Annotated in this window: 50 protein-coding genes, 1 other RNA gene and 4 pseudogenes; 30 read left to right on the top strand and 25 right to left on the bottom strand. The window is 61.1% G+C overall.

Annotation, left to right across the window (positions count from 1 at the left end; genetic code table 11):
• The first annotated feature begins 290 nt into the window (after positions 1-290).
• From ACF8FG_RS16455 to ACF8FG_RS16440, 4 genes and pseudogenes are all read left to right on the top strand, one after another.
• Positions 291-485, top strand: coding sequence for a hypothetical protein (locus tag ACF8FG_RS16455; RefSeq protein ID WP_076402715.1), 195 nt, complete (start codon positions 291-293; stop codon positions 483-485).
• 238 nt (positions 486-723) lie between these two features.
• Positions 724-918: pseudogene (locus ACF8FG_RS16450) on the top strand (recombinase family protein); the annotation flags it as partial.
• A gap of 16 nt (positions 919-934) precedes the next feature.
• Positions 935-1,000, top strand: coding sequence for a hypothetical protein (locus ACF8FG_RS16445; protein ID WP_223279181.1), 66 nt, complete (start codon positions 935-937; stop codon positions 998-1,000).
• A 35-nt stretch (positions 1,001-1,035) separates the two neighbouring features.
• Complete coding sequence (locus ACF8FG_RS16440; RefSeq protein WP_076402714.1) at positions 1,036-1,536, top strand: GNAT family N-acetyltransferase; 501 nt, start codon at positions 1,036-1,038, stop codon at positions 1,534-1,536.
• A 242-nt stretch (positions 1,537-1,778) separates the two neighbouring features.
• Here ACF8FG_RS16440 and ACF8FG_RS16435 read toward each other — a convergent pair whose 3' ends face one another.
• Positions 1,779-2,267, bottom strand: a complete 489-nt coding sequence (locus ACF8FG_RS16435) for a DUF2938 domain-containing protein (RefSeq protein ID WP_019438869.1) — start codon at positions 2,265-2,267, stop codon at positions 1,779-1,781.
• A gap of 83 nt (positions 2,268-2,350) precedes the next feature.
• Between ACF8FG_RS16435 and ACF8FG_RS16430 the strand changes: the two genes are divergently transcribed.
• Positions 2,351-2,794, top strand: a complete 444-nt coding sequence (locus ACF8FG_RS16430) for a helix-turn-helix domain-containing protein (protein ID WP_019438870.1) — start codon at positions 2,351-2,353, stop codon at positions 2,792-2,794.
• Here the strand turns inward: ACF8FG_RS16430 and ACF8FG_RS16425 are convergent.
• From ACF8FG_RS16425 to ACF8FG_RS16395, 7 genes are all read right to left on the bottom strand, one after another.
• On the bottom strand, positions 2,741-3,931 hold the full coding sequence (locus tag ACF8FG_RS16425) for an MFS transporter (protein ID WP_014590214.1): 1,191 nt from the start codon (positions 3,929-3,931) through the stop codon (positions 2,741-2,743). The genes ACF8FG_RS16430 and ACF8FG_RS16425 overlap by 54 nt on opposite strands.
• Positions 3,932-4,025: 94 nt before the next feature.
• Entirely contained in the window at positions 4,026-4,418 is a 393-nt protein-coding gene (locus ACF8FG_RS16420; RefSeq protein ID WP_019438871.1) for a GNAT family N-acetyltransferase, read from the bottom strand.
• A gap of 155 nt (positions 4,419-4,573) precedes the next feature.
• An RNA gene (ffs, locus tag ACF8FG_RS16415) (signal recognition particle sRNA small type) lies at positions 4,574-4,670 on the bottom strand.
• Positions 4,671-4,896: 226 nt separating this feature from the next.
• Positions 4,897-7,227, bottom strand: a complete 2,331-nt coding sequence (ligA, locus tag ACF8FG_RS16410) for an NAD-dependent DNA ligase LigA (protein WP_019438872.1) — start codon at positions 7,225-7,227, stop codon at positions 4,897-4,899.
• 236 nt (positions 7,228-7,463) lie between these two features.
• A complete protein-coding gene (gene zipA, locus ACF8FG_RS16405; RefSeq protein WP_014590211.1) occupies positions 7,464-8,357 on the bottom strand; it encodes a cell division protein ZipA in 894 nt (297 codons plus the stop codon).
• A 205-nt stretch (positions 8,358-8,562) separates the two neighbouring features.
• Complete coding sequence (smc, locus tag ACF8FG_RS16400; RefSeq protein WP_110160104.1) at positions 8,563-12,051, bottom strand: chromosome segregation protein SMC; 3,489 nt, start codon at positions 12,049-12,051, stop codon at positions 8,563-8,565.
• Positions 12,052-12,054: 3 nt separating this feature from the next.
• The gene (locus ACF8FG_RS16395) at positions 12,055-12,714 is read right to left on the bottom strand and encodes a GntR family transcriptional regulator (protein ID WP_010955022.1); all 660 of its coding nucleotides are present in this window, start codon (positions 12,712-12,714) and stop codon (positions 12,055-12,057) included.
• A 268-nt stretch (positions 12,715-12,982) separates the two neighbouring features.
• Here ACF8FG_RS16395 and xdhA point away from each other — a divergent pair, with 268 nt between their 5' ends.
• The 4 genes from xdhA (at position 12,983) to guaD (ending at position 19,109) form a co-directional block, all read left to right on the top strand.
• Positions 12,983-14,437 carry a xanthine dehydrogenase small subunit gene (gene xdhA / locus ACF8FG_RS16390; protein WP_318082059.1) on the top strand — a complete coding sequence of 485 codons (1,455 nt, stop codon included), beginning with the start codon at positions 12,983-12,985 and terminating at the stop codon, positions 14,435-14,437.
• Positions 14,430-16,829: a xanthine dehydrogenase molybdopterin binding subunit gene (xdhB, locus tag ACF8FG_RS16385; protein WP_392518974.1), complete on the top strand. Its 2,400-nt coding sequence runs from the start codon at positions 14,430-14,432 to the stop codon at positions 16,827-16,829. Before xdhA ends, xdhB begins: the two co-directional genes overlap by 8 nt.
• Positions 16,830-16,948: 119 nt before the next feature.
• On the top strand, positions 16,949-17,794 hold the full coding sequence (gene xdhC / locus ACF8FG_RS16380; protein WP_014590207.1) for a xanthine dehydrogenase accessory protein XdhC: 846 nt from the start codon (positions 16,949-16,951) through the stop codon (positions 17,792-17,794).
• A 10-nt stretch (positions 17,795-17,804) separates the two neighbouring features.
• Complete coding sequence (gene guaD / locus ACF8FG_RS16375) at positions 17,805-19,109, top strand: guanine deaminase (protein WP_019438555.1); 1,305 nt, start codon at positions 17,805-17,807, stop codon at positions 19,107-19,109.
• Here guaD and aqpZ read toward each other — a convergent pair.
• Complete coding sequence (gene aqpZ / locus ACF8FG_RS16370) at positions 19,106-19,804, bottom strand: aquaporin Z (RefSeq protein ID WP_014590205.1); 699 nt, start codon at positions 19,802-19,804, stop codon at positions 19,106-19,108. The genes guaD and aqpZ overlap by 4 nt on opposite strands.
• A gap of 151 nt (positions 19,805-19,955) precedes the next feature.
• The gene (locus tag ACF8FG_RS16365; RefSeq protein ID WP_014590204.1) at positions 19,956-20,711 is read right to left on the bottom strand and encodes a GntR family transcriptional regulator; all 756 of its coding nucleotides are present in this window, start codon (positions 20,709-20,711) and stop codon (positions 19,956-19,958) included.
• Positions 20,712-20,991: 280 nt separating this feature from the next.
• Here ACF8FG_RS16365 and ACF8FG_RS16360 point away from each other — a divergent pair, with 280 nt between their 5' ends.
• The gene (locus ACF8FG_RS16360; RefSeq protein WP_070383591.1) at positions 20,992-22,341 is read left to right on the top strand and encodes an NCS2 family permease; all 1,350 of its coding nucleotides are present in this window, start codon (positions 20,992-20,994) and stop codon (positions 22,339-22,341) included.
• A 528-nt stretch (positions 22,342-22,869) separates the two neighbouring features.
• Here the strand turns inward: ACF8FG_RS16360 and uraH are convergent.
• Entirely contained in the window at positions 22,870-23,223 is a 354-nt protein-coding gene (gene uraH / locus ACF8FG_RS16355; RefSeq protein WP_003254328.1) for a hydroxyisourate hydrolase, read from the bottom strand.
• 399 nt (positions 23,224-23,622) lie between these two features.
• Between uraH and puuE the strand changes: the two genes are divergently transcribed.
• From puuE to ACF8FG_RS16320, 7 genes are all read left to right on the top strand, one after another.
• The gene (gene puuE, locus ACF8FG_RS16350) at positions 23,623-24,549 is read left to right on the top strand and encodes an allantoinase PuuE (protein ID WP_110160107.1); all 927 of its coding nucleotides are present in this window, start codon (positions 23,623-23,625) and stop codon (positions 24,547-24,549) included.
• Positions 24,549-25,064, top strand: coding sequence for a 2-oxo-4-hydroxy-4-carboxy-5-ureidoimidazoline decarboxylase (gene uraD, locus ACF8FG_RS16345; protein ID WP_010955031.1), 516 nt, complete (start codon positions 24,549-24,551; stop codon positions 25,062-25,064). The genes puuE and uraD overlap by 1 nt, the downstream gene beginning before the upstream one ends.
• A 49-nt stretch (positions 25,065-25,113) precedes the next feature.
• Positions 25,114-25,617 carry an ureidoglycolate lyase gene (locus tag ACF8FG_RS16340; protein ID WP_003254333.1) on the top strand — a complete coding sequence of 168 codons (504 nt, stop codon included), beginning with the start codon at positions 25,114-25,116 and terminating at the stop codon, positions 25,615-25,617.
• A 44-nt stretch (positions 25,618-25,661) separates the two neighbouring features.
• Positions 25,662-26,990 carry a urate hydroxylase PuuD gene (locus ACF8FG_RS16335; RefSeq protein WP_014590201.1) on the top strand — a complete coding sequence of 443 codons (1,329 nt, stop codon included), beginning with the start codon at positions 25,662-25,664 and terminating at the stop codon, positions 26,988-26,990.
• Between the two features lie 185 nt (positions 26,991-27,175).
• Positions 27,176-28,531, top strand: a complete 1,356-nt coding sequence (locus tag ACF8FG_RS16330) for a nucleobase:cation symporter-2 family protein (RefSeq protein WP_014590200.1) — start codon at positions 27,176-27,178, stop codon at positions 28,529-28,531.
• 139 nt (positions 28,532-28,670) lie between these two features.
• Positions 28,671-29,456, top strand: a complete 786-nt coding sequence (locus ACF8FG_RS16325; RefSeq protein ID WP_070383590.1) for an outer membrane protein OmpK — start codon at positions 28,671-28,673, stop codon at positions 29,454-29,456.
• 353 nt (positions 29,457-29,809) lie between these two features.
• On the top strand, positions 29,810-30,592 hold the full coding sequence (locus ACF8FG_RS16320; RefSeq protein WP_012051676.1) for an outer membrane protein OmpK: 783 nt from the start codon (positions 29,810-29,812) through the stop codon (positions 30,590-30,592).
• 139 nt (positions 30,593-30,731) lie between these two features.
• On the opposite strand, the gene ACF8FG_RS16315 is transcribed toward ACF8FG_RS16320, so the two are convergent.
• Entirely contained in the window at positions 30,732-31,646 is a 915-nt protein-coding gene (locus ACF8FG_RS16315) for a DUF808 domain-containing protein (RefSeq protein ID WP_392518972.1), read from the bottom strand.
• Positions 31,647-31,778: 132 nt separating this feature from the next.
• Between ACF8FG_RS16315 and ACF8FG_RS16310 the strand changes: the two genes are divergently transcribed.
• Positions 31,779-32,390 carry a TetR/AcrR family transcriptional regulator gene (locus tag ACF8FG_RS16310; protein ID WP_014590197.1) on the top strand — a complete coding sequence of 204 codons (612 nt, stop codon included), beginning with the start codon at positions 31,779-31,781 and terminating at the stop codon, positions 32,388-32,390.
• Between the two features lie 100 nt (positions 32,391-32,490).
• On the opposite strand, the gene ACF8FG_RS16305 is transcribed toward ACF8FG_RS16310, so the two are convergent.
• Positions 32,491-32,931 carry a heme-binding protein gene (locus tag ACF8FG_RS16305; protein WP_070383588.1) on the bottom strand — a complete coding sequence of 147 codons (441 nt, stop codon included), beginning with the start codon at positions 32,929-32,931 and terminating at the stop codon, positions 32,491-32,493.
• Positions 32,932-33,188: 257 nt separating this feature from the next.
• Here ACF8FG_RS16305 and gcl point away from each other — a divergent pair, with 257 nt between their 5' ends.
• From gcl to ACF8FG_RS16275, 6 genes are all read left to right on the top strand, one after another.
• Entirely contained in the window at positions 33,189-34,964 is a 1,776-nt protein-coding gene (gene gcl / locus ACF8FG_RS16300) for a glyoxylate carboligase (RefSeq protein ID WP_014590196.1), read from the top strand.
• 54 nt (positions 34,965-35,018) lie between these two features.
• Complete coding sequence (gene hyi, locus ACF8FG_RS16295) at positions 35,019-35,801, top strand: hydroxypyruvate isomerase (RefSeq protein WP_318081727.1); 783 nt, start codon at positions 35,019-35,021, stop codon at positions 35,799-35,801.
• A 152-nt stretch (positions 35,802-35,953) separates the two neighbouring features.
• Complete coding sequence (locus tag ACF8FG_RS16290) at positions 35,954-36,847, top strand: 2-hydroxy-3-oxopropionate reductase (RefSeq protein ID WP_014590194.1); 894 nt, start codon at positions 35,954-35,956, stop codon at positions 36,845-36,847.
• 237 nt (positions 36,848-37,084) lie between these two features.
• A complete protein-coding gene (locus ACF8FG_RS16285; RefSeq protein WP_014590193.1) occupies positions 37,085-38,359 on the top strand; it encodes a glycerate kinase in 1,275 nt (424 codons plus the stop codon).
• Positions 38,356-39,771 (top strand): pyruvate kinase, encoded by a 1,416-nt coding sequence (gene pyk / locus ACF8FG_RS16280; RefSeq protein ID WP_014590192.1) that lies wholly within the window; start codon positions 38,356-38,358, stop codon positions 39,769-39,771. The genes ACF8FG_RS16285 and pyk overlap by 4 nt, the downstream gene beginning before the upstream one ends.
• Before the next feature lie 206 nt (positions 39,772-39,977).
• Positions 39,978-40,865: an urea transporter gene (locus tag ACF8FG_RS16275; protein WP_318081728.1), complete on the top strand. Its 888-nt coding sequence runs from the start codon at positions 39,978-39,980 to the stop codon at positions 40,863-40,865.
• Between the two features lie 72 nt (positions 40,866-40,937).
• On the opposite strand, the gene ACF8FG_RS16270 is transcribed toward ACF8FG_RS16275, so the two are convergent.
• Positions 40,938-41,810, bottom strand: coding sequence for an RHS repeat-associated core domain-containing protein (locus tag ACF8FG_RS16270; RefSeq protein ID WP_223279183.1), 873 nt, complete (start codon positions 41,808-41,810; stop codon positions 40,938-40,940).
• 211 nt (positions 41,811-42,021) lie between these two features.
• Here ACF8FG_RS16270 and ACF8FG_RS16265 point away from each other — a divergent pair, with 211 nt between their 5' ends.
• The gene (locus ACF8FG_RS16265; protein WP_014590190.1) at positions 42,022-42,840 is read left to right on the top strand and encodes an ion transporter; all 819 of its coding nucleotides are present in this window, start codon (positions 42,022-42,024) and stop codon (positions 42,838-42,840) included.
• Between the two features lie 217 nt (positions 42,841-43,057).
• Positions 43,058-44,056, top strand: coding sequence for a sulfate ABC transporter substrate-binding protein (locus ACF8FG_RS16260; RefSeq protein WP_014590189.1), 999 nt, complete (start codon positions 43,058-43,060; stop codon positions 44,054-44,056).
• 326 nt (positions 44,057-44,382) lie between these two features.
• Here ACF8FG_RS16260 and ACF8FG_RS16255 read toward each other — a convergent pair whose 3' ends face one another.
• Positions 44,383-45,894: an MFS transporter gene (locus ACF8FG_RS16255; RefSeq protein ID WP_070383586.1), complete on the bottom strand. Its 1,512-nt coding sequence runs from the start codon at positions 45,892-45,894 to the stop codon at positions 44,383-44,385.
• Between the two features lie 211 nt (positions 45,895-46,105).
• Positions 46,106-46,258, bottom strand: a pseudogene (locus ACF8FG_RS16250) (class I SAM-dependent methyltransferase); the annotation flags it as partial.
• 81 nt (positions 46,259-46,339) lie between these two features.
• Between ACF8FG_RS16250 and ACF8FG_RS16245 the strand changes: the two are divergent.
• Positions 46,340-47,156: pseudogene (locus ACF8FG_RS16245) on the top strand (mechanosensitive ion channel family protein); the annotation flags it as partial.
• 58 nt (positions 47,157-47,214) lie between these two features.
• Here the strand turns inward: ACF8FG_RS16245 and ACF8FG_RS16240 are convergent.
• Both ACF8FG_RS16240 and ACF8FG_RS16235 read right to left on the bottom strand, forming a co-directional pair.
• Entirely contained in the window at positions 47,215-48,141 is a 927-nt protein-coding gene (locus ACF8FG_RS16240) for a class I SAM-dependent methyltransferase (protein WP_371923997.1), read from the bottom strand.
• 31 nt (positions 48,142-48,172) lie between these two features.
• A complete protein-coding gene (locus ACF8FG_RS16235; RefSeq protein ID WP_070383583.1) occupies positions 48,173-49,096 on the bottom strand; it encodes a DMT family transporter in 924 nt (307 codons plus the stop codon).
• 133 nt (positions 49,097-49,229) lie between these two features.
• On the opposite strand from ACF8FG_RS16235, the gene ACF8FG_RS16230 reads away from it, so the two are divergent.
• From ACF8FG_RS16230 to ACF8FG_RS16220, 3 genes are all read left to right on the top strand, one after another.
• On the top strand, positions 49,230-49,667 hold the full coding sequence (locus tag ACF8FG_RS16230) for an Lrp/AsnC family transcriptional regulator (RefSeq protein WP_003254357.1): 438 nt from the start codon (positions 49,230-49,232) through the stop codon (positions 49,665-49,667).
• Between the two features lie 495 nt (positions 49,668-50,162).
• Positions 50,163-51,695: an NCS1 family nucleobase:cation symporter-1 gene (locus ACF8FG_RS16225; RefSeq protein ID WP_019437309.1), complete on the top strand. Its 1,533-nt coding sequence runs from the start codon at positions 50,163-50,165 to the stop codon at positions 51,693-51,695.
• Between the two features lie 16 nt (positions 51,696-51,711).
• Entirely contained in the window at positions 51,712-52,440 is a 729-nt protein-coding gene (locus ACF8FG_RS16220) for an aspartate/glutamate racemase family protein (RefSeq protein WP_014590181.1), read from the top strand.
• Between the two features lie 120 nt (positions 52,441-52,560).
• Here the strand turns inward: ACF8FG_RS16220 and ACF8FG_RS16215 are convergent, their stop codons facing one another.
• The 7 genes and pseudogenes from ACF8FG_RS16215 to ACF8FG_RS16185 form a co-directional block, all read right to left on the bottom strand.
• Positions 52,561-53,754, bottom strand: a complete 1,194-nt coding sequence (locus ACF8FG_RS16215; protein ID WP_070383581.1) for a D-amino acid dehydrogenase — start codon at positions 53,752-53,754, stop codon at positions 52,561-52,563.
• 44 nt (positions 53,755-53,798) lie between these two features.
• Complete coding sequence (locus tag ACF8FG_RS16210) at positions 53,799-54,461, bottom strand: histidine phosphatase family protein (protein WP_014590179.1); 663 nt, start codon at positions 54,459-54,461, stop codon at positions 53,799-53,801.
• 232 nt (positions 54,462-54,693) lie between these two features.
• Entirely contained in the window at positions 54,694-55,032 is a 339-nt protein-coding gene (locus tag ACF8FG_RS16205; RefSeq protein ID WP_003254365.1) for an FKBP-type peptidyl-prolyl cis-trans isomerase, read from the bottom strand.
• A gap of 128 nt (positions 55,033-55,160) precedes the next feature.
• Positions 55,161-55,568: a GFA family protein gene (locus ACF8FG_RS16200; protein WP_014590177.1), complete on the bottom strand. Its 408-nt coding sequence runs from the start codon at positions 55,566-55,568 to the stop codon at positions 55,161-55,163.
• Positions 55,569-55,635: 67 nt separating this feature from the next.
• Entirely contained in the window at positions 55,636-56,424 is a 789-nt protein-coding gene (locus tag ACF8FG_RS16195; protein ID WP_144180617.1) for a PhzF family phenazine biosynthesis protein, read from the bottom strand.
• A gap of 52 nt (positions 56,425-56,476) precedes the next feature.
• Positions 56,477-56,653 (bottom strand): annotated as a pseudogene (locus ACF8FG_RS16190) (2-hydroxyacid dehydrogenase); the annotation flags it as partial.
• Positions 56,654-56,783: 130 nt separating this feature from the next.
• A complete protein-coding gene (locus ACF8FG_RS16185) occupies positions 56,784-57,002 on the bottom strand; it encodes a hypothetical protein (protein ID WP_392518967.1) in 219 nt (72 codons plus the stop codon).
• Positions 57,003-57,317: the final 315 nt, after the last annotated feature.

The following is a 57,317-nucleotide window of genomic DNA, read 5'->3' as shown; positions in this document are numbered from 1 at the left end:
ACAACCGTCATATCGACAGCCGCCAAACCACCCAGGCTTCCACACCCGATCGCTGAACTGACAGCGACCGCGAAAGCCTAGTGGGCGAGGTTGACCGGAACAATCAGACGTGAGACGACGGAGATCGTAGGATAATTCGCCGCACTCATCTGATCGGTAGGAATTTTCTCAGGCTCATGTCAGATCGTTCTAAAAACACGCCGAGCCCGCGACTGCCAAGTTCGTCGCATTTATCATGCCCCTAGTCAACTTGACCTGAGCCTTCATTCATCTAACAAAAGGAATCGAAAATGCGCTGTACCACTCAAGCGTTCAATGGACACATGCAGAGTGAAGACGAGATACTCGATGGGGGAATTGCGCAAGCTCCGATAATTTTCACCATGGACGGCGTGCTCCTGTTCTACTTCGGCGCAGTTTCTCCAGGGGTAATGCTTATTGCCTGGTGGGAGCGAAGCCGCAAAATGCAAAAGCCGACTTTTTGAACTGGATCTGAGTAAAAATCACTCAGCTGCGGATGGTTACCATAGCGATTACACATTGAAGATTCAGGGAGTTGGGATGTTGTCACAGGAGAAGGCTTTTGATGACAGGGACGAGTGGCGTTTGCTTACTGACAAGCTTTCCCTGGTACCGGGGATTACCGATACGGGGCGTCTGGGATTTGTCCTCCAACTAAAATTCCGACAGGTTCCAGGCCATTATCCCGACTCTGCACACGACTTGGATCGTCTTGTACGAAATGCTATGGATGTCAGGAAAACAGTGGAACAACTGACCGCGTCTGGTATCAGAGCTCACTGCGTGGCGCAGGGCGGCGTAAATCTGACCAGTCCGGCGGGAAAAATGACCATGCAGGTGATCTCGACGGTCGCTGAGCTTGAGAAGGATCTGCTACTTAGAACGACTTCTCACGGGGATCACGGTTAGTGCTGTGGCTCGTGAATTCAGCACTACCCGACAAACCATTCTCAAATTAAAAGCAGCGCACCAGGACTAAACACTGCAGAATCATAAATAAAGCAAGGTATAGACATGAAAGCAGACAACTCCCTCGACTGTAATAAAGTCAATATACGAAAATCTACCACTGCCGAATTATCGGCACTCGCCGAACTACGCTGGGCTTTATGCAGCGATGATGAGGAAACTGAGCCACCTGTAGATAAGGCCCGATTTACAGAGCAATTCCTGAAAAGAGAGGAAGAATTAGAAGCTACGGGAAATTTAATAAGCTACGTCGCTGAAAAAGATGCAGAGTTGATAGGTGTTGCTTCTCTGATTTTAGTGAGCAAAATACCTTCTCCATGCGAAATCAATGGTTACTGGGGATATGTCACGAATGTCTACGTCAGACCTGCCTATCGGAATAATGGGGTCGGTGAGCAATTGCTGCGCTTTGTCAAGGACCAGGCAATCGTAGATAAGTGCGAGCTGTTAGTTGTATGGCCAAGTGACAGGAGTTATCCATTTTATAAACGAGCAGGATTCAAATCTGAAAGGAGGGAACAAGACCCTTTGGTTCTGGTGCTTTAACCCCGGATTCAGATCACATGATTTGGACTCCGTCTCATAGAGAATATCGTCCGTTCGCCAGGGAGAATCCCGTATCAGCGAAACGGTAACGTCACAGGCATAATTCACGCTTGGCGCCCAAGACCGGTCGCCACAATTATTGGGATTCATCTTCGCAAATATCGCATTTTGCAGCTTCGTGCCCACTAGGCCTATTTGCAGGAATATTGACTGTACGCAGCCTCTGACCGAACTCCCCGCCCTCACACCGAAGCCAGCAAAACCGCACTCAAGAACAACCCCACACCAAACACAAAATGCGTGGCCAGACTCTTCAGGCAGTTCCGCGCAGGTGTCGGCGTCCTGGACGCAAAGAACCCTGCCCCCATCGCTGGCTGCATGAAGCACAACGGCGCCACAACTGTACCCACACCCACAACGACTGCAGGTAAAAGAGTAGGCGATCGCAACCAGCCCTCCCCGACGATCACAACCAGCAGCATCGCGAAAAGCACACCGATGGCATAATGAATCACCCATCCCCACGCCAACTCATTTCGCACCGGTTCCGCTTTGGCAATCGCTTGGTGCAACACTCGCCCGCCCAGCAGATGCCCCGCCCAACGCCCGACCATGGCGAAGTTCAGTGTGGCAACACCCAGCCGCCTCAGCAGCAGCCCCCACAGGTCCATAACTACAGTGGCACCGATGCCAATCGGCAATGCAGCTAAAAACATCGCAGTAAACGTCATTGAACAAGCCCTCGATGATTGACGGTCATTACCCATGCCGCGCAGCATAGAAGTTGAAGTCAACTTCAAGTCAAGGGCCCGAAATGGACATTGCCGACGTCGCCAAACGCACAGGCGTACCCGCTTCGACACTGCGTTATTACGAGAAGAAAGGCTTGCTCAAGTCACTCGCCGGGCACGGCCAGCGTCGGCAATTTTCAGCCGATGTGGCAGACCGGTTGGCGCTGATCGCCTTGGGGCAGGCTGCGGGGTTTTCGCTGGATGAAGTGGGGGTAATGCTGGTGGACCTACAGGTTGATCGGCAAATGCTGATAGCCAAAGCAGACGAAATCGATGCACGTATCAAGCGCTTGCAAGCAATGAGCAAGGGGCTGCGGCATGCAGCACAGTGCCCGGAGGACGATCACCTGGCCTGCCCGAAATTTCAGCGCTTGATGAAGCTGTCAGCCGCAGGGGCGTTGGGGGAAACGCACCTACACCAGCGCGGGCCTGGAAAAACGCGAAGCCAGCCATCTCGCCGTACTTAGCCCTACAACCAACAGCGTAACGCCTTCAATGCTTAACATCATCGCGTTGATGCCTAGCTGCGTGATCAATTGGCTGGCTACGTAGGGGAACCCGAACACACCAATGAAATACGACAGGCTGAACAGCAGCAGCGCTTGCGCGGTAAGGCCCACCGGCGCCTCGTTGGCAGCCAACCCGTTAATCACGGAGTAGTTCAAGCCATAACCGACGCCCAGCAGCATGGCCATCGCCAGATAGCGCTCGGCGCTGTGCACCCATTGATCAAACCCCAGTACGGCGGTGGCCATGATCAAGGTTAGAACCCACGAGGTCGCAAGCGGCGGTTGCTTCACAACCCAGCCGGCCAGCAAGAGCCTGCAGGCAATCGCAGCACCCATGAAGCCAATGAAGAAGATCGAGTAATCAAGCCCAAGGCGCTCGGCATAGCTGGTCTGGAAACTGCCCATGGTGCCGAAAATCGCCCCACCCAGCCCCACCATCAGGATCGACAAGCCTGATCGCGAACGCATCACTTTGAGTGCGGACGCCAAACCAATCTGCACCTTCTCAGTCGGTCGCTGCCCCCGCGAAGTCGAACCGAGCCAAGCAAAGTACGCCCCCGCCAACCCTGCAGCACACGCCGCCACCCAAAAAGCGAGCTGGGTAGGCAGACCCACAAAGGCCGCGAACTTGCCCAGTAACGGCCCAGTACCTATGCCAGTCAACATGCTGCCGGAGAGCAATGCAAAACAATGCGTGCGGCGTGATGGCTCGACCATTTGAGCAACCATGATCGGCCCTACCGTGTAGAAGAGCCCCCAGCCGACTCCGAGCATCAAGCCACACGCCAACAACGCGCCGCCCAGACCGGGCACGACGGCAAAACCTACTGACGCCACGACCAGGCAGAACGCCCCGGTAGCGATAGCGCGAGCAGCACCAACGCGCTGCAACAGATGCCCCGAGCTCACCACAGACAGCAGCGTACTCAGCATCGCGACTGCAAATACCTGCCCAGCATCGCTCGCAGTTCCACCCAGCATCTGCACCCACATCGAGAGCAAAAACGTCGTGCCGTAGCTGATGGACAGTAGGAAACAGGCAATGCAGAACACGGTAAACTGCTGAAACCGTGGCGGGGATGCAGAAGACTTCATGTAAGCAGTCCTTGCTGAAAGGGACTGCTTTCTATCATGGCAAGGCACTGGCGAAGGCATGCATTTGCTGACGTTTAGATCGTCACTTCAGTACCTAAACGACCGCCGCCCTTTGACGCCACTCATCGCGGCTCAACTCCCAGATCTCTTTGAGCACAGCGCCACAGACGAAATGCCCCGCTTCAGTCCCGACCAGGCGCATGCCTTCATGCACGGAAACACTGCGCGATCTGTCATTGCTCGCTGCCTTGGGCACCTGCATGACGCAGCGCCCAAGCGTCTCGAACCAGTACTCGTTGATGACCACACAGGCCTCGCGGATGTAGCCGTTTCTCTGCCATTCAGTGGCAAGCCAGAAGCCCCGGTTGTTACCCGGCTGATCATAGAGGCTGATGCTGCCGATGAGTTGCTGAATAGCGGGTGCGTCACCCAGCTGCAGCGGCGTGAGTATCAGGCGCGAGGTTTCGAGGATAGGAAGGCTGTCCATGGCACAGCGTCCGTTCTGGAGGCGGTATGGCCTTCTGGCATTCTCGCAGAGCAGAAGTTGGAACGTCGACACGTCATGCGCTTTGGCACATTGACTAAGGTATTTTTTGAGCGAGGGATCCTTGAGCGTTCAAGGATTTACAGAAATGGAGGCGGCCCCACCAGCCACACCCCGGCACTCGATGTTCCCGCTATGGCTGCTCCCTTCCGGGCCTGACCAGGTTAACGGGTAATCAATGCGGGGGGACCGATGGGGCCACCACTACATGCCTCGCTGAGCAGCGAGTGGCGCCATTGTACCGGTCTTTGGAGCAGATACAACCACTGCGGCAGAAAAAGTCATCATTTCTCAATGACTTGTCAGGGTCGAGACGGCCTGGACGGGCCTCTTCGCGGGTAAACCCGCTCCTACGGGCGACCGCGCAGGCTTTTCGAGTTTTGAGCAAGACAGTTGCCCCCCACAGGGGGGGCACGGATGCCTAGACCGCTATGCCCTGTTCGGCCAGGAATGTGACGAAGGCATCTTCGTCCAGCACCTTCACACCCAGCTCAGCAGCCTTGGCCAGCTTGGAACCTGCCCCCGGCCCTGCCACCACACAGTGGGTCTTGCCGGAAACGGAACCGGCAACCTTGGCCCCCAGGCTTTCCAGCTTGTCCTTGGCAATGTCGCGGCTCATGCGCTCCAGCGTACCGGTCAGCACCCAAGTCTGGCCGGCCAGCGGCAAGCCTTCGGCCACCTTCTTCTCGCTGCTCCAGTGCATGCCGAACGCCAGCAGCTGCGCTTCGATGTCCCGAGCCAGTTTCTGGTTGGCTTCATCCTTGAAGAACTCACGCACTGCGTCGGCCTGCTTGGCCGCCAGGGCCTGGCGCAGGTCAATGCCGTCGGCGGCGATGATCTTGTCCAGGCTGTCGAGCTTGGCCACCAACTTCTCGGCACCGGTCGGGCCGACGGAGGCAATGTCGAGCTTGGCGATCATCCCGGCCAAGGTGGTGCTGGCGGCAAATTCGGCAGCCAGCTCGCCTTCGTCCTGCAACTGCATACCGCTGTCGAGCAGCTGCTGGATAACCTTCTGGTTGTGCTCGTCTTCAAAGAAATTGTGGATCTCGTAGGCCACTTCGAGACCGATGTCCGGCAAATAGGTCAGCACCTGCGGCAATGCCTGCTGCACGCGCGCCAGGCTGCCCAACGAGCGGGCCAGCACCTTGGCAGTCTCCTCGCCGACATCCGGGATGCCCAGCGCGTAGATGAAGCGCGCCAGGCTCGGGCGCTTGCTGGCTTCGATGGCATCCAGCAGCTTCTGGGTCGACACCTCGGCAAAGCCTTCAAGGCCGACGACCTGCTCGAACTGCAGCTTGTACAAATCAGCCGGCGAGCCGATCAGGCCCTCGTCCACCAACTGCTCGACGCTCTTTTCACCCAGGCCGTCGATGTCCATGGCACGGCGCGACACATAATGAATGATCGCCTGCTTGAGCTGCGCGCCACAGGCCAGGCGGCCGACGCAGCGGTACACCGCCCCTTCGCTGGTGGTTTCCTTGCCTTTGCTGCGTTTGACCAGTTGGGTGCGCTCGACCTGCGAACCACACACCGGGCACTCGCTTGGCACTTCTACCGGGCGGGCGTCTTGCGGACGACGCTCCAGCACCACCTGCATCACCTGCGGGATCACGTCGCCGGCCCTGCGAATGATCACCGTGTCGCCGATGCGCAGGCCCAGGCGGGCGATTTCGTCCATGTTGTGCAAGGTGGCGTTGGACACGGTCACACCGGCCACCTTGACCGGCTTCAGTCGAGCCACAGGCGTTACGGCACCCGTACGGCCAACCTGGAACTCAACGTCCAGCACCTCGGTCAGCTCTTCCATGGCCGGGAACTTGTGGGCAATCGCCCAGCGCGGCTCTCGGGCGCGAAAGCCCAGTTCGCGCTGGGCGGCCAGGCTGTTGACCTTGAACACTACCCCGTCGATCTCATACGGCAGGCTGTTACGCCGCTCGCCAATGTCACGGTAGTAGGCCAGGCATTCTTCGATGCCCGCCGCATGCTTGAGCTCGCGGCTGATCGGCAGCCCCCAGGCCTTGAGTTGTTCAAGGATGCCGATGTGGCTGTCGCCGATGCTTTCGGACAGCTGGCCGACGCCATAGCAGCAGAACTCCAGCGGGCGGCTGGCGGTAATTTTCGAATCCAGCTGGCGCAGGCTGCCAGCGGCAGCGTTGCGCGGGTTGGCGAAGGTCTTGCCACCGGCCTCGGCCTGGGCGGCATTGAGCCGGTCGAAACCGGCCTTGCTCATGTACACCTCGCCGCGCACCTCCAGCACTGCCGGCCAGCCCTTACCCTGCAACTTGAGCGGGATGTTGCGCACGGTGCGTACGTTGGCACTGATGTCTTCGCCAGTGGTGCCGTCGCCACGGGTGGCGCCCTGCACCAGCTGGCCGTCGCGGTACAGCAGGCTCACGGCCAGACCATCGAGCTTGGGTTCGCAGCTGTAGTCGACCGCGCCAGGCTGATCGAGGCCTTCTACCACGCGACGGCCGAACTCACGCAGGTCGGCTTCTTCGAAGGCGTTGCCCAGGCTGAGCATCGGCACTTCGTGGCGCACCTGGCTGAACGCCGCCATGGCAGCTCCACCCACACGCTGAGTGGGCGAGTCAGGGGTTACCAGGTGCGGGTGTTCGGCTTCCAGCGCCTTGAGCTCGTTGAACAGGCGGTCGTATTCGGCATCGGGCACGCTGGGCTCGTCGAGCACGTAGTAGCGATAATTGTGCTGATCGAGCTCGGCACGCAGTTCGAGGATACGGGTTTCGGCGGTCATGGGATTTGTCTTCTCTTGCAAAGCAAAAGAGCAGCTTGGGGTGTGCGTGGGGTTCCAGGTGTCTATTGACTGTGCCGGCCTCTTCGCGGGTAAACCCGCTCCTACAAGGGCATCACATGCTTCCAGGGCTGTGATGTACCTGTAGGAGCGGGTTTAACCGCGAAGAGGCCGGCACAGGCAACGACGATACCCGAACCGGCCAGCACGCCCTCAGGCTGCTCTTTCGTCTGGATCTGTCAGCGCTTCTGGGTCAGCGCACGGCGCTCGAACTCGACAATACGCTGGCGGTAGTGCTCGATGGTCTGGGCGGTCAGCACGCTGCGCTGGTCATCCTTGAGCTCACCGTTCAGTTCGTGGGCCAGCTTGCGTGCCGCGGCAACCATCACATCGAAGGCCTGCTTCGGATGACGCGGGCCCGGCAAGCCGAGGAAGAAGCTCACCGCGCGGGTGCTGAAGTGATCGATGTCGTCCAGGTCGAACACGCCAGGCTTGACTGCGTTGGCCATCGAGAACAGCACCTCGCCGTGACCGGCCATGCTCTCGTGGCGGTGGAAAATGTCCATTTCGCCGAAGCGCAAGCCGCTTTCCAGGATGTTCTGCAGCAACGCCGGGCCCTTGAAGCCACCCTCGTCGCGGGAGATCACGCTGATGACCAGCACCTCTTCGGCAGGTGGCAACTCCTTGACGCTGTTGCTGGCAGGCGCTGCGCTGCTGCTACGGTTGTTGTCGGCGGCAAAGTCGTCATCGCTGTCGGCAAACAGGTCGGGCTCGCGCGGCTCGGCGCTCAGGTTCAGGTCACCCTGCTGCACATCGGCAGCCGCACTGGCACGCTTGCCGCGCTTGCTGGCCTTGACCGGCTTGGGCTCACGCTCGCGATCACGCGCAGACGCGCTGAGCGACGGCAGGTCGCTTTCGTCCAGCTCAGGCTCCTTGTGGGTATCGAGCACTCGCGACGGGCCGAGCACTTCGGCACTGCCACCCTCTTCGTCCGGCAGGTTGGAATAACTGCGATCCAGACGGAATTTCAACTTGCCTTTCCCGCCGCGCATGCGGCGCCAGCCGTCGAAAAGAATCCCGGCGATAACAATGATGCCGATGAGGATCAGCCACTCGCGCAGACCGATTTCCATGTAATCCCGTGCCTCTATAAAAATATGCTTGAAAACAAAGGGTTCAAAGCCCTTTAACACGTGGCGCCAACTCTATGTTCTGACAGGCGTTTTACCCACGCAAAAAACGAGTGACATTAAGCTAGCACGACCAAAGACAACTTTACACCGTCTGTCGCACACGGCGGGGGCATTTCGCTGCAGAATGTGCCCCTATTGTCGTGCATCACGCGTCGACCATGGCCATGGCCGCCTCCACATCAACCGCAACAAGGCGTGAACAACCTGGTTCATGCATGGTCACCCCCATCAATTGGTCCGCCATCTCCATCGCAATCTTGTTATGGGTGATGTAGATGAACTGCACGCTTTCACTCATTTCCTTGACCAGACGCGCGTAGCGCCCGACGTTGGCATCGTCCAGCGGCGCATCGACCTCGTCGAGCATGCAGAACGGTGCGGGGTTCAACTTGAAGATGGCAAACACCAGCGCCAAGGCGGTCAGTGCCTTCTCGCCGCCGGACAGCAAATGGATGGTGCTGTTCTTCTTGCCCGGTGGGCGCGCCATGATCGTCACCCCTGTATCGAGTAAATCTTCGCCCGTCAGTTCCAGATAAGCGCTGCCTCCCCCGAAAACTTTTGGGAAAAGTGCCTGTAATCCGGCATTTATCTGATCAAAGGTATCCTTGAAGCGGTTGCGGGTTTCCTTGTCGATCTTGCGGATGACGTTTTCGAGGGTCTCCAGCGCTTCGACCAGATCGGCGTCCTGGGCGTCCAGGTAACGTTTGCGCTCGGACTGCTGCTCGTATTCTTCGATGGCCGCCAGGTTGATCGCCCCCAGGCGCTGGATGCGCGCTTCAAGCTGTTCCAGCTCCTGCTCGGTGCCCTGCTCGCTGGCCTCGGCTTCCAGGGTGGCGAGCACGCCTTGCAGGTCATAGCCATCGGCCAGCAACTGTTCCTGCAAGGTTTTGCGCCGCACATCCAGGCCCTGGCACTCCAGGCGCAGCTGCTCCAGTTGACCACGCAGTAGCTGGGCCTGCTGCTCGGCCTGGGTGCGGCGTTTTTCGGCATCGCGCAGTTCGCGGTCAGCTTCGTCCATGTGCAGGCGAGCCAGGCGCATTTCCTCGTCGACGCTCATGCGCCGCTCCAGCAGCTCCTCCAGCTTCAGGCGCAGTTCTTCCTGCGGAGCTTCACCCTCCTCCAGGTTCAGGCTCAGTTGTTCCTGGCGCTCGGTCAGGCGTGCAGCTTGCTGCTCCAGACGCTCCAGCGCCTGGCGGGTGGAGTCGTGCTGGGCACGCAACGAACCCAGGCGCACCGCCAGCTGGTGAGCGTGGTCCTTGTGCTGGCGGGCCTCCTGACGCACCCGGTCAAGGCTTTCGCGCAGGGTGTCGCGGCGGGCCATCAACTGTTCGCGCTGCTCGGTGTCCTGGGCCATGAGCTCCAAAGCCTCTTGCAGCAGCAGGCGCGCTTCGCCCAGTTGCTCGTGTTCCAGGGCGCGCTGTTCTTCCAGCTCGCCCAGCTCTTCCTGCAGGCGGCGGCGGCGCAGTTCGACCTGCTCGGCGCGCGCGCGGCTGGCCGAAAGACTGGCCTTCAGCTCGCCGTGCAGGCGGTTTTCATCCTGGGTGCGGCGGCGCAACTGTTCGCGCTGCTCCTCCAGGTCCAGTTGCTGCTCGCGCAGGGCCTGCAACTGTTGATCGAGTTGCTCCAGCGCCGCTTCCTGTTCCAGTTGTTCCTGGCCCAGGCGTTCGATTTCCTGGCCGCGCGCCAGCACGCCGCCTTCGGCCTCGCCACCCCGGCGTACCCGCAGGAAGTGCCGGCCGACCCAGTAGCCATCGCGACTGACCAGGCTCTGCCCTTCGCCGAGCGCCCCGCGCTGCTCCAGCGCCTGGGCCAGGTCTTCCACAGGCCTTACCTGGCCCAGCCAGGGCGCCAGGTCGATACGGCCCTCGACCTTCTCCAGCAAGCTGCCGGGCAACGTCGCCCCCGCGCCGACGGCCAGCAGCAAGCGCAGCTCACCCTGTTCCAGGCCCGCAAAATCGAGGTCGTTGAAATCGTCCACCAGCACAGCCTGCAGATCGGCGCCAAGCACCGTCTCTACCGCCAGCTCCCAACCCGGCTCCACCCGCAAGCCTTCGGCCAGCCGCGGCTGCTGCTCCAGCCCTTGGCCGTGCAACCATTGCGCAGCACCTGCGCCCGGCTCCAGGGCGGCCTGCTGCAAGGCTTCAAGCGAGGCCAGGCGCCCGCCCAGGCGCTGCAGGTCGCCCTGTGCCTGCTGTTGCGCCTGGGTGGCCTGCTGCAGTTGCTCGCGCGCGCTTTCCAGGCGCTCGATCACCTGCTCTTCGCAGAGCTGCAGTTCTTCCAGCAGCATTTCGCTGCTGGCCAGTTGCTCGGCCAGTTCGAGCATGGCGGCATCCTGCGGGTCGCTGCCCAGTTGCTCGCGCTCCTCGACCAACTTGCGCTGGCGCTCGGCCTGGCGCTCAAGACTGGTTTCCAGCTGCTGCAGGCGCGCCTGCTGCACTTCGGCCTGGCGGCGCGGTTCGGCGGAGCGGCTGTTGAAGCTGTCCCACTGTTCCTGCCAGCCGTGCATCCCCAGCTCGGCCTCTTCCAGCGCGGCAGCGGCTTCCTCGGCAGCAGCCAGGGTCATTTCCTGCTCGGGTTCGAGCATGGCCAGCTCTTCGCCCAAAGTCGCCAGCAAAGTACGGTCGTGCCCCAGGTGCGATTCGGTTTCCAGGCGTGTGCGCTCGGCTTCCTTGAAGTCGTCCTGCAACTGCCGCAGGCGCTGCTGGCCATGCTGGATACTCTGCTCGACCCGGGCGATGTCACCGGCAACCGAGTAGAAACGGCCCTGCACCTGGTTGAAGCGTTCGGACAGTTCGTGATGACCGTCGCGCAGGCGTTCGATACTGGCATCGGCATTGCGCTGCTCGGCCACCAGTGCCTCGTGAGAAACGCCCTGATCGCCGATCACCGATTCGCGCTGGCGTACTTGTTCGTCCAGGTCTCGCCAGCGCAAGGCAGACAGGCGCGCTTTCATCTGCCGCTCCTGAGCCTTGTACTCACGGTACTTCTCGGCTGCCTGGGCCTGGCGATGCAGACGCTCCAGCTGGCGCTCGAGCTCTTCGCGCAGGTCGGTCAGGCGCGCCAGGTTTTCCTGGGTGCGGCGGATGCGGTTCTCGGTTTCGCGGCGGCGCTCCTTGTATTTGGAAATGCCAGCCGCTTCCTCGATGAAGTTGCGCAGCTCCTCGGGCTTGGCCTCGATCAGCTTGGAGATCATGCCCTGCTCGATGATCGAGTAGCTGCGCGGCCCCAGACCCGTCCCGAGGAAAATATCCGTGATGTCACGCCGTCGGCACTTGGTGCCGTTGAGGTAATAGCTGTTCTGCCCGTCGCGGGTAACCTTGCGGCGGATCGAAATCTCGGCGTAGGCGGCATACTCGCCGACCAGGGTGGTTTCGCTGTTGTCGAACACCAGTTCGATACTGGCCTGGCTGACCGGCTTGCGGCCACTGGAGCCGTTGAAGATGACGTCGGTCATCGACTCGCCGCGCAGGTTCTTCGCCGAACTCTCGCCCATCACCCAACGTACCGCGTCGATGATATTGGACTTGCCGCAGCCGTTTGGGCCGACCACGGCCGCCATGTTGCTGGGGAAGTTGACCGTGGTCGGGTCGACAAACGACTTGAACCCGGCCAGGCGAATGCACTTCAGGCGCATCGGTCAGCCTCTGGCCAGTGCCGCCAGCACCAGTTCGCAGCTGCGCTGGCCATAGGCGGTGAGCACCTCGCGAATGCGCGGCAGGTCACGCGAGACCACGGCTTCGAGCAGCCGGGCGAACAGGTCGAGATAGTCGATCATGTTGGCCTGGCGCTGGTCCAGCGACAGGTAATAGGCACGGCTCATGGCCGGCTGCAGGTTTTCCACGGTTTCCTGCAGGAACGGGTTGTCGGCGAAGGGATAGGCCGCACGCATGACCGCAAAACTGTCGGCGACGAAGGTCTTGATGTCGAGCTGGTCATGGGCACGCTGGAGCCGCTGCTGGATTTCCAGAAACGGGCGCAGGTCGGCTTCGGTGCGCCATTTTTGCGCAACTGCATTGCCCAGCAGGATGTAGAACTCGCCCATCAGCGAGCACAGGCTGCGAACGCTGCGCTCATCCAGCTGGGTCACATGGGCGCCCCGGCGCGGCAGGATCGCCACCAGATGACGGCGTTCGAGGATCAGCAGTGCTTCGCGCACCGAGCCGCGGCTGACGTTGAGCGCCTGGGTAACTTTCTGCTCCTGGATACGTTCGCCTGGCGCCAGCTCGCCGCGGATGATGCGTTCGGCCAGGTAATCGGCAATCTGCTCGGAGAGGCTGTCCGGGGCCTTGAACGTCATGGTTTTCCTTCAAAATCATTGAACTGGGCACAAGGGGCGAATTGTAGCGTACTTGGGCGGTAATCGCGCAGAGGGGCCAGGTGGTTTATTTGACCTTTCAGACAGCCACGCGCCCGGCGCGATCTATGCTTGGAATAGAGGCAGTGTGTGCGGCTGGGCATGGACATGTGCATTTTCTTGACCCTTGAGTCAGAAAAATATTGACCTGCTAGACAGGTCTTGCTTAGAGTCCGCCCAACAACAATAAAACCATTGCGAGGCCATCCCCGTGATCCAGTTTCTCGTCAACCAGGAGCTGCGTAGTGAGCACGCCCTGGACCCTAACATGACGGTGCTGCAGTACCTGCGCGAGCACCTGGGCAAAACCGGCACCAAGGAGGGCTGCGCCAGTGGAGACTGCGGCGCTTGCACCGTGGTGGTCGGCGAGCTGATCCAGGACGACCTGGGTAACGACAGCCTGCGCTACCGCAGCCTGAACGCGTGCCTGACCTTCGTCTCGTCGCTGCATGGCAAGCAACTGATCAGTGTCGAGGGCCTCAAACAACAGGGTCAACTGCACAGCGTTCAACAAGCGATGGCGGACTGCCATGGTTCGCAATGCGGCTTCTGCACGCCCGGCTTCGTCATGTCACTGTTTGCCCTGCAAAAGAACAGCAGCGGCCCTGACCTGCACCAGGCCCAGGAAGCCCTGGCTGGCAACCTGTGCCGCTGCACCGGTTACCGGCCGATCCTCGACGCCGCCGAGCAGAGCTGCCGCCAGCCCTGCCGCGACCAGTTCGATACCCAGCAGGCGCAAACCATCAGCCGCCTCAAGGCGATTGCCCCGACCCAGACCGGCGAGCTGAACAGCGGCGACAAGCGCTGCCTGGTGCCGCTGACCGTGGCGGATCTGGCTGACCTGTACAGCTCGCACCCCGAAGCGCGACTGCTGGCCGGTGGTACCGACCTGGCGCTGGAAGTCACCCAGTTCCACAAGACCTTGCCGGTGATGATCTACGTCGGCCACGTGGCAGAACTCAAGCGCATCGAGAAAACCGCCAGCCATCTGGAGATCGGCGCCGCCACGCCGCTGACTGACTGCTACGCCGCGCTGAATGAGGAGTACCCTGACTTCGGGGCACTGCTTCACCGCTTCGCCTCGCTGCAGATCCGCAACCAGGGCACCCTCGGTGGCAACATCGGCAACGCCTCGCCAATCGGCGACTCGCCCCCCCTGCTGATCGCCCTGGACGCGCAGGTGGTGTTGCGCCAGGGTGAACGCCAACGGGTTATGCCGCTGGAAGACTACTTCATCGACTACCGCATCACGGCTCGCCAGGACAGCGAGTTCATCGAGAAGATCATCGTACCGCGCGTCTCCAGTGACTGGGCGTTCCGCGCCTATAAAGTGTCCAAGCGACTGGACGACGACATCTCCGCCGTGTGCGCAGCCTTCAACCTCAGCATCGAAGACGGTGTGGTCAGCGGTGTGCGTATCGCCTTCGGCGGCATGGCGGCGATTCCCAAGCGCGCACGCGCCTGCGAGGCAGCGTTGCGCGGCAAGCCGTGGAGCCAGGCCGCCATCGAGCGCGCCTGCCAGGCCCTGGCCGAGGACTTCACCCCGCTCAGCGACTTCCGTGCCAGCAAGGAATACCGCCTGCTGACCGCGCAGAACCTGCTGCGCAAGTACTTCATCGAACAGCAAACGCCGCACATCGAAACCCGGGTGACCGCTTATGTCTAACCATCACATAGCCAAGAGCCAGGCCGAGATGGCCGAACTGTTCAGCCAGGACCTGACCACCGGTGTCGGCCGCAGCGTCAAGCACGACAGCGCCGACAAGCATGTATCGGGGGAGGCGCTGTACATTGACGATCGCCTGGAATTCCCTAACCAGTTGCATGTGTATGCACGTACCGCCGACCGCGCCCATGCGCGCATCCTGCGCATCGACACCACGCCGTGCTATGCCTTCGAGGGTGTGCGTATCGCCATCACCCACGAAGACATCCCCGGGCTGAAGGACATCGGCCCGGTGGTGGCCGGCGACCCGCTGCTGGCCATCGACAAGGTCGAGTTCTTCGGCCAGCCGGTGCTCGCTGTCGCTGCCCGCGATCTTGAAACCGCACGCAAAGCGGCCATGGCCGCCATCGTCGAGTACGAAGACCTGGAACCGGTGCTGGACGTGGTCGAGGCGCTGCGCAAGAAGCACTTCGTGCTCGATAGCCACACCCATCAGCGCGGCGATTCGGCTGCCGCCCTGGCCAGCGCCCCGCATCGCATTCAGGGCACCTTGCACATCGGCGGCCAGGAGCACTTCTACCTGGAAACGCAGATTTCCTCGGTCATGCCTACCGAAGACGGCGGCATGATCGTCTACTGCTCCACGCAGAACCCCACCGAAGTGCAGAAACTGGTCGCCGAAGTGCTCGACGTGCCGATGAACAAGGTGGTGCTGGACATGCGCCGCATGGGCGGCGGTTTTGGCGGTAAGGAAACCCAGGCCGCCAGCCCGGCATGCTTGTGCGCGGTAATCGCGCGCCTGACCGGCCAACCAACCAAGATGCGCCTGCCGCGGGTCGAAGACATGACCATGACCGGCAAGCGCCACCCGTTCTACGTCGAGTATGACGTGGGCTTCGACGACAACGGCCGGCTGCACGGTATCAATTTCGACCTGGCCGGCAACTGTGGCTATTCGCCCGACCTGTCCGGTTCGATCGTCGACCGTGCCATGTTCCACTCCGACAACGCTTACTACCTGGGCGATGCCACCGTCCACGGCCACCGCTGCAAGACCAACACCGCCTCCAACACCGCCTACCGCGGCTTTGGCGGCCCACAGGGTATGGTCGCCATCGAGCAGGTCATGGACCATATCGCCCGTCATCTGGGCCGCGACCCGCTGGCCGTGCGCAAGGCCAACTATTACGGCAAGACCGAACGCAACGTCACCCACTACTACCAGACCGTCGAGCACAACATGCTCGAAGAGATGACCGCCGAGCTGGAGGCCAGCAGCGACTACGCCGAGCGACGCGAGTCGATCCGCCGCTTCAACGCCAACAGCCCGTTCCTGAAGAAAGGCCTGGCACTGACACCGGTCAAGTTCGGCATTTCGTTCACCGCCACCTTCCTCAACCAGGCCGGTGCACTGATCCATATCTACACCGACGGCAGCATTCACCTGAACCACGGCGGCACCGAAATGGGCCAGGGCCTGAACACCAAGGTGGCCCAGGTGGTGGCGCAGATCTTCCAGGTGGATTTCAGCCGCATCCAGATCACCGCCACCAACACCGACAAGGTACCCAACACCTCGCCTACGGCTGCTTCCAGCGGCGCCGACCTGAACGGCAAGGCGGCGCAGAACGCGGCTGAAATCCTCAAGCGCCGCCTGACCGAGTTTGCCGCACGGCACTATCAAGTGACCGAGGAAGACGTCGAGTTCCGCAACGGCCATGTGCGGGTGCGCGACCAGATCGTCAGCTTCGAGCAACTGGTGCAGCAGGCTTACTTCGCTCAGGTGTCGCTGTCCAGCACCGGGTTCTACCGCACGCCGAAGATCTTCTACGATCGCAGCCAGGCCCGCGGCCGGCCGTTCTACTACTTCGCCTTTGGCGCTGCCTGCGTGGAAGTGATCGTCGACACGCTGACCGGCGAATACAAGATGTTGCGCGCCGACATCCTGCACGACGTGGGCGATTCGCTGAACCCTGCGATCGACATCGGCCAGGTGGAGGGCGGTTTCATCCAGGGCATGGGCTGGCTGACTACCGAAGAGCTGGTGTGGAACGCCAAAGGCAAGCTGATGACCAACGGCCCGGCCAGCTACAAGATCCCGGCCGTGGCTGACATGCCACTGGACCTGCGGGTGAAGCTGGTGGAGAACCGCAAGAACCCGGAAGACACCGTATTCCACTCCAAGGCCGTGGGCGAGCCCCCGTTCATGCTCGGCATTGCAGCCTGGTGTGCAATCAAGGATGCCGTGGCCAGCCTGGCCGATTACCGCGTGCAGCCGCAGGTGGATGCGCCAGCTACGCCGGAGCGGGTGCTGTGGGGCTGCGAGCAGATGCGCAAGGCGGTGGCTGAAACACAGTCGAACGAACTGGAACTGGAAACCATTATCCACTGACAACGCAAGGCCCTCGTAGGAGCGGGTTTACCCGCGAATGCGATAGTGGCTTCACCGCCGCATTCGCGGGTAAACCCGCTCCTACAAGGGTCGGCAGCATGGCTTAGAGAGGTTGCATCATGCACCAATGGATCAACGCCCTCGCCGACCACCAGTCCCGTGGCGAAGCCTGCGTGCTGGTGACCATCATCGAGGAGCGCGGCTCTACCCCGCGCAACGCAGGCTCGAAGATGGTGGTCAGCGCCAGCGGCCTGTTCGACACCATCGGCGGCGGCCACCTGGAATACAAGGCACTGCACATCGCCCGGCAGATGCTCGAAGAGCAGCGCACCACCCCGCACCTGGAGCGCTTCAGCCTCGGTGCCAGCCTGGGCCAGTGTTGCGGCGGCGCCACCGTGCTGCTGTTCGAGCCGATGGCCGCGGTACAGGCGCAGATCGCCGTGTTCGGCGCGGGCCATGTCGGCAGGGCTCTGGTACCCTTGCTCGCCGCGCTCCCCTGCCGGGTGCGCTGGATCGACTCGCGTGAACAGGAATTCCCTGAACTCATCCCCAAAGGGGTGACCAAGGTCGTCAGTGAGGAACCGGTCGACGAAGTCGCGGACCTGCCACCCGGCAGCTACTGCATCGTCATGACCCACAACCACCAGCTCGACCTGGAACTGACCGCCGCCATTCTCAAGCGCAACGATTTCACCTGGTTCGGCCTGATCGGCTCGAAGACCAAACGGGTCAAGTTCGAGCACCGCCTGCGCGAGCGAGGCTTCGAGGAGGCCGTGATGGCACGCATGCGCTGCCCGATGGGCCTGGCCGAGGTCAAGGGCAAGCTGCCCATCGAGATCGCCGTGTCTATCGCCGGTGAAATCATTGCCACTTACAACGCCTGCTTCGGCCAGCACGACGCTGCCGCCAATGCCGGCCCCATTGCCCAGTTGCTGCCGCCCTCCCGGCGCAGCCAAGCCATTTGACGAGTGTGTTATGACCGTTACCCGCAAAGCCTACCGTGCCGCCATCCTGCACAGCATTGCCGACCCGGCCGAGGTGGGCCTGGAGGCTTCCCATGAATACTACGAAGACGGCCTGCTGGTGGTCGACGATGGCCGCATCAGCGCCGTTGGGCACGCAAGTGAACTGCTGCCGACGCTGGATGCCGGCATCCCGGTCGAGCACTACCAGGACGCGCTGATCACCCCAGGCTTCATCGATACCCACATCCACTTCCCGCAGACCGGCATGATCGGCTCGTACGGCGAGCAGTTGCTGGACTGGCTGAACACCTACACCTTCCCTTGCGAAAAGCAGTTCGCCGATAAAGGCCACGCCGACCAGGTGGCGAAGATCTTCCTCAAGGAACTGCTGCGCAACGGTACCACCACTGCGCTGGTATTCGGCAGCGTGCACCCGGAGTCGGTGAATGCCCTGTTCGAAGAGGCTGAACGCCTGGACCTGCGCCTGATCGCCGGCAAGGTAATGATGGATCGCAACGCGCCGGACTACCTGACCGACACCGCCGAATCGGGCTATGCCGAAAGCAAGGCACTGATCGAGCGCTGGCATGGCAAGGGCCGCCTGCATTATGCCGTTACCCCGCGGTTCGCCCCAACCAGCACGCCGGAACAATTGACCCTGGCCGGCCAATTGCTCAAGGAGCACCCGGGCGTATACATGCACACGCACCTGTCGGAAAACCTCAAGGAAATCGACTGGGTCAAGTCGCTGTTCCCCGAGCAGAAAGGTTATCTGGACGTCTACGATCACTTCGAGCTGCTGGGCGAGCGCTCGGTGTTTGCCCACGGCGTGCACCTGTGCGACGAAGAGTGCCAACGCCTGGCCGAAACCGGCTCGGCCGTGGCCTTCTGCCCCACCTCCAACCTGTTCCTCGGCAGTGGCCTGTTCAACCTGCCCCAGGCCGAGCGATTCAAGGTCAACGTGGGCCTGGGTACCGACGTTGGCGCCGGCACCAGCTTCTCTCTGCTGAACACCCTGAACGAGGCATACAAGGTGATGCAGCTGCAAGGCGCGCGCCTGCATCCGTACAAATCGCTGTACCTGGCCACCCTCGGCGGCGCCCGCGCACTGCGCCTGGACGACCGTATCGGTAGCCTGCGCCCGGGCAACGATGCGGACTTCGTGGTGCTGGACTACAAGGCCACACCACTGTTGGACTACCGTATCCAGCAGTCCAACAGCATTGAAGAAACCTTGTTCGTGCTCACCACCCTGGGCGATGACCGTACCGTACGTGAAACCTACGCCGCCGGGCGGTGCGTGCACCAGCGCTAAGGTTCTTTCGCCAGGCCCCGATACAGCGCGCCGCCGATTGCAGCACCGATCAGCGGCGCCACCCAGAACAGCCACAGCTGCTGCAGGGCCCAGCCACCGACGAACAAGGCCGGCCCCGTGCTACGCGCGGGGTTGACCGAGGTATTGGTCACCGGGATCGAGATCAGGTGGATCAGGGTCAAGGCCAGGCCAATGGCGATGGGTGCAAAACCTGCCGGTGCGCGGGCGTCGGTCGCCCCCATGATGACCACCAGGAACATCGCCGTCATCACCACTTCACTGACAAAACCCGCACCCAGCGTATAGCCACCAGGCGAGTGGTCGGCGTAGCCGTTTGAAGCCAACCCCGCAGACAGCTCGAAACCGGCCTTGCCGCTGGCGATGAGGTAGATCACACCGGCCGCCAGAATGGCACCGATTACCTGGGCGATCACATAAGGCAGCAGCTCTTTGGCCGGGAAGCGCCCGCCTACCACCAGCCCGAACGACACAGCAGGGTTTAGATGGCAACCAGAGATATGGCCGATGGCAAAGGCCATGGTCAGTACGGTGAGGCCGAAGGCGAAGGCGACACCGAGCACACCGATGCCGAGAGGGGAACTGGCTGCGAGTACCGCACTGCCACAGCCACCAAGGACCAGCCAGAAGGTGCCGATCAGTTCGGCCCCCATGCGTTTACCCAGGGACATGCTCATGAATCCATTCCTCAAGAAGTTGAACGCAACGAATGCGCAAGCCCAACTGCTTGATGAAGGTTTGCTCACAAGAATTTAGCAGACCTTTGGGTTATGGCCAGTAGTGGCTGGAAGGGCTGCCTTGCAGCCCCTCGATCACGCAGGCAAACGATCAACCCTTGACGGAAACCTTGGGTTTTTTCAACAGATGCGAGAACACGGCATGCAAATCGTCCGAGGCGCTCTCCTCGTCCAGGTTCAGCTTGCTGTCGATGTGGTCCATGTGATGCATCATCAGGCTCACGGCCTGCTCGGCATCGCGCGCCTCGATGGCATCGATGAGCTGCATGTGTTCATCGTATGAGCAGTGCGAGCGGTTACCGCTTTCGTACTGGGCAATGATCAGCGAAGTCTGCGAGACCAGGCTGCGCTGGAAACTCACCAGCGGTGCATTGCCCGCCGCTTCGGCCAGCTTGAGGTGGAACTCACCGGAAAGGCGGATGCCGGCACCCCGGTCACCGCGCGAGAAGCTGTCGCGCTCTTCGCGCACCATCTGCCGCAGCTCGTTGAGCTGCTCGGGGGTGGCATGCTGCACCGCCAACTCGGTGATGGCGCGTTCGACCATGCGCCGTGAGAAGAACACCTGGCGCGCCTCTTCGACGGTCGGGCTGGCCACCACCGCGCCGCGGTTCGGCCGCAGCAGCACCACGCTTTCGTGGGCCAGGCGCGACAAGGCACGGCGGATGATGGTGCGGCTGACGCCAAAGATCTCGCCCAGCGCTTCCTCGCTCAACTTGGTGCCCGGAGCCAGGCGCTGCTCGAGGATCGCCTCGAAAATATGCGCGTAGACGATGTCGTCCTGGGTACCGCTGCGGCCGGCCTTGCCGACTCGTGCAGGTTTCTTCAGAGGTTGCAGCTGTTCGTTCATGGGCTCTCGAGGCACGAAGAGAAAGTATGGCGCCATTGTACACAGGCTGAGGCGATTCCGCAGGGGGCGTTTTACCTATATAGCCGTTGTACGACACATTGCGCACACAAAACATAAAACATTATTTGCTTTCTTTGTACACAAAAGCATAATCCACCGAGCAACTTCTTGACCCATAAGTCAACAAACGGTCAGACGTCTGCCTTCCCGCGGAGCCGCCAAGTGCATCGCTCAGGAAACTGGCTCCATAACAACAAGAACGACTTGAGGAGTACTCGCTGTGGAAAGCCGCAAATCCGAAGCCCCTACGCTGGATCTTGCCCCACCGCTCGAAACGAGCTGGCTGGAGCGGATTTTCAAACTCAAGCAACACGGCAGCACCGTCAGAACCGAAATGATCGCTGGGGTGACCACCTTCATCACCATGGCCTACATCATCTTCGTCAACCCCAACATCATGGCCGACGCCGGCATCGACCATGGTGCCGCTTTCGTCGCCACCTGCATCGCCGCCGCGCTGGGCTGCCTGCTGATGGGCCTGTACGCCAACTGGCCGGTGGGCCTGGCGCCGGGCATGGGGCTCAATGCCTTCTTTACCTACACCGTGGTCGGCACCATGGGCTACAACTGGGAAACGGCGCTGGGTGCGGTTTTCGTCTCGGGCGTGTTGTTCATGTTCCTGACCTTGTCGAAAGTGCGTGAATGGCTGCTCAACAGCATCCCGGTCAGCCTGCGCCATGCCATGGGAGCCGGCGTCGGATTGTTTCTCGGGCTGATCGGCCTGAAGACTGCAGGCATCGTCGTCGACAGCCCCGCCACCCTGATCAAGCTGGGCTCGTTGCATGAGCCGGGGCCGCTGCTGGCGGCCGTGTGCTTTCTGCTGATCGCCATCCTCAGCTATAAGCGGGTATTCGGCGCGATCCTGATCAGCATCATTGGCGTCACCCTGGCGGGCTGGGGCCTGGGCTTGGTCAAGTTTGGCGGGGTGATGTCGATGCCGCCGAGCCTGGCGCCCACCTGGATGGCCATGGACGTGGCTGGCGTGTTCAACGTCAGTATGATCAGCGTGGTGCTGGCGTTCCTCTTCGTGCACATGTTCGACACTGCCGGCACGCTGATGGGTGTCGCGCAACGGGCCAACCTGGTGGCGCCGGACGGGCGTATCGAAGGCCTGTCGCGCGCCTTGAAGGCCGACAGTGCTTCTAGCGTATTCGGTGCCGTGGTCGGCGTGCCGCCAGTGACCAGTTATGTGGAGAGTGCCGCAGGTGTCGCCGCAGGTGGCCGTACCGGTTTGACGGCGGTGGTGGTCGGCTTGCTGTTCGTCGCAGCGATGTTCTTCGCCCCGCTGGCGGGGATGATCCCGGCCTACGCGACAGCAGGTGCGCTGATCTACGTTGCAATGCTGATGATGGGCAGCATGGCGCACATCCATTGGGATGAGGCCACAGACAGCATTCCGGCGATCGTCACGGTGATCATGATGCCGCTGACGTTCTCGGTCGCCGATGGTATTGCCCTGGGCTTCATCAGCTATGTGGCATTGAAGGCGGGTACCGGCAAGTACAAGGAAATCTCGGCCAGCCTGTGGGTGCTGTGCGCGATCTTCATTGCCAAGTTCGTGTTCCTCTGACCGAGGGCGCTTGGCTTTAGATTTCCAGTGTTCTCGAAATCGAGCGCCGCCCGCGCGGCGCATCGCGAACAAGGTCGTTCCTACGCTTGTTTCGGGCCATTAATGCGAGGGACGCGCCCCCCCGTGCTGGTACGCCGCGATATGGCTCCATGCGCCAAGGCATTCACGCGCAAATCCCACTGCGTCAAATGGCCCGAAACAGACGTAGGAGCCACTATCTTGCTTAACATTGGAAAGGCCTGCGCGGTCCCCCCGTAGGAGCGGGTTTACCCGCGAAGAGGCCGGCCCTGCTGGCCAATCTCCACCCGCCGTTCACCGTTGCTGCCGCCACCGTATTCGCGGGTAAACCCGCTCCTACACCTGATCGGTGGTGGACACACATGTCGGGGGTTGGGCACAGGCCGTCGTGTAGGAGCGGGTTTACCCGCGAAGAGGCCGGCACAGGCAATGCAAAAAACAGCAGACGAAAAAAAGCCCGCCAGTGTGAGAGCGGGCCAAAGGACCTACGAAGATTCTTCTAGCGACCAACTAGCTTCCACGATAGGTCGAATAGCTGTACGGCGAAATCAGCAGCGGCACGTGGTAGTGCTCCTGCGACTCGTCGATGCCAAAGCGCAGCACGACAACATCCAGAAACGCCTGGGCCGGCAATTGCACGCCACGGGCGCGGTAGTAATCCCCAGCGCTGAACTGCAACTGGTAAACGCCAGTGCGGTAATCGTCCCCCTGCAGCAGCGGCGCGTCGACGCGGCCATCGCTGTTGGTCAGGGCAGTGTTCACCAGCTCCAGTTGCTGGCCTTCAACGCGGTACAGCTCGACCTTGATCGAGCTACCCGGGCAGCCATGCGCGGCATCCAGTACGTGTGTGGTCAAACGTCCCATTGCGTGTCGCCTCTTGTTCAATCTGTGGGCAAAAAATACTCAGCCATCGCACCAGCTTAGCGCCTGCGGCAGGCGGGAATGACGTTATTAAGACATTCCACCAAAGGATTGTACACAATTTTTTGATCCCCTCTGTCACACCCTCCATTTGCTGCCCATAAACCACCCATCGGTCGCAAATACACGCACCATAACGATGCCAACCTCATTAGCTGACCAATCAGGCAGGTTTCTTGCACTGTATTTCCAGGTCGCTGTCAGGCGACAAAAGGGAAGAAATGCGGAAAAACAGGCTTACAAAAGATTTCAGAAGTTGTATACAATCAGCCCATCCGGTGGTGCGACATACCGACGCGGCCCGCCCACCCCCCGCACTAACGCACAAGAAGGAAGACTGCAGTGAGCGCTGATTACCCTCGCGACCTGATCGGTTACGGCAACAACCCTCCTCACCCGCAATGGCCGGGTAACGCCCGCATCGCGCTGTCTTTCGTCCTCAATTACGAGGAAGGTGGCGAACGCAACATCCTGCACGGTGACAAGGAATCCGAAGCCTTCCTGTCCGAGATGGTCGCTGCCCAACCCCTGCTGGGCCAGCGCAACATGAGCATGGAGTCGCTGTATGAATACGGCAGCCGTGCCGGTGTATGGCGCCTGCTGAAGCTGTTCAAGGACAGCGGCGTGCCACTCACCGTCTTCGCCGTGGCCATGGCCGCCCAGCGCCACCCCGACGTGATCCGCGCCATGGTCGAAGCCGGCCACGAGATCTGCAGCCACGGCTACCGCTGGATCGACTACCAGAACATGGACGAGGCCCAGGAGCGCGAGCACATGCTCGAAGCCATCCGTATCCTCACCGAACTCACCGGCGAGCGCCCGCTGGGCTGGTACACCGGCCGTACCGGCCCGAACACCCGCCGCCTGGTGATGGAAGAAGGTGGCTTCCTCTATGACAGCGACACCTACGACGACGACCTGCCCTACTGGGAGCCGAACAACCCCACCGGCAAGCCGCACCTGGTGATCCCCTACACCCTGGACACCAACGACATGCGCTTCACCCAGGTCCAGGGCTTCAACTGCGGCGAGCAGTTCTTCCAGTACCTGAAAGACGCCTTTGATGTGCTGTACGCCGAAGGCGCCGACGCACCGAAAATGCTTTCCATCGGCCTGCACTGCCGCTTGGTCGGCCGGCCGGCACGCCTGGCTGCGCTCAAGCGCTTCGTCGATTACGCAAAAAGTCATGACCAGGTCTGGTTCGCCCGTCGCGTGGATATCGCCCGCCACTGGCACACCACCCACCCGTACAAGAAAGAGAACGCCTGATGACCGCCTTCAATACCCTCAAACCATCCACCCTGGACCGTGACGCCTTCGTCAAGGCCTTCGCCGACATCTACGAGCACTCGCCGTGGGTTGCGGAAAAAGCCTATGACCTGGGCCAACTGGGCGAGCTGGACGAGATCGAGGCGCTGCACCAGCGCATGAGCGACATCCTGCTCAGCGCCAACCACGCCGACCAGCTGGCGCTGATCAACGCTCACCCGGACCTGGCCGGCAAGGCCGCCATCCAGGGCGAGCTGACCGAATCGAGCACCAACGAACAGGCTGGCGCCGGCATTCACCAGTGCACCGCCGAGGAGTTCGCCCGTTTCACCGAGCTGAACGATGCCTATAAAGCCAAGTTTCAGTTCCCGTTCATCATGGCGGTGAAGGGCAGCAACCGGCACCAGATTCTCGCCGCCTTTGAAAAACGCATCCACAACGATGCCGATGCCGAATTCAAGGAAGCCCTGGCGCAGATCAACCTGATCGCCCTGTTCCGCCTGCTGCAGCTGTAAGCAACAGCCGAACCTTATTCAGAAAACGAACAATAGAAGAGATAACCGCATGCGCACCCTGATGATCGAGCCCTTGACCAAAGAAGCCTTCGCCCAGTTCGGAGACGTGATCGAAACCGACGGCAGCGACCACTTCATGATCAACAACGGCTCGACCATGCGCTTTCACAAGCTCGCCACGGTCGAAACCGCCGAGCCTGAAGACAAGGCGATCATCAGCATCTTCCGCGCCGACGCGCAGGACATGCCGCTGACCGTGCGCATGCTGGAACGCCATCCGCTGGGCAGCCAGGCTTTCATCCCGCTGCTCGGCAACCCCTTTCTGATCGTGGTCGCGCCCGTTGGCGATGCACCTGTATCAGGCTTGGTCCGAGCCTTCCGCAGTAATGGCAGGCAGGGCGTTAATTACCATCGCGGCGTCTGGCACCACCCGGTGCTGACGATCGAAAAGCGGGATGATTTCCTGGTGGTTGATCGCAGTGGTTCTGGCAACAACTGCGATGAGCATTACTTCACCGAGGAACAGATGCTGATCCTCAATCCCCACCAATAAGAAAAGGTCAGTCATCTTCTCGGTGACTGGCAGAGGTACATACTGTGGAAGCACACCTTCACGAATGGCTGAACCTGAGCATTCGCTGGGTTCACATGATCACCGGCGTCGCCTGGATCGGTGCATCGTTCTACTTCGTCTGGCTGGAGAACCACCTGAACCGAAGCAACCCGCGCGATGGGTTGTCGGGTGATCTCTGGGCGATTCACGGCGGTGGTATCTACCACCTGGAGAAATACAAGCTCGCCCCCCCGAAAATGCCCGAGAACCTGCACTGGTTCAAATGGGAAGCCTATTTCACCTGGATGTCCGGTATCGCCCTGCTGTGCGTGGTGTTCTACTGGAACCCGACCCTGTACCTGCTGGCACCTGGCAGCACCCTGAGCGGTGCCGAAGGCGTGGCCATCGGTATCGGTTCGCTGATCGCGGGCTGGTTCATCTACGACTTCCTGTGCGACTCGCCCCTGGGCAAGAAGCCAGCGCTACTCGGTGGTGTGCTGTTCGTGCTGATCATCGCTGCCTGCTGGGGCTTCAGCCTGGTGTTCAGCGGCCGCGGTGCCTACCTGCACACCGGCGCGATCATCGGCACCATCATGGTCGGTAACGTGTTCCGCATCATCATGCCGGCCCAACGCCAGCTGGTGGCGGCGATCGAGAACAACCAGACGCCCGACCCGGTACTGCCGGCCAAGGGCCTGCTGCGCTCGCGTCACAACAACTACTTCACCCTGCCGGTGCTGTTCATCATGATCAGCAACCATTTCCCGAGCACCTACGGTAGCCAGTACAACTGGCTGATCCTGGCCGGTATCGCAGTAGCCGCGGTTCTGATCCGCCACTACTTCAACACCCGCCACGACAGCAACAAGTACGCCTGGACCCTGCCCGTCGGCGCTCTGGCGATGATCTGCCTGGCCTACGTTACCGGCCCGAAACCGATGGCCGTAAGCCCTGAGCAAGCAGCAGCGAAGATCGAGTACCAACCGCTGCCGGCAACTGCGGTAGGTGGCAAGACTGCTGCCGAGCAGCGTGCCGAGGACGCCGCCAAGGCTGCCGAAGCACCCGCCGCACCTGCGCAAGCACCGGCCCAGGCCGCTGCCCAGGCCGGTGGCGGCGACTTCGACAAGATCCACAATGTCATCCAGGAACGCTGCACCGTGTGCCACTCGTCCAAGCCGACCAGCCCACTGTTCAGCACCGCCCCTGCCGGCGTGATGTTCGACACTCCGCAGCAGATCCAGGCCCAGGCCGCGCGCATTCAGGCGCAAGCGGTTGCCAGCCAGATCATGCCGCTGGGCAACATCACCCAGATGACCACCGAAGAGCGCAAGCTCGTCGGCGACTGGATCGCCAAAGGCGCCCAGGTCAACTGACAGCACCTCGCCAGGCAACCCGCCCCCAAGGGAATCACCTTTCCCTGTAGGAGCGGGCTTGCCCGCGAAGAGGCCGGTAGCCCCGGCCTCAAGCTTCATGTGTAACGCAACAAGCAAGCATCGAGCGCGCAGGCATGAGGCCTGCCGCTTGGATCCGAGAATAAAAACAAAACTCGAGGTGCTGCATGTCCGAGTCACGCAAGGCGTATATCCCCATTGCGCCGCCGCGAGAACCCTTGCCTTTGTTCCAACTGATCCTGGTTGGCCTGCAACACGTTCTGCTGATGTACGGTGGCGCGATCGCCGTGCCGTTGATCATCGGCCAGGCCGCCGGGTTGTCCCGTGAAGAAGTCGCTTTCCTGATCAACGCCGACCTGCTGGTCGCTGGCGTCGCTACCATCATCCAGTCGTTCGGTATCGGCCCGGTGGGCATCCGCATGCCGGTGATGATGGGTGCCAGTTTCGCTGCCGTCGGCAGCATGGTGGCCATGGCCGGCATGCCCGGCGTGGGCCTGCAGGGGATCTTCGGCGCGACCATCGCTGCCGGGTTCTTCGGCATGCTGATCGCGCCGTTCATGTCCAAGGTTGTCCGCTTCTTCCCACCGCTGGTTACCGGTACGGTGATCACCTCGATTGGCCTGTCGCTGTTCCCGGTGGCTGTCAACTGGGCCGGTGGCGGCCATGAAGCAGAAACGTTCGGCTCGCCGATCTACCTGCTGGTGGCCGGCCTGGTACTGGCTGTGATCCTGCTGATCAACCGCTTCATGCGCGGTTTCTGGGTCAACGTGTCGGTACTGGTGGGCATGGGCCTTGGCTATATCCTGGCCGGCTCCATCGGCATGGTCGACCTGTCGGGCCTGAACGACGCACCGTGGCTGCAGGTGGTCACCCCCCTGCACTTCGGCATGCCGACCTTCAGCCTGGCGCCGATCCTGTCCATGTGCCTGGTAGTGGTGATCATCTTCGTCGAGTCCACCGGCATGTTCCTGGCCCTGGGCAAGGTGACCGATCGCGAAGTCACCCCTGGCATGCTGCGTCGCGGCCTGCTGTGCGATGCCGGTGCGTCGTTCATTGCGGGCTTCTTCAACACCTTCACCCACTCCTCGTTCGCCCAGAACATCGGCCTGGTGCAGATGACCGGGGTGCGCTGCCGCTATGTCACCATCGTGGCCGGTGCACTGCTGATCCTGCTCAGCCTGCTGCCCAAGGCGGCCTTCCTGATTGCCTCGATCCCGCCTGCGGTACTGGGCGGCGCGTCCATCGCCATGTTCGGCATGGTCACCGCCACCGGGATCAAGATTCTTCAGGAGGCGGACATCGGCGACCGCCGCAACCAGCTGTTGGTTGCCGTGAGCGTCGGCTTCGGGTTGATCCCCGTGGTGCGTCCGGAGTTCTTTGCCCAGATGCCACAGTGGATGGAACCCATCACCCACAGCGGTATCGCCATGGCCACGGTCTGTGCCCTGGTGTTGAACGTACTGTTCAACATCCTTGGCGGTGCCGACCGCGCAATGCACAACGACGTCTGTCACCAGCATTGAGCCAAAGGGGGCGGTGCATGGCCGCCCCTCGTCCACCTCTGCAGTAACCGCTACGCCGTCGACCCGCCGGAATGGGTCGCCCGGGGCGCCTGCGCGCCAAAAAAACGCCAACAAAAACAATAAGTCCGGGAATCACAACATGAAGCGCATCACCACGTCCCTGTTGTTGGGCAGCAGCCTGCTGGTCACCCTACCCTCGCACGCAGGCGAATGGCTGCAATGGCACGGCGAAAGCCTGACCTACCTGTACGGCAAGGACTTCAAGGTCAACCCTGATATCCAGCAGACCATCACCTTCGAGCACGCCAACAAATGGAAGTACGGCGACACCTTCATGTTCGTCGACAAGATCTTCTACAACGGCAAGGCCGACCCGGGCAAAGGTGTGACCACCTACTACGGCGAGTTCAGCCCACGCCTGTCATTGGGCAAGATCTTCGACCGCAAGCTTGCCTTCGGCCCGATCAAGGACGTGCTGCTTGCCATGACCTACGAGCGCGGTGAAGGCGACAACGAGGCCTACCTGATCGGCCCAGGCTTTGACTTGAACATCCCCGGCTTCAACTATTTCACCCTCAATTTCTACGTGCGTAACACCGAAGGCAGCCGCCCCGGTGACAACGTCTGGCAGATTACCCCCGGCTGGTCGTACACCATCCCTGTAGGCCGGTCAGACATTCTGATCGACGGTTACATGGACTGGGTTACCGACAACGACCAGTCCCGTCGTGGCACCTATCACGCCAACCTGCACTTCAACCCGCAGGTCAAATACGACCTGGGCAAGGCGCTGAACCTGGGCGCCAAACAGCTCTACGTCGGCTTTGAATACAGCTACTGGAAAGACAAGTACGGCATTGACAGCCGCGGCAACCTGGACAGCAACCAGAGCGTCGCCAGTGCGCTGATCAAGGTACACTTCTAGGAAGTTGACCAAACGCACAAGTTTGAATCACCCCGCTCCAGGACGGAGCACTTGAGGCCCGGCGCGCAAGCCAGTAATCTGCGCGCCCCCTCGATCAGGGCAGAACGGATTCTGCCTGCGTTTACTGACCGCTCAGTCAATGAATTCGGGCGGTTGGCCAACGTGTTGCCAGCCTGAAATACCCTTTTCATCCGTTCAGAACGAAGTCGAGCAGGAAGGTTTTGCCAACCCGGAAAAGTTGGCCCAACCCTTGCCAAACAGCTGTGGCCTATCGAAAAAAGCTGACTCAAAAGACAAAAAAAGCGCCGACACCGAGCGCTGACAACAGATCAATCAAGGGAGCGACACTCGCAATGCGTACTATCAACAGCCTGATCCTCGCCGGCGGCCTGCTGGCCTGCGGCACCACCTTCGGCGGCGACCTGCTGCAATGGCAGAACAACAGCCTGACCTACCTGTGGGGCAAGAACTTCAAGGTCAACCCGGCGATTCAGCAAACCGTCACATTCGAGCACGCCGATGGCTGGAAGTATGGCGACAACTTCATTTTCGTCGACAAGATCTTCTACCAGGGCCAGAAAGACGCCGGCAACGGCCCGAACACCTACTACGGTGAGATCAGCCCACGCCTGTCGTTCGGCAAGATTTTCGACCAGAAGATCGAGTTTGGCCCGGTCAAGGACGTGCTGCTGGCGATGACCTACGAGTTTGGCGAGGGTGATACCGAGTCTTACCTGATCGGCCCAGGCTTCGACCTGGCCATCCCGGGCTTCGACTACTTCCAGCTGAACTTCTATAACCGCACCACCGACGGCAGCCGCGCCGGCGACAACGTGTGGCAGATCACCCCGGTGTGGTCGTACACCATTCCGGTCGGCGATTCCGACGTGCTGATCGACGGCTTCATGGACTGGGTGGTGGACAACGACGAGAACCGCCGCGGCACCTACCAGGCCAACCTGCATTTCAACCCGCAGATCAAGTACGACCTGGGCAAGGCATTGCACCTGGGTGAGAAACAGCTGTACGTGGGTGTGGAGTATGACTACTGGAAGAACAAGTACGGTATCAAGGACAGCGACGCCTTCACTACCGACCAGAACACCATGAGCTTCTTGGTCAAGGTGCACTTCTGACCTGAGTTACCGGGGCCGCTTTGCGGCCCATTCGCGGGTAAACCCGCTCCTACAGGGGCCGCGCCGGGTTCAAGGCAAATGCGGTACCTGGTAGGAGCGGGTTCACCCGCGAACCGGGGCAAAGCCCCGGCCAGGCGCCTCAATTGGCAGGTCTGATCGCCCGCCACAACTTCCCCGCAGCACTGACCACCGCCAGCACCATGGCACCGGCCACAACACCGACCCCAGCGTTGAGCAACGCCCCGGTCAGCGCCCCGCCACGCCCTTCGCTGAACGCCTCGATGGCATGATGCAGCGGCTCGATGCCATGCACCAGGATCCCACCGCCCACCAGGAACATCGCCGCAGTACCAATCACCGACAGGCTTTTCATCATGTACGGCGCCGCCCGCAGGATGCCGTTACCCACTGCCTGAGTCAGCCTGGAGGTTTTGCGGGCCATCCACAGCCCAAGGTCGTCAAGCTTGACGATCCCGCCTACCAACCCATACACACCAATGGTCATGACCACCGCAATGCCCGACAGCACGATGATCTGCTGGGTCAGCGGCGAGTCAGCCACGATACCCAAGGTAATGGCGATGATTTCCGCCGACAGGATGAAGTCGGTACGCACCGCCCCCTTGATCTTGGCTTTTTCAAAAGCCACCAGGTCAACGCTGGCATCGGCAACAGCCTCCTTGCGCGCGTCGTGCTGTGCCTCATCCTCTTCCTTGCTGTGCAAGAACTTGTGCGCCAGCTTCTCGAAACCCTCGAAGCACAGGAACGCGCCACCCAGCATCAACAACGGCGTAACCGCCCAGGGTATGAACGCACTGATCAGCAGCGCGGCCGGTACCAGGATCGCCTTGTTGACGAACGACCCCTTTGCCACCGCCCAGACAACCGGAAGTTCGCGATCGGCGCGCACGCCGGTGACCTGCTGAGCATTCAGCGCCAGGTCATCACCCAGCACGCCTGCGGTTTTTTTTGCCGCCACCTTGGTCATCAGAGAGACGTCATCCAGCAGCGTGGCGATATCGTCGATCAGTACCAGTAGACTGCTTCCTGCCATGTTTGCTTGTATCCAAATAAGTCAATGTGCCGGATTCTAGCCCAAAGCCGCTGCCTTGAGCGCCCGTCGAGGCCGGTGCTACCATGCCCGATCCCCCTTAGAGGTGGCCAGACACGAGGAAGATCCCTGACCATGAGCACCATTCGCGAGCGCAACAAGGAATTGATCCTGCGCGCGGCCAGCGAGGAATTCGCCGACAAGGGCTTCGCCGCCACCAAGACCAGCGATATCGCGGCCAAGGCCGGCCTGCCCAAGCCGAACGTGTATTACTACTTCAAGTCCAAGGACAACCTTTACCGTGAGGTCCTGGAAAGCATCATCGCGCCGATCATGCAGGCATCCACGCCGTTCAATGCAGACGGCGACCCGAAAGAAGTGCTGAGTGCGTACATTCGTTCGAAGATTCGCATTTCGCGTGATCTGCCCCATGCGTCCAAGGTGTTCGCCAGCGAGATCATGCATGGCGCACCGCACCTGTCACCGAACCAAGTAGAGCAGTTGAACGAGCAGGCCCGACACAACATCGAGTGCATCCAGCGCTGGATCGACCGCGGGCAGATCGCCCATGTGGACGCGCATCACCTGATGTTCAGCATCTGGGCGGCGACCCAGACCTATGCGGACTTCGACTGGCAGATTTCTGCGGTGACCGGCAAGGCCAAGCTGGCCGACAGTGATTATGACGCGGCGGCCGAAACCATTATCCGCATGGTGCTCAAGGGATGTGAGCCAGAGGTGGCCTGAGATGGACAATGGGGACCGCATTCCACTGGGGTCGCACGCCCCTGTGGGAGCGGCCTTGTGTCGCGAATGGGCCGCAAAGCGGCCCCTGCTAACTTGAGCCTTACGCCGCTACCCCGGCATCTGCCCGCAACCCCACCTCCTCGATCGCACTGATCGCACACTGCTCGTCAATATCCGACGTATCGCCGCTGATCCCCACGGCACCCAGCAACTTGCCGTCCTGATCACGAATCAGCACCCCACCCGGCGCCGGCACCACCGGCCGCTCACCCATCCCGTTCAACGCGGCAAAAAAAGCCGGCCGCTGCTGCGCATCCAGCGCCAGCAAGCGCGACCCCTTGCCCAGGGCAATCGCACCCCAGGCTTTGCCAGTGGCCACTTCAGGCCGAATCAGGCTCGCGCCATCTTCGCGCTGCAGCGCCAACAGGTGCCCGCCGGCATCCAGCACCGCCACGGTCAGCGGCGCGGCATTGATCTTGCGGCCCGCCACCAGCGCGGCATTCACCAGGCTGACGGCGACTTTCAGGTTAAGAACGTTCATGGAAAGGTCCTCTTCTTGTTGTGAGAAGCCCTAAGGGCAGTTGAAAACCGATCGAACAAATAGAACACAACGAGAGATTTTTTTGTATACAATATTTTGAAACGATCGTATGCGATGGCGCAAACCCCCGTTTTCACGGGCGCTCTGACGAAAGCCAGCTTAGCCGATGAAAACCCATTGACCTAAGCCGCCAGGCGTGAATACACTCTGTCGCAAAGCAAGTTGTATACAATTACAAAATCGATGAGGCACAAACCATGAGCAAAATGAGAGCAATCGATGCAGCCGTTCTGGTCATGCGCCGTGAAGGTGTAGATACCGCGTTCGGCATCCCGGGGGCTGCCATCAACCCGTTGTATTCGGCCCTGAAGAAAGTCGGTGGCATCGATCACGTCCTCGCTCGTCACGTCGAAGGTGCCTCGCACATGGCCGAGGGCTACACCCGCGCCAACCCGGGCAACATCGGTGTGTGCATCGGCACTTCCGGCCCTGCCGGCACCGACATGGTCACCGGCCTGTACAGTGCCTCGGCCGACTCCATCCCGATTCTGTGCATCACTGGCCAGGCGCCCCGTGCGCGCCTGCACAAGGAAGACTTCCAGGCCGTCGACATCACCAACATCGTCAAGCCAGTGACCAAGTGGGCGACCACCGTTCTGGAGCCAGGCCAGGTGCCTTACGCCTTCCAGAAGGCCTTCTATGAAATGCGTACCGGCCGCCCAGGCCCGGTGCTGATCGACCTGCCTTTCGACGTGCAGATGGCCGAAATCGAATTCGACATCGACGCCTACGAACCGCTGCCCGTGCACAAACCGTCCGCCACACGCGTACAGGCCGAAAAAGCCCTGGCCCTGCTCAATGACGCCGAGCGCCCACTGCTGGTAGCCGGTGGCGGCATCATCAACGCCGACGCCAGCGACAAGCTGGTCGAATTCGCCGAACTGACCGGCGTACCCGTGATCCCGACCCTGATGGGCTGGGGCACCATCCCGGACGACCACGCACAGATGGTCGGCATGGTCGGCCTGCAGACCTCGCACCGCTATGGCAACGCAACCCTGCTGAAATCCGACCTGGTATTCGGTATCGGTAACCGCTGGGCCAACCGCCACACCGGTTCCGTCGATGTCTACACCGAAGGCCGCAAGTTCGTACACGTCGACATCGAACCGACCCAGATCGGCCGCGTGTTCACCCCGGACCTGGGCATCGTTTCCGATGCCGGCAAGGCACTGGACGTGTTCCTGGAAGTGGCCCGCGAGTGGAAAGCCGCCGGCAAGCTCAAGTGCCGCAAGGCCTGGCTGGAAGAGTGCCAGGAGCGCAAGTCGAGCCTGCAGCGCAAGACCCACTTCGACAACGTGCCGGTCAAGCCGCAGCGCGTCTACGAAGAAATGAACCAGGTATTCGGCAAAGACACCTGCTACGTCAGCACCATCGGCCTGTCGCAGATTGCCGGCGCGCAGTTCCTGCATGTGTACAAGCCTCGCCACTGGATCAACTGCGGCCAGGCCGGCCCGCTGGGCTGGACCATCCCTGCTGCGCTGGGCGTGGTGAAAGCCGATCCGAAGCGCAAGGTTGTGGCGCTGTCAGGTGACTACGACTTCCAGTTCATGATCGAAGAACTGGCGGTAGGCGCACAGTTCAACCTGCCGTACGTCCACGTACTGGTGAACAACGCCTACCTGGGCCTGATCCGCCAGGCGCAGCGTGGCTTCGACATGGATTACTGTGTACAACTGGCGTTCGAGAACATCAACTCGACCGACGCTGCCACCTACGGTGTCGACCACGTCGCCGTGGTCGAAGGCCTGGGTTGCAAGGCCATCCGTGTGTTCGAGCCAGCAGAAATCGCCCCTGCCCTGCTCAAGGCACAGAAGATGGCCGAAGAGTTCCGCGTGCCGGTGGTGGTTGAAGTGATTCTCGAGCGTGTGACCAACATTTCCATGGGCACCGAGATCAACGCGGTCAACGAGTTCGAAGACCTGGCCCTGGTCGGCAACGACGCGCCAACCGCCATCTCGCTGCTGGACTGATCGCCTGACGCCCCCAGGCACGCCCTGGGGGCCTTCATCGCAAGGAGACAACTCATGCCTCGCTTCGCTGCCAACCTGTCCATGCTGTTCACCGAACAGGACTTCCTGGCCCGCTTCAAGGCTGCCGCCGATGCTGGTTTCAGAGGCGTCGAATACCTGTTCCCATACGACTTCAGCGCTGCCGACATCAAGCAGCAGCTGGAAGCCAACGGCCTGACCCAGGTGCTGTTCAACCTGCCTGCCGGCGACTGGGCCAAAGGTGAGCGCGGTATCACCTGCCACCCTGACCGCATCGAAGAGTTCCGTGCCGGTGTCGACAAGGCCATCGAGTACGCCAAGGTGCTGGGCAATACCCAGGTCAACGCCCTGGCCGGCATCCGCCCACAAGGCCCGGACTGCGCTACCGTGCGCAAGACCTTCGTCGAGAACCTGCGCTACGCCGCTGACAAGCTCAAGGGCGCCGGGATCCGCCTGGTCATGGAAATGATCAACACCCGCGACATCCCGGGCTTCTACCTGAACACCACCCAACAGGCCCTGGAAATCCAGGCCGAAGTGGGCAGCGACAACCTGTTCCTGCAGTACGACATCTACCACATGCAGATCATGGAAGGTGACCTGGCTCGCACCATGGAAGCCAACCTGAAGCTGATCAACCACATCCAGCTGGCCGACAACCCCGGCCGCAACGAACCAGGCACCGGCGAGATCAACTACCGCTTCCTGTTCGAACACCTGGACCGCATTGGCTACCAGGGCTGGGTGGGCGCGGAGTACAAGCCGCTGACCACTACCGAAGCGGGCCTGGGCTGGCTGAAAACCCACAACGCAATCTGAGGAACAACTCGGGACCCTGTGGGAGCGGGCTCGCCCGCGAACACCGGCAAAGCCGGTGCCATCCACCGAGTTGTCTGCTTCGCGGGCGAGCCCGCTCCCACAGGGGGCCAAAGCTTGCTTGAGATATCACAATTACAAAGAGGTAATTTCTCATGGCTAAAATCGGTTTCATCGGCACCGGCATCATGGGCAAGCCCATGGCCCAGAACCTGCAAAAGGCAGGTCACAGCATCTTCGTTTCCACCCACCACGACGCCGCGCCAGCCGACCTGATCGCCGCCGGTGCCGTGGCCCTGGCCAACCCGAAAGAAGTTGCCCAGGAAGCCGAATTCATCATCGTCATGGTTCCCGACACTCCGCAGGTCGAAAGCGTCCTGTTCGGTGAAAACGGCGTGGCCGAAGGCGTTGGCCCGAACAAGGTGGTGATCGACATGAGCTCGATCTCCCCTACCGCTACCAAAGCCTTCGCCGAGAAGATCAAGGCCACCGGCGCCGCCTACCTGGACGCCCCGGTGTCCGGTGGTGAAGTCGGTGCCAAGGCGGCGACCCTGAGCATCATGGTCGGTGGCTGCCCGAACGCCTTCGAGCGCACCCTGCCGCTGTTCGAAGCCATGGGCAAGAACATCACCCGCGTCGGTGGCAACGGTGACGGCCAGACCGCCAAGGTCGCCAACCAGATCATTGTCGCCCTGAATATCCAGGCCGTGGCCGAAGCCCTGCTGTTCGCCGCCAAGAACGGCGCCGACCCTGCCAAGGTGCGTGAAGCACTGATGGGCGGCTTTGCTTCGTCGAAAATCCTCGAAGTGCACGCCGAGCGCATGATCAAGGGCACCTTCGACCCAGGCTTCCGCATCAATCTGCACCAGAAGGACCTGAACCTGGCCCTGCAAGGCGCCAAGGAACTGGGCATCAACCTGCCCAACACCTCCAATGCCCAGCAAGTGTTCAACACCTGCCAGGCTCTGGGCGGCGGCAACTGGGACCACTCGGCGCTGATCAAAGGCCTGGAGCACATGGCCAACTTCTCGATCCGCGACGACAAATAAATCGTTTTTAGCCTCACTGGCCTCTTCGCGGGTAAACCCGCTCCTACAAAGACCGCACAATCGCTCAAAGCTGTGCATGTAGGAGCGTGCTTGCCCACGAAGAAGCCAACGCCGTTGAACCTGCGACCACAGGCCCAATGGTGGCATCGAGCAACACCCGCCCCTGGTTCGGCCTGCACGGAGGCAGTTCCAGGGGCGTTTTTGATTCTGCAGAACAACAATAATTGGGAGCCTGCCATGTCGGTCGATCCGCAAAAACTTCTCCGCGAGCTGTTCGACACAGCCATCGCCGCCGCCCACCCCCGTCAAGTCCTCGAACCCTACCTGCCCGCCGATCGCAGCGGCCGGGTTATCGTCATCGGCGCCGGCAAGGCCGCAGCCGCCATGGCCGAAGTGGTCGAGAAAAGCTGGCAGGGCGAAGTCTCCGGCCTGGTCGTGACCCGTTACGGCCACGGCGCCAACTGCCAGAAGATCGAGGTGGTCGAAGCCGCCCACCCGGTCCCGGACGCTGCCGGCCTGGCGGTGGCCAAGCGCGTGCTGGAACTGGTCAGCAACCTCAACGAAGAAGACCGCGTCATCTTCCTGCTGTCTGGCGGTGGCTCGGCGCTGCTGGCCCTGCCTGCCGAAGGCCTGACCCTGGCCGACAAGCAGCAGATCAACAAGGCACTGCTGAAATCCGGCGCCACCATCGGCGAGATGAACTGCGTGCGCAAGCACCTCTCGGCGATCAAGGGCGGGCGCCTGGCCAAGGCCTGCTGGCCGGCCACGGTCTACACCTATGCCATTTCCGATGTACCGGGCGACCTCGCCACGGTAATTGCCTCCGGCCCCACCGTGGCCGACCCGAGCACCTCGGCCGACGCCCTGGCCATCCTCAAACGCTACAACATCGAAGCGCCCAAAGCGGTCATCGATTGGCTGAACAACCCGGCCTCGGAAACCGTCAAGGCCGATGACCCGGCCTTGGCCCGCAGCCACTTCCAGTTGATCGCCAAACCCCAGCAGTCGCTCGAGGCCGCCGCGGTCAAAGCCCGTCAGGCCGGCTTCAGCCCGCTGATCCTCGGCGACCTGGAAGGCGAATCACGCGAAGTGGCCAAGGTGCATGCCGGTATCGCCCGACAAATCGTTCAGCACGGCCAGCCGCTCAAAGCGCCCTGCGTGATCCTGTCGGGCGGCGAAACCACTGTGACCGTGCGCGGCAATGGCCGTGGCGGGCGCAACGCCGAGTTCCTGCTCAGCCTCACCGAAAGCCTGAAAGGCCTGCCGGGCGTATACGCCCTGGCCGGCGACACCGATGGTATCGATGGCTCGGAAGAAAACGCCGGCGCCTTGATGACCCCAACCAGCTACGACCGCGCCGAAGCATTGGGCCTGTCGGCCAGCGACGAGCTGGACAACAACAACGGCTACGGCTACTTCGCCGCGCTGGATGCGCTGATCGTCACCGAACCGACCCGCACCAACGTCAACGACTTCCGCGCCATCCTGATCCTCGAGACTGCCCAATCATGACGCCTGATAAAAAAGTAAAGATCCTTGCCACCCTTGGCCCTGCGATCAACGGCATCGACGATATCCGCCAGCTGGTCGAAGCCGGGGTGAACATCTTCCGCCTCAACTTCAGCCATGGCGAGCATGCCGACCACGCCCTGCGCTACCAGTGGATCCGCGAAGTCGAACAACAACTGAACTACCCGCTGGGCATCCTCATGGACCTGCAAGGGCCGAAGCTGCGCGTTGGTCGCTTTGCCGAAGGCAAGGTGCAGCTGCAACGCGGCCAGGCCCTGCGCCTGGACCTGGACAAAACCCCGGGCGACAGCCGCCGGGTCAACCTGCCGCACCCCGAAATCATCGCCGCCCTTGAGCCCGGCATGGACCTGCTGCTGGACGACGGCAAGCTGCGCCTGCGCGTGACCGCCAAGCACAGCGACGCCATCGACACCGAGGTGTTGAACGGTGGCGAGCTTTCGGACCGCAAGGGCGTCAACGTACCGCAAGCGGTGCTAGACCTCTCCCCGCTCACCGAAAAAGACCGCCGCGACCTGGCCTTTGGCCTGGAGCTGGGTGTGGACTGGGTCGCCCTGTCGTTCGTGCAGCGCCCGGAAGACATCGTCGAAGCGCGCCAGCTGATTGGCGACCGCGCCTACCTGATGGCCAAGATCGAGAAGCCATCGGCAGTAGAACAACTGCAAGCCATCGCCGAGCTGGCAGACGCGATCATGGTGGCCCGTGGTGACCTGGGCGTGGAAGTACCGGCCGAAAGCGTGCCGCAGATCCAGAAGCGCATCATCGGCACCTGCCGCCAGCTGGGCAAACCCGTGGTGGTGGCCACGCAGATGCTCGAGTCGATGCGTTTCTCGCCAGCGCCAACCCGTGCCGAAGTCACCGACGTGGCCAACGCGGTGGCCGAAGGTGCCGATGCTGTGATGCTGTCGGCCGAGACGGCGTCGGGCGACTACCCGCTGGAAGCCGTGCAGATGATGAGCAAGATCATCCGCCAGGTTGAAAACGGCCCGGACTACCAGGCCCAGCTCGACGTCAGCCGGCCAAAGGCCGAAGCGACCGTGTCGGATGCCATCAGCTGCGCCATCCGCCGAATCAGCGGCATTCTGCCGGTGGCGGTGCTGGTCAACTACAGCGAGTCGGGCGCCTCGACCCTGCGGGCTGCACGAGAGCGGCCGCGGGCACCGATCCTCAATCTGACGCCGAACCTGAACACCGCGCGCCGCCTGAGCGTGGCCTGGGGTGTGCATTCGGTGGTCAACGACCGCCTACGTCAGGTGGACGAGGTGGTTTCCACTGCCCTGGAGATTGCCCAGGCGCAAGGCATGGCCAGCCGTGGCGACACGCTGCTGATCACCGCTGGCGTGCCTTTCGGCAAGCCGGGTACGACTAACACGCTGCGGATCGAGACTTTGATCTGAGATTGCCGGGGGCGCGTTGCGCCCCTTTCGCGACACAAGGCCGCTCCCACAGGGCCGCGCTGGCACAAGGGAATGCAATCCCTGTGTGAGCGGCCTTGTGTCGCGATTGGAGGGCAAAGCCCTCCCCGAATACCGCTCTACCCGACCGCGGAAAACCGAGGCCCAAAGAGGCCCACCGCTCCCCCATCAACCTCACTGACTGCCCCATGTACACGAAAAATTTCGTCAACCCGTGCCCCGACTGGGCCACGGCGTTACTCAACGGCTTCAGCCAGGTGCTGCTGCTGCGCAACCCCCTGTGCGGCCTGTGCTGCCTGCTGGCCATCCTGCTGACGGCGCCCAACCTGGTCGGCGGCGCGCTGCTTGGCGCCCTGGCCGGCCTGCTCACCGCCCAGGCACGCGGCTATGACCGTGCCGACCGCCAGGCCGGGCTGTACTGCTACAACGGCGTACTGATCGGCATCCTGATCAGCGCCGTGCTGCCCTGGTCGGTCATATTGCCCCCCCTGATCATCGCCGCCGGCGGCCTGTCCAGCATTATCACCCACCAGTGGCGCAAGCGCGGTGGCAAGTTGCTGGTCGCCTACACCGCGCCATTCGTGCTGCTGGGCTGGGGCACACTGCTAGTCGCCAGCCCCTCGCCCAGCGGCTTCATAGAAGCCGACCCGCTGGATGCCCTGGCGCGCGGCGTGGGCCAGATCTTCCTGCTTGATCAACCCTTGGCCGGGTTGTTGATCATCGTCGGCATGTTCATTACCAATCCCTATGCGGCGATGTGGGCTGTAATCGGTTCAGCCATTGGTGGCGGCGTGGCGTTGCTCGCCGATCAGGCACAGGCGGCGTGGCTGGGGCTGTACGGGTTCAATGCGGCATTGGCGGCGTTAGCCTTCAGCCGCCAGCATGAAAGAGCCTGGGTAACACTGGCTGCGATAGTTTTGGCACTGCTGCTGCATTCGATGTTCACACACCTGCCCATACCAGGACTTACCGCGCCCTTTGTCGTCGCTTGCTGGCTGATGCTCCTGGGTAGCCGTGCTTCACACTCACTGTTCGACAGCAGTCAAAGCCAAGACATAAAGCGACGATTGAGATAGCCATAAACTGATAGGGAGGCTCATTGAGCCTCTCGCCACCTGAAAGGGAATTGATACACCCAGAACTTAGTGTCACCCACGTGGAGAGCGCGGTATTCTATAGGGCTGAAAAATCCACCTCCCATTTACATCCTGTCTGTATCCACCGAAAGTAAAACCTGCCTCCCTCATGTTCGCCGCTCTTACACCCGAAGCCTGCACCACCACACCATCCTTAATCCAACCTTCGACCATTGCCCTTGGTTCAAGCCTCATCGAAACGCTCTGTCGGAGCCCCATCTCCCCGTAATGCACAACCATGGTCCTACCATCAGTAACCGGTTTATAGATCCATACAGATTGATGCCGATTTAACCCATCCTGGACAACAGGCGCCAAAGAGCGGGGCAATAAATGCTCTGAGAGGCTTGCGCTAACGTTTATGCCTTGGACCGAATTCTCGAGGGCCGCCGCTTGTCTTACATGACCGGGCAAAACTCTCATAACCCTATTTACCATTCGTCCGGGCAGAAAACTCAAAAGTTTAGTTCCAATTCGTCCTAGCAGTGCCCAAGACTGTCCTGTTGGATCCACACGATTCACAGGGTCACCGCTGCAATAACAGTAGGCATTGATCCCGCCATCACCAAAGGGGCTCAAGCTATCAGCACGACTGAAACGCCGAAGTGATGGGATGTAGAATCGATGGCCATTACCCAACGGGTAAGCTGTAGTGACCAGGTCACGCCACTGACCGTTGAACCCGATCATTGGCCTGCCGTTGCTTATCGCTGAATATCCATAGGCAGAAAACGCTTCATTCACAAAATGATCACACCGCACAGTCGCACTCACGGTATTTGCACCATCGACCAGCAATAAAGCTGAAGAGGCGTCTTTCTGAAACAATGCCTGCCCTCCAGCCTGCAGCAGGCGTTCATTATCTTGACCAGAGACACAAACCATCTGATCTAACTGATAAAACAAGCCAACGCGTGCACGATGCTGCCTTGAATTTGACATAGCCACGCTCCGATCAACCCTGCGGTTCTCATGATTAGCGTTTTTTCACTCACCGCCTACTGGCATTTCTACCAGTTCGCCAGCTCTGCGTCGGCTTGTGCATCTCACCCGCGCACTTTAGTGTTGATCATCAACGTCAAGCATCAGGTATCCCATGTCTTCGCAATCTTTACGCGAACGCCTCTACATCATGGTCTTCCAGACCGACACCGTAGCCGGTCGCCGCTTCGACAAGATCCTGCTGCTGATCATCCTGGCCAGCCTGGTCACCGTCATTCTCGACAGCATCGACGAGGTCCACCAGGGCTACGCCGGCCTGCTGGCCGGCATCGAGTGGGGCTTTACCGCGATATTCCTGGCCGAATACATCACCCGCCTGTACTGCTCGCCCAAGCCGCTGCGCTACGCCTTCAGTTTCTACGGCCTGGTCGATTTACTGGCGATCGTGCCGGGGATCCTCGCGCTGTACTACAGCGACGCCCAGTACCTGTTGATCATCCGCGTGATACGGATGCTGCGGATATTCCGCGTGCTCAAGCTCGGCCAGTACCTGAAGCAGGCCAACTACCTGCTGGAAGCGCTGCGCGGCAGCAAGCAGAAGATCATCGTGTTCCTGGTGACGGTATCGACGCTGGTGACGGTGTTCGGCACGCTGATGTACGTGATCGAAGGGCCTGAGCATGGCTTTACCAGCATCCCCAAAGGCATCTACTGGGCCATCGTCACCCTGACCACAGTGGGCTTTGGCGACATCGTGCCGAAGACCCCGCTGGGGCAGGTGCTGTCGTCGCTGGTGATGATCACCGGTTACTCGATCATCGCCGTGCCGACCGGCATCTTCACTGCCGAGCTAGCCAATGCCATGCGCGGGGAGCAGCTGCAGCATGATTGCCCGACCTGCCACAAGAAGACCCACGAGCCTGGGGCGGCGTTCTGCTCTCGCTGTGGGAATGGGTTGTTTCCCAAAGCGTGATAGCGCCTGCGCCGGGCTCTTCGCGGGTAAACGCGCCCCTACAGGATAACCACAGGCCCGGACCGTGCGCGGTCCCTGTAGGAGCGGGTTTACCCGCGAAGAGGCCGGCACGGGCAGAAGCATAACCAAAGCATTTTTTGTTCTTTAACCCGTATAAACCCACCCGCTATAGTCGCTGGCAATCTGCCCCAACAACCTTCAAGAACAAGGAAGCATCGTGAAAAAACTCTTCACCGCCTCGCTGCTCGCCGCAGGCCTGGCCCTGGGCAACCTCGCCCAGGCCGCACCCACCCTGCTCAACGTTTCCTACGACGTGATGCGCGACTTCTACAAGGACTACAACCCGGCCTTCCAGAAGCACTGGGAAGCCGAGCACAACGAGAAGGTCAACGTGCAGATGTCCTTCGGCGGCTCGAGCAAGCAGGCCCGTGCGGTGATCGATGGCCTGCCGGCCGATGTCATCACCATGAACATGGCCACCGACATCAACGCCCTGGCCGACAATGGCAAGCTGGTGCCCGACAACTGGGTAACCCGCCTGCCGAACAACAGCGCGCCGTTCACCTCGGCCACTGTGTTCATCGTGCGCAAGGGCAACCCGAAAGCCCTGAAAGACTGGCCCGACCTGCTCAAGGACGGTGTGCAGGTGATCGTGCCCAACCCGAAAACCTCGGGTAATGGCCGCTATACCTACCTGTCGGCCTGGGGCTACGTACTCAAGCAAGGCGGCGATGAAAGCAAAGCCCGCGACTTCGTCGGCAAGCTGTTCAAGCAGGCACCCGTGCTGGACACCGGTGGCCGTGCGGCCACCACCACGTTCATGACCAACCAGATCGGTGACGTACTGGTCACCTTCGAAAACGAAGCCGAGATGATCGCCCGCGAGTTCGGCCGCGACCAGTTCGAAGTCGTTTACCCAAGCGTATCGGCCGAAGCCGAGCCACCGGTGACGGTGGTCGACAAGGTGGTGGCCAGGAAAGGCACCCAGGCCGTAGCCGAGGAATACCTGAAGTACCTGTGGTCACCCGCAGCCCAGGAGATCGCCGCCAACAACTACCTGCGCCCGCGTGATGCGACGGTACTGGCCAAGTACACCGACCGCTTCCCGAAAGTGGACTTCCTGTCGGTGGAGAAAACCTTCGGTGACTGGCGCACCGTGCAGAAGACCCACTTCAATGATGGTGGGGTGTTTGACCAGATCTATACCAACCAATAGCCGTAAGGGGGCATCTGGCCTAATGCCAGTCAGTTAAGACAGACTCATTGACCTTTAGCCTGTAGGCCGCAAAATCCGACGCTTGGAAACGAGCATCGGATTTTTTATGCGCCTGTCAAAAGCCCTCTCTCTGAAACACCACATTAGATGCTCCTGCGGTATCAGGACTTCGCCGACATAACGCTGTTCCAGATGCAAGGCCGCACGCTGATCATACAATTGCCCCAATAATAGGCGCATGCCACCTCTCCAAATTTAAAGCAGCACAAATCCAGACCCGAAACTATTCAACTAAACAGTTCCGGGCCGAGCATTATTTGACTAAATTAAGAAGAAACTTGCTGTTCGGCAGAAACTGTCGAATACCTTCGAAAGTTCACAAACACCAACAGTGCGATGACCACGAGTACCCCCATGGTGGCCATCATTACCGAGGACACCGCTTGGTCGAACGCCAATCGCGCATTCACAGCGATTTCCTGCCCCAGCGGGGCGGGCATTTGCGCGGCAGCGGCTAGCGCGCTGTCGATCCCGTCCTGCAGGCGCGCCGCGTCGGCGGCCTGCTCGGGCACGACCAGCGAGCGGCTGTACACCACCGACATCAGGCTACCCATGAAGGCGATGCCCAACCCTCCTCCCAGCTCGTAGGAAATTTCCTCGGCCGAAGCGGCCATCCCCGCTCGCTCCGGCGGCGCGCTGGCCATGATGGTGGTGGACGCCCCGGTCATACTCGCCCCTACGCAAGCACCCATGACGAACAGCAGCAGCAGTTGCAGGGCGACCGACTGGCTGAAACTGTACATGAACAGGCCAATGGCACCGGCGTAGATCAACAGTGCGAGCACCAGGAACCGATCACAACGGACCTTGGGCAGCAACCAGCCGCTTAACGGACCGGCCACGATCGCTCCCACGGAAAGGGGCAGGAAATAAAGGCCGGTCTCGAGCGGGGATAGCCCGACAACCAGTTGCAGGCGCTGGCTCAGTACCAGGTTGATGCCCATCAGGCAGCCGGCCGCGGCCAGGCTGGCGATGACCGCAGAGGAGAACGCGGGGCTGCGGAAAATCTGCAGGTCGATCAACGGAAAACCACGCTTGCGCTGCCCGCGCACGAACATCCAGCCGAAGCCCGCGCAGATGGCCAACGCCCCCAGCGCCGCCACCAGCGAGGGCTCGGGCTTGGCGAATTCCTTGATCAGGTACGCCAGGCTGATGAGCCCTACCATCGCCTGAAGGGAGCCAAGCAAGTCCCATGGCCCGGCGTTGGCCTGTTGCGTGTTCCTGATCAGCAGCAAGGACAACACCAGGGCCACCAGCACGATGGGCACGTTGATCAGAAACACGGAACCCCACCAGAAATGCTCGAGCAGCGCCCCCCCTATCAGCGGACCAATCGCTGCACCACCGGAAGCCACGGCCGTCCAGACGCCGATGGCAAAACCACGCTCACGCTCATCCTCGAAGGTCAGGCTGATGATCGCCAGCGTGGCCGGCATCATGGCCGCCGCACCGACGCCCAGCGCGCCCCTAGCCAGGATTAGCAGCGCAGAAGATGGCGCGAATGCAGCCAGAAGCGACGCCGCACCGAACAGCACAAGGCCGATCACGAACAATCGCTGGTGGCCGATGCGATCACCCAAGGTGCCAGCACCCAGCAACAAGCCGGCGACGACCAGGGGATACATGTTGATGATCCACAGCTTTTCGGAGGTAGATGCCCCGAGCGCATGGGTAAGTGTGGGCAAGGCGATGTAAAGGACCGTCATGTCGATCGCAACCAATAGCAAGGCGAAGGACAGGACGGCCAATACGAGCCATCGCTGGTAAGTGTTGAACATTGGCATTCTCCCTGCCTTGATCAAGCCGATCACTGATTGTCGGCGCCGCATCCAAATAGGAACTCGGATCCTAGTAGACGGCCAACTTCATTGCAAATATTAAAAATTGTAAAAACAATTAATCCTCACACAATGAATATAAATAAATTATACCCGTAAGATAAATCCTACATTAACGGATGAATAATGACGTATTTATAATAGAACTCCATCACCTTGAGTGCTCCTCCACGCCCGCATCCGAAAAAACCGGCGGATTCGCCAGCCGCTCGGCGAACGCCAGCGCCGGGGCATGCAAGGACAACTCTTCGATTAGGAACTGCAGCCCGATGCCTGGGTCGTTGGCACAGGCCAGTAAGGTGCCGAACAACTGGTAACCCGCCTGCCGGACAACAGCGTGCCGTTCACCTCGGCTCATACAAGGGATGCGCGGGTACGCCCCTGTAAGGAGCTGCTGCGCAGCCTCGCCCACGCGCTACTGCGCATCGACATGGCCGTTACCTTCATCGAGCTGCTGGGGCGCATCTGGGGCTTCTCGGTGGTCGATTTCGCCCTGAGCAACAGCCTGGGCCAGGCGATCAGCAACTCGCTGTCGAGCATTGCCTTGATCCTGCTGGTCACCTGGCTGCTGTGGGTGGTACTCGATACGGACATCCAGGAAGCACTCAAGCCCCCGTCGGCCGCCGCAGCGCGCGTCAGCCGAGCACCCGGGTGCGGACCATCCTGCCGATGCTGCACAATGCGATCAAAGTGGTCCTGATCGTCATCTACACCATCACCACCATGGCCAACCTGGGCACCAACGTCGCGCCGTTCCTGGCCGGTGCCGGGGTGATCGGCCTGGCCATCGGCTTCGGCTCGCAGCAGCTGGTGCACGATGTGATTACCGGGTTGTTCATCCTCATCGAGGATTCCATTTCCATCGGCGACTGGGTAGTGCTCGATTCCGGCCATACCGGTACAGTCGAAAGCCTGACGATCCGTAGCGGCTGCGCGATGGCAAAGGCTTCGTGCACTCGGTGCCGTTTGGTCAGATCAAGGCGGTTACCAACCAGTCGCGGCAGTTCGCCTATGCGTTCTTCTCGGTGCAGTTCACTTACGACAGTGATGTGGATGCGTCACTCGCGCTGATCCATGAGGTGGGCAAGTCGATCAGCGAAGACCCGCTGCTGCGCATCAACCTGCAAGGGCCGTTACAGGTATCCGGGGTGGACCGCTTTGCCCAGGTGTACCCGCTGCCGCTGCAGGCCCTGGGGGCTTGAATTCGCCTGCACCGGCCCTTTCGCGGGCTCGCCCGCGAAGCTTCCAGCAAGGGCAGCATCAAACCTGACGGAATACCAAGGCCTTCAGCCCGCCAGCCGGGTCCACATCCGGAAACTCCGGCGGGTTTTCCAACCGCTCGACAAACGCCAGCGAAGGCGCCTGCTCTGCCATTCCCTCGATCAGGAATTCCGGCCCGATGCCCGGGTCGTTGACACACGCCAGCACCGTCCCGCCTTCGCTCAACAACTCCGGCAAACGCCGCAGGATCTTTGCGTAATCCTGGGTCAGCACAAAGCTGCCACGCTGGAAGGTCGGCGGGTCGATGATGATCAGGTCATAAGGCCCGTACTTGCGCACCTTGCCCCACGACTTGAATAGTTCATGCCCCAGGTACGCCACCCGCGATGCATCGTGGCCATTGAGGCGATGGTTGTCCCGGCCCCGCGACAGGGCCGACTTGGCCATGTCCAGGTTCACCACCTGCTCAGCGCCACCGGCAATCGCTGCCACGGAAAAGCCGCAGGTATAGGCGAACAGGTTGAGCACGCGCTTGCCCGCCGCCTGCTCGCGCACCCAGCGGCGGCCATAGCGCATGTCGAGGAACAGGCCGTTGTTTTGCCGCACGCCCAAGTCCAGTAGGTAGGTCAGGCCGTCCTCGATCACTTCGCGTTGCTGGCACGGCTCGCCCAGCAGCCACTGGCCCGGGCTGTCGGGCAGGTAGCGGTGCTGGATGATGACTGCCTGCCCCGTCCACTGCGGGCGCTCGGCCAAGCTGCGCAGCATGGCTTCCAGTTCGGCGAGCTGGCCTTCGGGCGGCTCACGGAACAAGGCGACCGACAGCACGCCCTGCAGCCAGTCGACGGTGACCTGCTCCAGGCCCTGCCAGCAGCGGCCGCGCCCGTGAAACAGGCGGCGGGTTTCCTGTGGGGCAGGGTCGAGGGCGGCAAGCAGGTGTTGCTCAAGGGTGTCGATGGGCGAGGTCATGGCGGATCGCAGGCTGGCAAAAAGCGGCATTCTACCTTGCGGGCCTCTTCGCGGGTAAACCCGCGCCTACAGGATGCCGCGCCGAGCGGAACCACCACCCCTGCTGCATGCCCGCCGCCGCCAGCAGGATCAACCCCACGCCCAGCCACTGCAGCGGCGCCAGGCGGTGCCCGAACGCCACCCAGTCCACCAGAATTGCCGCAATCGGGTAAATGAACGACAGCGCACCGGTCAACGCCGTGGGCAAACGCTGGATGGCGCTGTACAACAGCACATACATCAGGCCGGTGTGCACCATCCCCAGTGTCAACAAGCTGGCCAACGCCGGCACTTCGACCGGCAACCCGCCAAGCGTGACCCATGGCGCCAGCAGCAACACACCCGTGGTTACCTGAATCAGCGCAATCAGGTGCGGGGGCGTGCCACTCAGGCGCTTGATGATCAAGGCCGCGATTGCATACAGAAACGCCGCCCCCAGCGCCAGGGCAATCCCCAGCAGATAGTCCTCGCCATTACTTTGCCCAGCACCATGGGCACTGACGATGGCCAGCATGCCGAGGAACGCCACACTCAGCCAGGTCACCTTGGCCAAGGTGATCTTTTCGCCCAGAAACAGCGCCGCCAGCCCCACCAGAATGAATGGCTGCACGTTGTAAACCGCCGTGCCGATGGCAATCGACGCCCGTGCGTACGAAGCGAACAACAGCAGCCAGTTGCCGACAATGGCCACCCCGCTGGCAATCGCCAGCAAAAATGCCGTGCGGCTGATCACGCCTGGGCGCAGAAAGCCAAACGCGGCGCAAATCGCCAGCAAGGTCACGGCACCGAACACGCAGCGCCAGAACACCACATCCAGCACCGGCTGGCCGGACACCAGCACGAACCAGCCAATGGTCCCGGAAATCAGCATGGCGGCCACCATTTCCAGCGAGCCACGGCGCAATGAACTGTCCATCTCAAACCTCCCTTTGATAATGGCAACAGTATGCAAAGGCTGCAGGCTGGCCATCCAGCGGATAACCAAGGCATTTTCGCCAACCTACCTTTACTATCAAGGCAGATAACACGAATTACCTGATGAGGTGAGCATGACCGATGCCATTGACCAATTATTGATCAACGCACTGATGGAGGACTCGCGCCGCTCGCTCAAGGCTCTGGCGCAGGTCAGCGGGCTGTCCGCACCCAGCGTCAGCGAGCGCCTGCGCCGGCTGGAAGAGCGTGGTGTGCTGCGCGGCTATACCGTGGAGGTCGACCCACGCGCCTTTGGCTACCAGTTGCAGGCGATCGTGCGCATCCGTCCGCTACCGGGGAAGCTGCAAGAAGTGGAGCGCCAGATCATTGCCATCCCTGAGTTCACCGAATGCGACAAGGTCATTGGCGAAGACTGCTTCGTCGCCCGACTGCATGTGCGCTCGATGGAGCAGCTGGACACGCTGCTCGACCTCATGAATGTGCTGGCTGAGACCAATACCGCGATCATCAAGAAGACCCCGGTCAAGCGGCGGTTGCCGCCAATGGATTGATTGGCCTCTGTACTGGCCTCCTTGCAGGGGTGCCCGCGAAGAGGTCAACACAGAAAAGTTGACTATTTTTTGTACACAAAAACGTAACCATAGGTGCCATTTTTGTGTGCACTTTCTTCAGTAGCGCCCCAATTCGTTACACACTTTCCACCCGTTATTTTGACCAAATGATCAACTAATCAATCTTTCAAAAATTTAAACTTGTTCGTTTGGTCAACTTATATTCTCTGTATTTCATCAACTTACCTTTCAAAAAGATAAGTTAGAAATGATCGCCTGTTGAAACCTGCTCTTCCTTTGGCATGGAACTCGCTTTTGTGTGTTCGTGTTTTGTATACAACTTAAACAAAACATAGGTACACAAGAATCCGCGACGCCGACCCAATGTCAGCCGCCGCGCCCACAACCCTGTGATGCCAACGCTGCACCGACGAGATGGCGAGCCCGTGCGCATGCCCGCTCATCGCAGTCCATGTGCATCAGGAGCCCGCCGGAATGAGTAGCAGCCTCGACCTTGCCCCTGAACAATCCGTCGCCAGCACACACCCCGCGTCCACGCTTGCCGGCCACCAGCCGGACCTTGTTCTCAGCCCGCGCCTGCATAACCGCGACCTGGCGCCCACGCGTATGGAAGGCCGTCGCTGGGGCGGCTACAGCATCTTCGCGTTGTGGACAAACGATGTGCACAATATCGCCAACTATTCGTTCGCCATGGGCTTGTTCGCCCTCGGCCTGGGCGGCTGGCAAATTCTGCTGTCGCTGGCCATCGGCGCGGCACTGGTGTACTTCTTCATGAACCTGTCGGGTTATATGGGGCAGAAAACCGGGGTACCGTTCCCGGTCATCAGCCGCATTGCTTTCGGCATCCACGGCGCGCAGATCCCGGCGCTGATCCGTGCCGTCATCGCCATCGCCTGGTTCGGCATCCAGACCTACCTGGCATCGGTGGTGCTGCGGGTGCTGCTCACCGCCGTGTGGCCGCAACTTGCAGCCTACGACCACGACAGCATCCTCGGCCTGTCGAGCCTGGGCTGGGTATGTTTCGTATCGATCTGGCTGGTACAGCTGGTGATCCTGGCCTACGGCATGGAGATGGTGCGCCGTTACGAGGCCTTTGCCGGGCCAGTGATCCTGCTGACCGTCGCCGCCCTGGCGGTGTTCATGTACTTCAAGGCCGACGCGCGCATTGCCTGGTCGGTGGCTACCCCGCTGACCGGCTACGAGATGTGGCGCAACATCTTCGCCGGCGGCGCACTGTGGCTGGCGATCTACGGCACCCTGGTGCTGAACTTCTGTGACTTCGCCCGCTCCTCGCCTTGCCGCAAGACCATCCGCGTCGGCAACTTCTGGGGCCTGCCGGTGAACATCCTGGTGTTCGCCGTGATCACCGTGGTGCTGTGCGGCGCGCAATTCCAGATCAACGGCCAGATCATCGACAGCCCGACGCAGATCGTTGCCGCCATACCCAGCACGCCATTCCTGGTGCTCGGCTGCCTGGCCTTCCTGATCGTCACCGTGGCGGTGAACATCATGGCCAACTTCGTCGCCCCGGCCTTCGTACTCAGCAACCTGGCGCCGCGCCATCTCAACTTCCGCCGTGCCGGGCTGATCAGCGCCACCCTGGCGGTGCTGATTTTGCCGTGGAACCTGTACAACAGCCCGCTGGTGATCGTGTACTTCCTATCGGGCCTGGGCGCCCTGCTCGGCCCGCTGTACGGCGTGATCATGTCCGACTACTGGTTGCTGCGCAAAGGCTGCATCAACGTGCCAGAGCTGTATACCGAGCACCCGGCCGGCGCCTATCACTACAGCAAGGGCATCAACCTGCGTGCCGTGGCCGCCTTCGTGCCGGCCGCACTGCTGGCCATCGTGCTGGCACTGGTGCCCAACTTCCAGGGTATCGCGCCGTTCTCCTGGCTGATCGGTGCCGGCATCGCCGCCGCCCTCTATCTGTTGATCGCCCCACGCAACCGCCAATACCACGACATCAGCGGCGAGTGCATCGCCGTCGACCACAGCAGCCATTAGTCAGGGAGGACTGCCCATGCGCATTCTGATCGCCAACGTCAACACTACCGAAGCCATCACCCACGCCATTGCCGAACAGGCCCGTGCGGTGGCCGCACCCGGTACCGAAATCGTCGGCCTCACACCCTGGTTCGGCGCCGAATCGGTGGAGGGCAACTTCGAGAGCTACCTGGCGGCCATCGCGGTGATGGACCGGGTCCTGGCCTTTGAAGGGCCCTACGATGCCGTGATCCAGGCCGGTTATGGCGAACATGGCCGCGAAGGCCTGCAGGAACTGCTCAACGTGCCTGTGGTGGACATTACCGACGCCGCCGCCAGCACGGCAATGTATTTGGGCCACGCCTATTCCGTAGTAACCACGCTCGACCGCACCGTGCCACTGATCGAGGACCGCCTGAAGCTCTCGGGCCTGTATGACCGCTGCGCCTCGGTGCGAGCCAGCGGGCTGGCGGTGCTGGAACTGGAAGCCGACCCGCTGCGGGCGGTGGAGGCGATTGTCGGGCAGGCCGAACGCGCCGTGCGTGACGACAAGGCCGAGGTGATTTGCCTGGGTTGTGGCGGCATGGCCGGGCTGGACGAGCAGATTCGCCAACGCACCGGCGTGCCGGTGGTGGATGGTGTGAGTGCAGCGGTGACCATTGCCGAATCGCTGGTGCGCATGGGTTTGAGCACGTCCAAAGTGCGCACCTATGCGACGCCACGGGCGAAGAAAGTGGTGGGCTGGCCGATGCGCTTTGGCCGCTAGATATTCTTCGCCTGTACCGGCCTCTTCGCGGCTAAAGCCGCTCCTACAGGACCACCCACACGCCTGAATACCGTTGGGGTCCTCGTAGGAGCGGCTTTAGCCGCGAAGAGGCCGGCCCGGTTAACGCATCATCCGGGCCAAACGCTGCGCACTGCCACAGGCCAAGGTGAACCCCAACGCCCCATGCCCCAGGTTCAGCCACAGGTTGCGATACACCGTCCCACCTATGATCGGCACCCCGGTCGGTGTCGCTGGTCGCATCCCCGCCCACTCCACCGCCTGGCCATAATCCGCCGCCCTCGGCAGCGTCTCCAGCGCCAGCCGCCGCATGCTCTGCAAACGGCGCATGTCCACCGACTCGTCGAACCCGACAATGTCCACCATCGCCGCTACCCGCAGCTGCTGCCCCAGGCGTGCATAGACGATCTTGCGCTCATAGTCGGTAAGGCTCACCTCCGGGGGCAGGTGCCCGGCGCTGATCGGTGCGGTCAGGCTGTAGCCCTTCAGCGGGTAAACCGGTATATGCACTCCCGGTAATGCCAAGCCTGGACCGCGATGCCCGGCACACAGCACCAACTGCTCCACGTCCAGCTGCTGATCACCCAGTTGCAGTGCCACGACCTGGCCCTGGCGCTGAACCAATTGCGTCACCGGCCGGCCAAGCAGGAAACGGCACTGGCCCGACGCGCGCAATAGCGCCTCCAGCCGCAAGCAAAACAGGTGACAATCGCCAACCTCTTCGCCCGCCGTGAACACGCCACCCACAAACGGTGCGCCATCCAGGGCAGGCTCCAACCCGCGCAGCTCGGCAGCCGCCAGCACCTGTTGACTGGACGGGTCCGTCAACTGTTCCCGGCCTTGGGCAAAGGCCCGTTCACTGCGAAAAGCCACCAACTTGCCATTGCGCCGCCAGGCGAAATCCCCCAGGTTCTGGTGTTCACGCCACTGCGCCAGAACGGCCTGGCTGTAAAGCGCGAGCTCAAGCAATTGCCCGGCATTACGGCGATTGACGCTACGCCTGCAAGCCAGGGTGAATGCCAGCAGCCAGCGCCACTGGGCCGGGTCCATGCGCAAGCGCAAGCGCAATGGCGACTCGCCCTGCAACAGCCAGCCCAGCGCCTGCCACGGCACCCCGGCATCAGCCAGCGGCGCCACATAGCGATAAGACAATTGCCCGCCATTGGCAAAGCTGGTGGCCGACGCCAGGCTGTCGCGGGCCTCGATCAGATCAACCGACCCCCCTTCCCTCACCAGCGCGTAAGCCGTCGCCAGGCCCACCACTCCGCCACCGATCACCGTTACCCGCTGCTTCATTGCTCATCCCTGTTCCGGCTTCCTTGCCAAACAGTACCAGCGGATCAGGTCGGGCAGCTATGCGCACCGTCATTCAGGCCCTGACGCACATTGCGGCTCAGCAGGCTGGCCTTGCCATCGTGCCAGGTCAGGGTCAGTACGTAGAGGGTGTCGAAGTCTTCGCCGCTCCAGTCCTCGGTGATCACCCGCTCCTCCCCCAGGGCCTTGCCGGCCACCGTGTTGATCAGTTCCGGCAGGTAGCCGTGGGACCAGGCGGTATAGATGGTCGCATTGCGGTATTTGTTGCTCAGCAACTCATCGGCCAGTTCAGCGGTATCGTTGGCGCCGTAGTCGATATTCACCGGCAAGCCGAGGCGGATGGCACTGGGGGTGATGGTCATCAATGGGCGGATGTAGCTGTAGCTTTCATCCCTGCTGCCTTCCTCGACATGCCGCGTGGGGTTGGCGGCAAACACATAGTCGGCCTTGCCGAAGCGCTCGGGCAGTACAGTGGCCAGGTCCAGCGCACGGTTGAGGCCTTGGCAGTTCAACTGCCCGAGCCCCTCGCCCGGCTTCTCGCCATGACGCAGAAACACCAGGGTCTGGGTGCCATCCACCGGTTGTGCCCGGCTTTCGACAGCCTCCAGCGCCAGCGGCGCGGCGATGGCAGTGAGCACCAGGCTCAGCAGCAAGTGACGGCGACGGCGAAAGAATGTTGGCAACTTCATAAAGGCAGGCTCGTGTGGCAGAGAAAATCGGGTTTACCCGCCACATCGCCCATCCGCTAGAGGGCATCCTTGTAGTGAATGCCATCCTTGGCACGAGTGAGGGTCAGAGTGCCCTGAACCCGTTTGGTTCCTCCCTGGAGGTGAATGCCGTTCCCTGGGCAAGGCCTAGGTTAGGGGCTGGGTGTTGCGCAATTGTGTAAGGTGCAAGAACCTCGAGTTGCAACGCGAACACTCAATCATCCCGCGTGAGCACTTCCAGCAGTTCAATCTCGAAGGTCAGGTCCGAATTTGGCGGGATCGCCCCCACGCTGCGTTCGCCATACCCCAGGTGCGCCGGTACCAGCAGCTTGCGCTTACCGCCTACGCGCATGCCCATCAGGCCTTGGTCCCAGCCTTTGATTACCCTGCCGGTACCGATCACGCACTGGAACGGCTTACCGCGCGACCAGGACGAGTCGAACTCGCTGCCATCGGCCAGCCAGCCGGTGTACTGGGTGGTGATCAGGGCACCTTTGACGGCGGCTTTGCCGTCTCCCTCGACCAGGTCGATGATCTGCAGTTCTTGGCTCACGGGTACACTCCAAAACGCTGAAAAACAAGACCGCCCTTTTCTCAGGAATGCACCGGTTTGGCAAGTTCACGCAGAATTGTACGGAGGCATTCGCCGACGGAATGCCTCCGTACAGACATGACGTTGAATCAGCTGTTCTGCTCGAACACCTCTTGGCCGGACAGCTCTTTGGTCTGATTGGCGAAGCAGTACCACGCGGGTTTCTGTTCGACGAAGATCTGCAGGTCGAAATCCCAGGCGTGGTCGCCATCGAGCAGGCCGACCGGCACGGCATGGAAGTCGTTGGCCTTGAGCCGGTAGTACAGGTGGGTACCACAGCGGCCACAGAAAGCACGCTGGGCCCAGTCGGACGAATCATAGACGCTCGGCGCACGACCTTCGATCAGCGGAGGCTTGCTGCAGTGCACTACCAGCAGCGGGCCGCCGGTCCACTTGCGGCACATGCTGCAATGACAAGCGCTGATATGGGTATTGTCGACGGTGACCGTCAGCCGCGTGTCGCCGCACAGGCAGGTGCCTTGTTTTTCCAGGGCCATGGGTGGCTCCTTGAACGGAAAGATGGGCCTGCAATTATAGAAGCCCCCCAGGGCATCGCACGCCATACTAGATGTACACATTGCCCCGCAGGTACAACGCCGCCCGCCCACTGATGATCACGCGGCCATTGCCCGGCACTTCACACTGCAACTGCCCTTTGCGTGCCCCGCCCTGCTCGCAGCTCAGCACGTTCTTGCCCAGCCTTTGGGCCCATAACGGCGCCAGCGAGGTATGTGCCGAGCCGGTTACCGGGTCTTCATTCACACCAACCCGCGGGCCGAACCAGCGGGTGACGAAGTCAAAGCCACGCCCTACCGCGGTCACGGCAATGCCACGGACGTCGAAGGCCGATAGCGCAACAAAGTCGGGTTTCAACGTTTCGAGCAGCATGGCGTCATCGATCACCACCACATAATCGTCGCTACGGTACACCGCATTCGCCTGGCTCAAGCCCAGCGCCTGCAAAAGACCCGCTGGCATGTCGACCGCTACGGGTTGCTTGGCGGGGAAGTCCATGGCCAGCAGGCCATCAGCGCCACGGCTGACGCGTAACTCGCCACTGCGGGTATTGAAGCGCAGCACTTGCGCCTGCTCACCCAGTTGCTCGAACAGCACGTAAGCCGAGGCCAAGGTAGCATGGCCGCACAGGTCGACTTCCACGGTGGGGGTGAACCAACGCAGGTCGATCGTTTCGCCTTTGCGCACGAAGTAGGCTGTTTCTGACAGGTTGTTTTCTTCAGCGATGCGCTGCAGCACATCGTCCGGCAGCCAGCTGTCCAGCGGGATCACTGCGGCCGGGTTGCCACCGAACGGTTCAGTGGAAAAGGCATCGACCTGGAAGATTTCGAGTTGCATGCACACACTCCTTGTTACCCGGGCGCTGCCAGGCAGATATCTGGAAAAAGGGTTAAGGGCGTACCGGGGTCAAAACTGGCTCACCGGCAAAGAACGCCTGCAGGTTGCGCAGCACCAAGGCCACCGTGTCGCGCGCGGCTTCTGGCGATTGGCCAGCCACGTGGGGTGTGAGCACGGTGTTGGGCAAGGCCTTGAGTGCATCGGGCACTGTCGGCTCGTCGTCGAATACGCAGTTGCGGCGAGGGGCACGGATCAGGTGGTAGCCGGCCTGCTCCAGCATGGGCAGGTAATCGTCGACGGTTTCCACCAGTACCAGGACTGCCTTGCTCATGCCACCTCCGGGTGAATTCGAGGCGTCATTATGCGGAGTCACCGGCCAGTACAGTCAATGGAAATAACAAGGCAAAACTGTACTGTGCTGTTGCTGCGTTGCTGTTGCTGTTGCTGTTGCTGTTGCTGTTGCTGTTGCTGTTGCTGTTGATCTTGATCTTGATCTTGATCTTGATCTTGATCTTGATCTTGATCTTCGCGACTTCAGGAGGCCGAACGTAGGCCTTGCGGAGGGAGGTGACGGGCATGGATGCCCGTCAAGCGCTGGGCCCCAGGATGGGGCCTGCAGCGCGGTCCTCCCGGGAGCGAGGCCGGAGAGAGGGGACCCCGGAGCGCAGCGCAGGGGCCGGATGATGGGAGCGCAGCGTTTTTTGGTTACTTTTTGTCGCGTTTGACAAAAAGTGACTCGCCGTAAGGGCGAAAAGGTGAGTCGGCGTCGCCATCGCGATTGGACTGTTCGCTGAGTCAAAACAGACGAATTTGCTTCTTGCTTCTTGCTTCTTGCTTCTTGCTTCTTGGATGTGGGCATCCACATTGAGTAGGTATTCATTCGCGCAGGTGGC

Source organism: Pseudomonas sp. YQ_6 (assembly GCF_043103245.1).
Lineage (GTDB): Bacteria > Pseudomonadota > Gammaproteobacteria > Pseudomonadales > Pseudomonadaceae > Aquipseudomonas > Aquipseudomonas alloputida.
Note: the sequence above shows the minus strand (reverse complement) of the source record. Positions and strands in the feature narration are given on the sequence as shown.

Bases quoted from the DNA above. Each gene is read 5' to 3' on its own strand.
- smc (WP_110160104.1), bottom strand. From the start codon at position 12,051: ATGCGCCTGAAGTGCATTCGCCTGGCCGGGTTCAAGTCGTTTGTCGAC.
- ACF8FG_RS16310 (WP_014590197.1), top strand. From the start codon at position 31,779: ATGAGCACCATTCGCGAGCGCAACAAGGAATTGATCCTGCGCGCGGCC.
- ACF8FG_RS16195 (WP_144180617.1), bottom strand. From the start codon at position 56,424: ATGCAACTCGAAATCTTCCAGGTCGATGCCTTTTCCACTGAACCGTTC.
- gcl (WP_014590196.1), top strand. From the start codon at position 33,189: ATGAGCAAAATGAGAGCAATCGATGCAGCCGTTCTGGTCATGCGCCGT.
- ACF8FG_RS16220 (WP_014590181.1), top strand. From the start codon at position 51,712: ATGCGCATTCTGATCGCCAACGTCAACACTACCGAAGCCATCACCCAC.
- xdhC (WP_014590207.1), top strand. From the start codon at position 16,949: ATGCACCAATGGATCAACGCCCTCGCCGACCACCAGTCCCGTGGCGAA.
- ACF8FG_RS16455 (WP_076402715.1), top strand. From the start codon at position 291: ATGCGCTGTACCACTCAAGCGTTCAATGGACACATGCAGAGTGAAGAC.
- ACF8FG_RS16290 (WP_014590194.1), top strand. From the start codon at position 35,954: ATGGCTAAAATCGGTTTCATCGGCACCGGCATCATGGGCAAGCCCATG.
- ACF8FG_RS16395 (WP_010955022.1), bottom strand. From the start codon at position 12,714: ATGACGTTCAAGGCCCCGGACAGCCTCTCCGAGCAGATTGCCGATTAC.
- ACF8FG_RS16305 (WP_070383588.1), bottom strand. From the start codon at position 32,931: ATGAACGTTCTTAACCTGAAAGTCGCCGTCAGCCTGGTGAATGCCGCG.
- zipA (WP_014590211.1), bottom strand. From the start codon at position 8,357: ATGGAAATCGGTCTGCGCGAGTGGCTGATCCTCATCGGCATCATTGTT.
- ACF8FG_RS16340 (WP_003254333.1), top strand. From the start codon at position 25,114: ATGCGCACCCTGATGATCGAGCCCTTGACCAAAGAAGCCTTCGCCCAG.
- ACF8FG_RS16315 (WP_392518972.1), bottom strand. From the start codon at position 31,646: ATGGCAGGAAGCAGTCTACTGGTACTGATCGACGATATCGCCACGCTG.
- ACF8FG_RS16425 (WP_014590214.1), bottom strand. From the start codon at position 3,931: ATGAAGTCTTCTGCATCCCCGCCACGGTTTCAGCAGTTTACCGTGTTC.
- uraD (WP_010955031.1), top strand. From the start codon at position 24,549: ATGACCGCCTTCAATACCCTCAAACCATCCACCCTGGACCGTGACGCC.
- uraH (WP_003254328.1), bottom strand. From the start codon at position 23,223: ATGGGACGTTTGACCACACACGTACTGGATGCCGCGCATGGCTGCCCG.
- hyi (WP_318081727.1), top strand. From the start codon at position 35,019: ATGCCTCGCTTCGCTGCCAACCTGTCCATGCTGTTCACCGAACAGGAC.
- ACF8FG_RS16365 (WP_014590204.1), bottom strand. From the start codon at position 20,711: ATGAACGAACAGCTGCAACCTCTGAAGAAACCTGCACGAGTCGGCAAG.
- ACF8FG_RS16270 (WP_223279183.1), bottom strand. From the start codon at position 41,810: ATGGTTTGTGTCTCTGGTCAAGATAATGAACGCCTGCTGCAGGCTGGA.
- ACF8FG_RS16200 (WP_014590177.1), bottom strand. From the start codon at position 55,568: ATGGCCCTGGAAAAACAAGGCACCTGCCTGTGCGGCGACACGCGGCTG.
- ACF8FG_RS16420 (WP_019438871.1), bottom strand. From the start codon at position 4,418: ATGGACAGCCTTCCTATCCTCGAAACCTCGCGCCTGATACTCACGCCG.
- ACF8FG_RS16215 (WP_070383581.1), bottom strand. From the start codon at position 53,754: ATGAAGCAGCGGGTAACGGTGATCGGTGGCGGAGTGGTGGGCCTGGCG.
- ACF8FG_RS16330 (WP_014590200.1), top strand. From the start codon at position 27,176: ATGTCCGAGTCACGCAAGGCGTATATCCCCATTGCGCCGCCGCGAGAA.
- ACF8FG_RS16320 (WP_012051676.1), top strand. From the start codon at position 29,810: ATGCGTACTATCAACAGCCTGATCCTCGCCGGCGGCCTGCTGGCCTGC.
- ACF8FG_RS16430 (WP_019438870.1), top strand. From the start codon at position 2,351: ATGGACATTGCCGACGTCGCCAAACGCACAGGCGTACCCGCTTCGACA.
- ACF8FG_RS16210 (WP_014590179.1), bottom strand. From the start codon at position 54,461: ATGAAGTTGCCAACATTCTTTCGCCGTCGCCGTCACTTGCTGCTGAGC.
- xdhB (WP_392518974.1), top strand. From the start codon at position 14,430: ATGTCTAACCATCACATAGCCAAGAGCCAGGCCGAGATGGCCGAACTG.
- ACF8FG_RS16230 (WP_003254357.1), top strand. From the start codon at position 49,230: ATGACCGATGCCATTGACCAATTATTGATCAACGCACTGATGGAGGAC.
- ACF8FG_RS16325 (WP_070383590.1), top strand. From the start codon at position 28,671: ATGAAGCGCATCACCACGTCCCTGTTGTTGGGCAGCAGCCTGCTGGTC.
- pyk (WP_014590192.1), top strand. From the start codon at position 38,356: ATGACGCCTGATAAAAAAGTAAAGATCCTTGCCACCCTTGGCCCTGCG.
- ACF8FG_RS16275 (WP_318081728.1), top strand. From the start codon at position 39,978: ATGTACACGAAAAATTTCGTCAACCCGTGCCCCGACTGGGCCACGGCG.
- ACF8FG_RS16185 (WP_392518967.1), bottom strand. From the start codon at position 57,002: ATGCCCGTCACCTCCCTCCGCAAGGCCTACGTTCGGCCTCCTGAAGTC.
- ACF8FG_RS16225 (WP_019437309.1), top strand. From the start codon at position 50,163: ATGAGTAGCAGCCTCGACCTTGCCCCTGAACAATCCGTCGCCAGCACA.
- ACF8FG_RS16435 (WP_019438869.1), bottom strand. From the start codon at position 2,267: ATGACGTTTACTGCGATGTTTTTAGCTGCATTGCCGATTGGCATCGGT.
- aqpZ (WP_014590205.1), bottom strand. From the start codon at position 19,804: ATGAGCATGTCCCTGGGTAAACGCATGGGGGCCGAACTGATCGGCACC.
- ACF8FG_RS16265 (WP_014590190.1), top strand. From the start codon at position 42,022: ATGTCTTCGCAATCTTTACGCGAACGCCTCTACATCATGGTCTTCCAG.
- ACF8FG_RS16235 (WP_070383583.1), bottom strand. From the start codon at position 49,096: ATGGACAGTTCATTGCGCCGTGGCTCGCTGGAAATGGTGGCCGCCATG.
- ACF8FG_RS16440 (WP_076402714.1), top strand. From the start codon at position 1,036: ATGAAAGCAGACAACTCCCTCGACTGTAATAAAGTCAATATACGAAAA.
- guaD (WP_019438555.1), top strand. From the start codon at position 17,805: ATGACCGTTACCCGCAAAGCCTACCGTGCCGCCATCCTGCACAGCATT.
- ACF8FG_RS16285 (WP_014590193.1), top strand. From the start codon at position 37,085: ATGTCGGTCGATCCGCAAAAACTTCTCCGCGAGCTGTTCGACACAGCC.
- ACF8FG_RS16240 (WP_371923997.1), bottom strand. From the start codon at position 48,141: ATGACCTCGCCCATCGACACCCTTGAGCAACACCTGCTTGCCGCCCTC.
- ligA (WP_019438872.1), bottom strand. From the start codon at position 7,227: ATGACCGCCGAAACCCGTATCCTCGAACTGCGTGCCGAGCTCGATCAG.
- ACF8FG_RS16255 (WP_070383586.1), bottom strand. From the start codon at position 45,894: ATGTTCAACACTTACCAGCGATGGCTCGTATTGGCCGTCCTGTCCTTC.